This window comes from Lachnospira multipara ATCC 19207, assembly GCF_000424105.1.
Lineage (GTDB): Bacteria > Bacillota > Clostridia > Lachnospirales > Lachnospiraceae > Lachnospira > Lachnospira multipara.
This window is the reverse complement of the sequence record NZ_AUJG01000006.1, coordinates 1-57671: the sequence shown is the minus strand read 5'-3', so window position 1 is coordinate 57671 and position 57671 is coordinate 1. Positions and strand designations below refer to the sequence as shown.

56 protein-coding genes and 1 riboswitch are annotated in these 57671 nt (G+C 33.6%); of the genes, 52 read left to right on the top strand and 4 right to left on the bottom strand.

All coding sequences use genetic code 11. The annotated features are described in order from the left end of the window. Nucleotides 1-285 precede the first annotated feature (285 nt). The 23 genes from G600_RS0106790 to G600_RS13985 all read left to right on the top strand — a co-directional run bounded on the left by G600_RS0106790 (nt 286) and on the right by G600_RS13985 (nt 26311). Complete coding sequence (locus G600_RS0106790; protein ID WP_027431263.1) at nt 286-1290, top strand: ABC transporter ATP-binding protein; 1005 nt, start codon at nt 286-288, stop codon at nt 1288-1290. A gap of 1 nt (nt 1291) precedes the next feature. Continuing rightward, nucleotides 1292-2716, top strand: a complete 1425-nt coding sequence (locus tag G600_RS0106785; protein WP_027431262.1) for an ABC transporter permease — start codon at nt 1292-1294, stop codon at nt 2714-2716. Further along, nucleotides 2709-4109 carry an ABC transporter permease gene (locus G600_RS0106780; protein WP_027431261.1) on the top strand — a complete coding sequence of 467 codons (1401 nt, stop codon included), beginning with the start codon at nt 2709-2711 and terminating at the stop codon, nt 4107-4109. Before G600_RS0106785 ends, G600_RS0106780 begins: the two co-directional genes overlap by 8 nt. A 117-nt stretch (nt 4110-4226) precedes the next feature. Continuing rightward, nucleotides 4227-5396: an FprA family A-type flavoprotein gene (locus G600_RS0106775; protein WP_027431260.1), complete on the top strand. Its 1170-nt coding sequence runs from the start codon at nt 4227-4229 to the stop codon at nt 5394-5396. 292 nt (nt 5397-5688) lie between these two features. Next, nucleotides 5689-6231: a glutathione peroxidase gene (locus G600_RS0106770; protein WP_027431259.1), complete on the top strand. Its 543-nt coding sequence runs from the start codon at nt 5689-5691 to the stop codon at nt 6229-6231. Nucleotides 6232-6284: 53 nt separating this feature from the next. After that, on the top strand, nt 6285-7145 hold the full coding sequence (locus G600_RS0106765; protein WP_027431258.1) for an NAD(P)/FAD-dependent oxidoreductase: 861 nt from the start codon (nt 6285-6287) through the stop codon (nt 7143-7145). Between the two features lie 309 nt (nt 7146-7454). Continuing rightward, a complete protein-coding gene (locus G600_RS0106760) occupies nt 7455-8360 on the top strand; it encodes an SPFH domain-containing protein (RefSeq protein WP_207637193.1) in 906 nt (301 codons plus the stop codon). 1 nt (nt 8361) lies between these two features. Further along, complete coding sequence (locus G600_RS0106755) at nt 8362-8754, top strand: hypothetical protein (protein ID WP_027431256.1); 393 nt, start codon at nt 8362-8364, stop codon at nt 8752-8754. 77 nt (nt 8755-8831) lie between these two features. Beyond that, nucleotides 8832-8948, top strand: a riboswitch (FMN riboswitch). 166 nt (nt 8949-9114) lie between these two features. Further along, on the top strand, nt 9115-10272 hold the full coding sequence (gene ribD, locus G600_RS0106750; protein ID WP_027431255.1) for a bifunctional diaminohydroxyphosphoribosylaminopyrimidine deaminase/5-amino-6-(5-phosphoribosylamino)uracil reductase RibD: 1158 nt from the start codon (nt 9115-9117) through the stop codon (nt 10270-10272). Between the two features lie 66 nt (nt 10273-10338). Further along, nucleotides 10339-11022 carry a riboflavin synthase gene (locus tag G600_RS0106745; RefSeq protein WP_027431254.1) on the top strand — a complete coding sequence of 228 codons (684 nt, stop codon included), beginning with the start codon at nt 10339-10341 and terminating at the stop codon, nt 11020-11022. Between the two features lie 51 nt (nt 11023-11073). Next, nucleotides 11074-12285 carry a bifunctional 3,4-dihydroxy-2-butanone-4-phosphate synthase/GTP cyclohydrolase II gene (locus G600_RS0106740; protein WP_027431253.1) on the top strand — a complete coding sequence of 404 codons (1212 nt, stop codon included), beginning with the start codon at nt 11074-11076 and terminating at the stop codon, nt 12283-12285. A gap of 46 nt (nt 12286-12331) precedes the next feature. After that, entirely contained in the window at nt 12332-12811 is a 480-nt protein-coding gene (gene ribH / locus G600_RS0106735; RefSeq protein WP_027431252.1) for a 6,7-dimethyl-8-ribityllumazine synthase, read from the top strand. Nucleotides 12812-13039: 228 nt separating this feature from the next. Continuing rightward, nucleotides 13040-14476 (top strand): hypothetical protein, encoded by a 1437-nt coding sequence (locus G600_RS0106730; RefSeq protein WP_027431251.1) that lies wholly within the window; start codon nt 13040-13042, stop codon nt 14474-14476. A 300-nt stretch (nt 14477-14776) separates the two neighbouring features. Continuing rightward, on the top strand, nt 14777-16144 hold the full coding sequence (locus G600_RS14000) for an exopolysaccharide biosynthesis polyprenyl glycosylphosphotransferase (protein ID WP_051195406.1): 1368 nt from the start codon (nt 14777-14779) through the stop codon (nt 16142-16144). A gap of 11 nt (nt 16145-16155) precedes the next feature. Further along, a complete protein-coding gene (locus G600_RS0106720) occupies nt 16156-17310 on the top strand; it encodes a glycosyltransferase family 4 protein (protein ID WP_027431250.1) in 1155 nt (384 codons plus the stop codon). Between the two features lie 32 nt (nt 17311-17342). Further along, complete coding sequence (locus tag G600_RS0106715) at nt 17343-18233, top strand: glycosyltransferase (protein ID WP_027431249.1); 891 nt, start codon at nt 17343-17345, stop codon at nt 18231-18233. Beyond that, nucleotides 18233-19156 carry a glycosyltransferase gene (locus tag G600_RS13995; RefSeq protein ID WP_051195404.1) on the top strand — a complete coding sequence of 308 codons (924 nt, stop codon included), beginning with the start codon at nt 18233-18235 and terminating at the stop codon, nt 19154-19156. Before G600_RS0106715 ends, G600_RS13995 begins: the two co-directional genes overlap by 1 nt. Continuing rightward, a complete protein-coding gene (locus G600_RS0106705) occupies nt 19156-20310 on the top strand; it encodes an O-antigen ligase family protein (protein WP_027431248.1) in 1155 nt (384 codons plus the stop codon). Before G600_RS13995 ends, G600_RS0106705 begins: the two co-directional genes overlap by 1 nt. Before the next feature lie 34 nt (nt 20311-20344). Then, nucleotides 20345-21403: a glycosyltransferase family 4 protein gene (locus G600_RS0106700; protein ID WP_027431247.1), complete on the top strand. Its 1059-nt coding sequence runs from the start codon at nt 20345-20347 to the stop codon at nt 21401-21403. Nucleotides 21404-21411: 8 nt separating this feature from the next. Further along, on the top strand, nt 21412-22548 hold the full coding sequence (locus G600_RS0106695) for a polysaccharide pyruvyl transferase family protein (RefSeq protein WP_027431246.1): 1137 nt from the start codon (nt 21412-21414) through the stop codon (nt 22546-22548). Then, a complete protein-coding gene (locus G600_RS0106690) occupies nt 22545-23981 on the top strand; it encodes an oligosaccharide flippase family protein (RefSeq protein WP_027431245.1) in 1437 nt (478 codons plus the stop codon). The genes G600_RS0106695 and G600_RS0106690 overlap by 4 nt, the downstream gene beginning before the upstream one ends. Next, nucleotides 23962-25143, top strand: coding sequence for a Coenzyme F420 hydrogenase/dehydrogenase, beta subunit C-terminal domain (locus G600_RS13990; protein WP_051195403.1), 1182 nt, complete (start codon nt 23962-23964; stop codon nt 25141-25143). The genes G600_RS0106690 and G600_RS13990 overlap by 20 nt, the downstream gene beginning before the upstream one ends. A gap of 121 nt (nt 25144-25264) precedes the next feature. Then, nucleotides 25265-26311 (top strand): AAA family ATPase, encoded by a 1047-nt coding sequence (locus tag G600_RS13985; protein ID WP_051195402.1) that lies wholly within the window; start codon nt 25265-25267, stop codon nt 26309-26311. Nucleotides 26312-26423: 112 nt separating this feature from the next. Here G600_RS13985 and G600_RS15435 read toward each other — a convergent pair whose 3' ends face one another. Continuing rightward, on the bottom strand, nt 26424-26567 hold the full coding sequence (locus G600_RS15435; protein ID WP_155885953.1) for a ferritin family protein: 144 nt from the start codon (nt 26565-26567) through the stop codon (nt 26424-26426). A 235-nt stretch (nt 26568-26802) separates the two neighbouring features. Here G600_RS15435 and G600_RS0106670 point away from each other — a divergent pair, with 235 nt between their 5' ends. Together G600_RS0106670 and G600_RS0106665 are read left to right on the top strand one after the other, a co-directional pair. Beyond that, on the top strand, nt 26803-27219 hold the full coding sequence (locus tag G600_RS0106670; protein ID WP_027431244.1) for a DUF6548 family protein: 417 nt from the start codon (nt 26803-26805) through the stop codon (nt 27217-27219). A 190-nt stretch (nt 27220-27409) separates the two neighbouring features. Continuing rightward, nucleotides 27410-28720, top strand: coding sequence for an ATP-binding protein (locus G600_RS0106665; RefSeq protein ID WP_027431243.1), 1311 nt, complete (start codon nt 27410-27412; stop codon nt 28718-28720). 102 nt (nt 28721-28822) lie between these two features. Here G600_RS0106665 and G600_RS0106660 read toward each other — a convergent pair whose 3' ends face one another. After that, nucleotides 28823-29356, bottom strand: coding sequence for a PadR family transcriptional regulator (locus G600_RS0106660; RefSeq protein WP_027431242.1), 534 nt, complete (start codon nt 29354-29356; stop codon nt 28823-28825). 146 nt (nt 29357-29502) lie between these two features. Between G600_RS0106660 and G600_RS0106655 the strand changes: the two genes are divergently transcribed. From G600_RS0106655 to trpB, 19 genes are all read left to right on the top strand, one after another. Then, a complete protein-coding gene (locus tag G600_RS0106655; protein WP_027431241.1) occupies nt 29503-30048 on the top strand; it encodes a phenolic acid decarboxylase in 546 nt (181 codons plus the stop codon). 247 nt (nt 30049-30295) lie between these two features. Then, nucleotides 30296-30457: a hypothetical protein gene (locus G600_RS15685; RefSeq protein ID WP_155885952.1), complete on the top strand. Its 162-nt coding sequence runs from the start codon at nt 30296-30298 to the stop codon at nt 30455-30457. 158 nt (nt 30458-30615) lie between these two features. Next, on the top strand, nt 30616-30816 hold the full coding sequence (locus G600_RS0106645) for a hypothetical protein (RefSeq protein ID WP_027431240.1): 201 nt from the start codon (nt 30616-30618) through the stop codon (nt 30814-30816). Between the two features lie 107 nt (nt 30817-30923). Next, on the top strand, nt 30924-31133 hold the full coding sequence (locus G600_RS0106640) for a hypothetical protein (RefSeq protein ID WP_027431239.1): 210 nt from the start codon (nt 30924-30926) through the stop codon (nt 31131-31133). Between the two features lie 28 nt (nt 31134-31161). Then, on the top strand, nt 31162-31290 hold the full coding sequence (locus tag G600_RS15430) for a cysteine peptidase family C39 domain-containing protein (protein ID WP_242826360.1): 129 nt from the start codon (nt 31162-31164) through the stop codon (nt 31288-31290). Nucleotides 31291-31376: 86 nt separating this feature from the next. Next, nucleotides 31377-31562 (top strand): hypothetical protein, encoded by a 186-nt coding sequence (locus G600_RS0106630; RefSeq protein WP_027431238.1) that lies wholly within the window; start codon nt 31377-31379, stop codon nt 31560-31562. 119 nt (nt 31563-31681) lie between these two features. Beyond that, nucleotides 31682-31987: a hypothetical protein gene (locus G600_RS0106625; protein ID WP_027431237.1), complete on the top strand. Its 306-nt coding sequence runs from the start codon at nt 31682-31684 to the stop codon at nt 31985-31987. A 516-nt stretch (nt 31988-32503) separates the two neighbouring features. Beyond that, nucleotides 32504-33334, top strand: coding sequence for a tyrosine-type recombinase/integrase (locus G600_RS0106620; protein ID WP_027431236.1), 831 nt, complete (start codon nt 32504-32506; stop codon nt 33332-33334). 198 nt (nt 33335-33532) lie between these two features. Beyond that, on the top strand, nt 33533-33670 hold the full coding sequence (locus tag G600_RS15680) for a class IIb bacteriocin, lactobin A/cerein 7B family (protein ID WP_155885951.1): 138 nt from the start codon (nt 33533-33535) through the stop codon (nt 33668-33670). 62 nt (nt 33671-33732) lie between these two features. Beyond that, nucleotides 33733-33879: a class IIb bacteriocin, lactobin A/cerein 7B family gene (locus tag G600_RS15425; protein WP_081669430.1), complete on the top strand. Its 147-nt coding sequence runs from the start codon at nt 33733-33735 to the stop codon at nt 33877-33879. An 11-nt stretch (nt 33880-33890) separates the two neighbouring features. Further along, complete coding sequence (locus tag G600_RS15675) at nt 33891-34034, top strand: hypothetical protein (RefSeq protein WP_155885950.1); 144 nt, start codon at nt 33891-33893, stop codon at nt 34032-34034. A gap of 326 nt (nt 34035-34360) precedes the next feature. Continuing rightward, nucleotides 34361-36595, top strand: a complete 2235-nt coding sequence (locus G600_RS0106595) for a peptidase domain-containing ABC transporter (RefSeq protein ID WP_027431235.1) — start codon at nt 34361-34363, stop codon at nt 36593-36595. Nucleotide 36596: 1 nt separating this feature from the next. Further along, a complete protein-coding gene (locus G600_RS0106590; RefSeq protein ID WP_155885949.1) occupies nt 36597-38168 on the top strand; it encodes an HlyD family efflux transporter periplasmic adaptor subunit in 1572 nt (523 codons plus the stop codon). A gap of 190 nt (nt 38169-38358) precedes the next feature. Further along, nucleotides 38359-39324 (top strand): D-2-hydroxyacid dehydrogenase, encoded by a 966-nt coding sequence (locus tag G600_RS0106585; protein ID WP_027431233.1) that lies wholly within the window; start codon nt 38359-38361, stop codon nt 39322-39324. A gap of 1 nt (nt 39325) precedes the next feature. After that, nucleotides 39326-39538: a hypothetical protein gene (locus tag G600_RS0106580; RefSeq protein ID WP_027431232.1), complete on the top strand. Its 213-nt coding sequence runs from the start codon at nt 39326-39328 to the stop codon at nt 39536-39538. Nucleotides 39539-39559: 21 nt separating this feature from the next. Continuing rightward, on the top strand, nt 39560-40894 hold the full coding sequence (locus tag G600_RS0106575) for a zinc ribbon domain-containing protein (protein ID WP_027431231.1): 1335 nt from the start codon (nt 39560-39562) through the stop codon (nt 40892-40894). Between the two features lie 24 nt (nt 40895-40918). Beyond that, the gene (locus G600_RS0106570; RefSeq protein WP_027431230.1) at nt 40919-41416 is read left to right on the top strand and encodes a GNAT family N-acetyltransferase; all 498 of its coding nucleotides are present in this window, start codon (nt 40919-40921) and stop codon (nt 41414-41416) included. Nucleotides 41417-41531: 115 nt separating this feature from the next. Next, the gene (locus G600_RS0106565) at nt 41532-42326 is read left to right on the top strand and encodes a PIN domain-containing protein (protein WP_027431229.1); all 795 of its coding nucleotides are present in this window, start codon (nt 41532-41534) and stop codon (nt 42324-42326) included. A gap of 231 nt (nt 42327-42557) precedes the next feature. After that, on the top strand, nt 42558-43784 hold the full coding sequence (gene trpB / locus G600_RS0106560) for a tryptophan synthase subunit beta (RefSeq protein WP_330361988.1): 1227 nt from the start codon (nt 42558-42560) through the stop codon (nt 43782-43784). Between the two features lie 121 nt (nt 43785-43905). On the opposite strand, the gene G600_RS0106555 is transcribed toward trpB, so the two are convergent. Then, nucleotides 43906-44919 carry a sugar kinase gene (locus G600_RS0106555; protein WP_027431227.1) on the bottom strand — a complete coding sequence of 338 codons (1014 nt, stop codon included), beginning with the start codon at nt 44917-44919 and terminating at the stop codon, nt 43906-43908. Nucleotides 44920-45096: 177 nt separating this feature from the next. Here G600_RS0106555 and G600_RS0106550 point away from each other — a divergent pair, with 177 nt between their 5' ends. The 5 genes from G600_RS0106550 to G600_RS0106530 all read left to right on the top strand — a co-directional run bounded on the left by G600_RS0106550 (nt 45097) and on the right by G600_RS0106530 (nt 51902). Beyond that, entirely contained in the window at nt 45097-45816 is a 720-nt protein-coding gene (locus G600_RS0106550; RefSeq protein ID WP_027431226.1) for a YkgJ family cysteine cluster protein, read from the top strand. A 78-nt stretch (nt 45817-45894) separates the two neighbouring features. After that, complete coding sequence (locus G600_RS0106545; protein WP_027431225.1) at nt 45895-46728, top strand: prolipoprotein diacylglyceryl transferase; 834 nt, start codon at nt 45895-45897, stop codon at nt 46726-46728. After that, nucleotides 46700-47860 carry a C39 family peptidase gene (locus tag G600_RS13980; RefSeq protein WP_034245843.1) on the top strand — a complete coding sequence of 387 codons (1161 nt, stop codon included), beginning with the start codon at nt 46700-46702 and terminating at the stop codon, nt 47858-47860. The genes G600_RS0106545 and G600_RS13980 overlap by 29 nt, the downstream gene beginning before the upstream one ends. Before the next feature lie 9 nt (nt 47861-47869). Further along, on the top strand, nt 47870-50068 hold the full coding sequence (locus G600_RS0106535; RefSeq protein ID WP_027431224.1) for an ABC transporter ATP-binding protein: 2199 nt from the start codon (nt 47870-47872) through the stop codon (nt 50066-50068). After that, nucleotides 50058-51902, top strand: a complete 1845-nt coding sequence (locus G600_RS0106530) for an ABC transporter ATP-binding protein (protein ID WP_027431223.1) — start codon at nt 50058-50060, stop codon at nt 51900-51902. The genes G600_RS0106535 and G600_RS0106530 overlap by 11 nt, the downstream gene beginning before the upstream one ends. Before the next feature lie 108 nt (nt 51903-52010). On the opposite strand, the gene G600_RS15020 is transcribed toward G600_RS0106530, so the two are convergent. Next, complete coding sequence (locus G600_RS15020) at nt 52011-53096, bottom strand: asparaginase domain-containing protein (RefSeq protein ID WP_051195401.1); 1086 nt, start codon at nt 53094-53096, stop codon at nt 52011-52013. Between the two features lie 158 nt (nt 53097-53254). Between G600_RS15020 and G600_RS0106520 the strand changes: the two genes are divergently transcribed. The 3 genes from G600_RS0106520 to pflB all read left to right on the top strand — a co-directional run bounded on the left by G600_RS0106520 (nt 53255) and on the right by pflB (nt 57296). Beyond that, nucleotides 53255-54238, top strand: a complete 984-nt coding sequence (locus G600_RS0106520; RefSeq protein WP_027431222.1) for a putative ABC transporter permease — start codon at nt 53255-53257, stop codon at nt 54236-54238. A 138-nt stretch (nt 54239-54376) separates the two neighbouring features. Further along, nucleotides 54377-54688 carry a thioredoxin gene (gene trxA, locus G600_RS0106515; protein WP_027431221.1) on the top strand — a complete coding sequence of 104 codons (312 nt, stop codon included), beginning with the start codon at nt 54377-54379 and terminating at the stop codon, nt 54686-54688. A 355-nt stretch (nt 54689-55043) separates the two neighbouring features. Further along, nucleotides 55044-57296 (top strand): formate C-acetyltransferase, encoded by a 2253-nt coding sequence (gene pflB / locus G600_RS0106510; RefSeq protein WP_027431220.1) that lies wholly within the window; start codon nt 55044-55046, stop codon nt 57294-57296. Nucleotides 57297-57671: the final 375 nt, after the last annotated feature.

Genomic DNA, 57671 nt, shown 5'->3' with positions numbered 1-57671 from the left:
TAATAAGTGTGATATCCATTTTTATTTGAAATTTATGATTTCATGAATATGGATATCGCATTTTTTTATGCCAAAAAACGTTTTTAAAAGCACAGTAAATATAAAAGTGCGATCAATAAAATTTTATTTCCAAAAAGTGCATAGTTTAAAATTGATAATAATTATAAACTATGATATATTTTTGTTTGTGGAAGAAACTCAAAGGAAAAGGGACGTTATGAATTAGGGTGTATAATGTGTTTTTTGAATAATTCCGCACGAACACAAATTATTCAAGGAGGGCTTATGAGTTTAATTGTAAGTAATTTAACAAAAAAGTACGGAAGCAAAACGGTTGTTGATAACATTTCCTTCGAAATGAATGAGCCAGGGGTTTACGCATTACTTGGTAGTAATGGCGCTGGTAAGACAACATCCATAAGAATGATATTAGGAATGCTTGAGAAAAATGGTGGTGAAGTTACATGGAATGGACAGCCACTTAATTTTGATACATGTAATATCGGATACTTAGCAGAGGAGAGAGGCCTTTATCCTAAGTATTCATTACTTGATCAGATAAGATATTTTGGTAATTTAAGAGGAGTTACAGGAAAAGAACTTGATAAGAGAATTAAGTACTGGGCTAAGAGACTTAAGGTGGAAGAATACATTTACCCACACTTTGAAGGAGTTGAATCAGGAAAGATTGGTAGTGCTAATAATGTAAATTCTGGTAAGAAATCACTTTTTGCTTCTAGAAGAACAGCTACAATTAAGAAGGTTAAGCCAAAGACAGCAGATCAGTTATCAAAGGGTAATCAGCAAAAGATTCAGTTCCTTATTGCCATGTTATCAAACCCTGATTTAATCGTTCTTGATGAGCCATTTTCAGGATTAGATCCAGTAAATACAGATATCTTAAAGGATGTAGTAAGAGAGCAGATTGCTAATGGCAAGTATATCATTATGTCTAGCCATCAGATGGAAGTTGTAGAGGAGTTCTGTACTGATATCACAATCCTTTCAAGAGCTAAGGCTGTAGTTTCAGGTAATTTAAATGAGATTAAGAAATCTTACGGAAGAGTTAACCTTTATATTAAGACAGAAGTGGATATCACAGATTATATTAACAAGGCCGGTGTAGAACTTGTTAATGAAAAGGATAAAGAATATACATGTAAGGTTACAGGAGATGAGCAGGCTAATGCCTTACTTAGAACTTTAATTGACAATAATATAACAGTTATTAGATTCGACTTAAGCGAACTTTCACTACATGAAATCTTCGTTAAGGAAGTAGGTGCATAATATGGCAGGTTCTAAAAAGGAAAATATTTATAGTCTTAAAGGCTTAAAGTCAGTTTATAAATTTACTACAGGCCAGATGTTTAAGTCTAAATCATACCTTATAGGACTCATTACACTTGTATTGTTAATGTGGTTTATGGGCCCTTTAATGATGGTTTCGGGAAACTTAGGCGCAACATCTGCATCTTCAGCTTTAGATGACTATAATGATAAGGATATTGTATCTATCAATGGAATTATTGTGTGTAACGGTACTGAGATTGAGCTAAGCAAAGAAGATGTTTCTAGCGCTATTGGGGAGAATCTAGCTAATACTTATATTGCAGTGACGCAGGATGCCCTAAGCTATGAGGCGGAATTAGCAGAGTTTAGCAATTCTGTTAGCGTAGATGAAAGTCTTGGTGAAAATGTAGAAGCTAAGGATACTTTAATCACAGTATATTTAACTACAGATTATGAAAATGCATCTTATTTAGTAGATGGTGTTGTCTCAGATAATAGCGTAATTTCCAATGCAACACTTGATAAGGTGCTTGATTCTATCTCAGATACTTTTAATGCTAAAAGATACGAGCAGGCTGGTGTTTCAAGCCTTGATGTGCAGTATGTAATGTCAGGAGTTAGTACAAACGATTCTATGACATCAACAGAATACAATGACATGATTAATAATAAGAATTCTGAGGAAGAGATTTTTACAATTTCATATCAGATGTCACTTTTGATGGTAATTTTAATTTCTCTTTCAATTTCATATATTGTTACAGTTGTTATGGAAGAAAAGTCGTCAAAGCTTGCAGAAACAATCCTTGTAAGTGTACGTCCACTAGCCCTTATAGCAGGTAAGATATTAGCGGTTATGACATACATTTTCACAATTATTATTCTTGGAACAGTGGGTTCCTTAATTTCTAATAGTGTGTGCAAGGCATTGCTTAATTTAGAGTATGAAATCGACATTATTGATTTCTCAGTTGTATTTAGTAAGGGACCAATTGTGGTAGCTGTAATTTTAATTTCTCTTATTTGTACTTACCTTATTTTCTCGATTTTTGCAGGAATTATGGGAAGTACTTGTAACAAGATGGAGGATATTCAGTCAAGCATTCAGGTGGTTGCTACAGTAAATATGGTTGTAGCTTTTGTGGCTATGTTTGGACCACAGTTCTTTGACGAGAAGATAATGCTTGTGTTAAGCATAATACCTCCATTCTCATGCTATTTTGCGCCAATCACATATATGCTTGGAGATTTACCTTTAATTGCAATGATTATTTCTATTATTATCGAAGTATTAGTTGTTGCTGCTTTAGCAATGCTTTGCGCTAAGGTTTATCGTACACTTATTTTAAGTGATGACCATAGATATAAGTTTATGGATATTATTAAATTAGCTAGAAAAAAGGAGGAGGTAACAAATGTTTAAGAATTTCTCTAAAGTTTTTGCCTTCACTTTTAAGAACATGGCAAATACAAAATCCTTTAAATCACTAACTGCATTTCTTGCCCTTGTGCTACTTATAGCACCAACAGTTTTATTCTTGCTTACAACTAAGGATGGTGAGGGTAAAGCTGAGGATGCAGCTTTAAATGAATGTGGACTTGAGAGCATTTACGTTGTAAATCAAGTAAGCTCTTCAGATGTAAACTTTAATGCCTTAAATACTCTTGCAGAAGATGGCTACGATAATATTGTTTATGTGAATGAAGAAAATTTAAACACAGCCCTTAAGCTTTCAGATGAAGCAGTGGGGCAAGGCAAGAAAGTAGCAGTATTGCAGCTATTTTCAAAGGATGACTCAATTGAAACAAACCTTATAGTACCGGATGCCTTAGCAGATGATGAGAAGGAAATCAATAACTATAACAAGTTCATTAATAAGTATTCTAATATCTTTGCTGTGATGTCTCTTGGTTTAAGTACAGACCAGATTATGACAATCGCTATGAATACTGACGTTAATAGCTACGATTACACTGGCTATAATACTGGTATTAGTAAAAATGATAAGCTAAATGAACTTGATACAGAAACTGCAGATTCCTACGTTCGTGACGTTATTATTAAGGCCCTTAAGTACATATTGCCATTCGTAAATTTATTGTTTTTCTACTGTATGGTATTGTTTTATTGTCAGAGCGTGACTCAGGCCTTAGTTGTGGAGAAGCAAAACAAATTAATGGATACCATGCTGGTTTCTGTTAAACCAGAAGCTCTTGCAGCTGGTAAGGTAATTGGAATTAACTGTGCAGCTATTTTACAGGTGGTAATCTGGGTGTTAAGTTTAGTTGTTGGCCTAGTTTCAGGTGTGCTTATTACAGATCATTTTAGACCAGGTAACACAAATCCAGTGATTTATTTCCTTAAGAATTTAAATCACTATGATATCTTTAATCCTTTATATGTTGTAATAGCTATAATGATTTTTATTCTTGGCTTTGTATTATACTCAAGCCTTTCAGCTATTGCAGGTGCTTTATCTACAACTAGAGAAGAGGCAGCAAGTAATAATTATATTTATAATTTAGTGATTCTAGCTTCGTATTTTGGAGTTTTATTTGGAGTAGTACTACAAGGTGGAACTTGTCCAATTTGGGCTAGTTTAATTCCATTTACGGCAGCCCTAATTGTACCGGGCTTTGCACTACTTGGAGCTATATCAACAGGCCAGTTAATTGCGTCACTAGCAGTTAGCATAGTAGTATCAGTAATTCTTGTAATATTATCAGGACGTTTATATAGAGTTACAGCCTTGTTTAAGGGAAACAAGATTTCTTTTGCTAAAATGCTTAAAATAATCTTTACATCCAACAGTTAATGTAAGTATAATAAAAAAAGATAAATAAGTATTAGCGTAGCATTATGCTACGCTTTTACTTTAGGCGTGATTACAAATAAATAATAATCTTGCTAATAGAAAAGAGAGGTGACATAAATGAAAGATAATAATATATCTGAAGCTATAAGATATGTTGGCGTTGATGACAAGGACTTAGATCTTTTTGAAAGTCAGTATAAAGTTCCAAATGGTGTTTCATACAATTCATATGTTATTTTAGATGATAAAATTACAGTAATGGATGGCGTAGATGATAGAGGAGAAGACGAGTGGCTTGCTAATATCGAGAAATTACTTGAGGGAAAGAAGCCAGACTACCTAGTTGTATTACATTTTGAACCAGATCATTCAGGCGGAATCGAGAAGTTCTTAGTTAAGTATCCAGAGACAACAGTTGTGGGAAATGCAAAGACATTTTCAGTGGGCTCAAACTTCGTAGAGTTAGATAAGTACCCACAGCATCTTGTTAAGGAAGGGGACGAGCTTTGCCTTGGTAAGCATACATTAAAGTTTATGATGGCTCCAATGGTACACTGGCCAGAGGTTATGCTTGCTTTCGAAGAGACAGAAGGAGTTTTATTCTCAGCTGATGCCTTCGGTAAGTTTGGCGCTCTTGAATTTGAAGAGGACAACTGGGTTGACGAGGCTAGAAGATACTATATCAATATCGTTGGTAAGTATGGTGCTCCAGTTCAGACAGTTCTTAAGAAGGCTGCAGCTCTTGATATTAAGAAGATTGCACCACTTCATGGACCAGTTTTATCTGAAAATCTTTCTTACTATATTGGCTTATACGACACATGGAGCAGCTATAAGCCAGAAGAATCCGGCGTTTTAGTAGCTTATGCTTCAATTCATGGCAATACAGAACTAGTTGCTAAGTATGTGGCTAAGAAGCTTGAAGAAAAGGGTGAAAAGGTAGTTCTTACAGACCTTACAAGACAGGACAAGTCTCAGGCTGTAGCAGATGCCTTTAGATTTGATAGAATGGTACTTGCTGCATCAAGCTATGATGGTGGCGTATTTATTCCTATGGAAGACTTCCTTGTTGACCTTTCTTATAAGACATACCAGAATCGTAAGGTCGCTCTTATTGAGAACGGATCTTGGGGTCCAACAGCTGGTCGTAAGATGAAGGGACATATTGAAGGCTTTAAGAATGTAGAAATTATTGGCGATATGGTTACAATTAAGTCTAGAGCTAAGGATGCTGATTATGCAAATGTAGACGCTTTAGTAGAGGCAGTTGTAGCAGCTAAGAACTAAATTCTGTCAGGTTTTGGTGGAGTTTATAAAATTAAATATAGCGAAAATGTAGACTATAAGCGAAATGGAATAGGGATTTGAGAAAAATTATCTTAAATCTCTATTTTTTTGTTGACAAATTATCAAAGATTGCATACAATCTAATTGAAAGCAATTAAACGGGGAATACTTAAATCTGTTATTTTCTAAAAAATATATGGTGACATCTACTAACTAACATTGTATAAAAGTTTATGTTATAATAGCTTTAAGTATTTCGTGTCAATTAAAAGTTTAAATATGGAGGTTCAGTATGAGTTTTTATGATTATTCAGTAACAACACCAGATGGTACAGAGGTTTCTATGTCAGATTTCAAGGACAAGGTAGTTTTAGTTGTTAATACAGCAACAGGATGTGGATTCACACCACACTATAAGGATCTTGAAGCAATGTATGAGAAGTTCCACGAGCAGGGATTTGAAATTGTTGATGTTCCATGCAATCAGTTTGCAGGACAGACACCAGGTAATGATGAGGAAATTCATGAATTTTGCCAGTTAAAGTACAATACACAGTTCCCTCAGTACAAGAAGAGTGATGTTAATGGTGAAACTGCAATCCCATTATTTAAATATTTAAAGAGCCAGAAGGGCTTTGAAGGTTTTGGTAAAGGACCTAAGGCATTAGCAATGAGCGCTATGCTTAAGAAGATCGATAGTGATTATAAGAATAATTCAGAGATTAAGTGGAACTTTACTAAGTTTGTAGTTAATAGAAATGGCGAAGTAGTAGCTAGATTTGAACCAACAACTAAGATGTCAGAAGTTGAAAAGTGTGTTGCAAGTCTTATCTAGTTAGACTATAGTAGTTAATACATTTATAATACGATTAGGAAAAAGGAGGAGCCATGAGATACGATGTAGCAATCATTGGAACAGGTCCAGGCGGTGTTTCTGCGGCCCTAACTCTTAAGAATAGAGGTAAGAATATAATCATGATTGGTAGTAAGCAGTCTGCTAAGGTTAGCAAGGCACATGCTATCATGAATTATCCAGGTTTACCTAATGTTACAGGAGCCCAGCTTGCAGATGCCTTTAGTAAGCACCTTGAAGAAGCTGGAGTTGAAATTACAGAAGATAGAGTAAGTACAATATATGATATGGGTGATTTCTTCGGAATTCAGGGCGGTAACGAGATGTATGAAGCAAGTGCAGTTATTCTTGCAACAGGTGTAGTTACTGGCAAGGCAATTCCAGGTGAAGATGCACTTTTAGGTAATGGTGTAAGTTACTGTGCAACATGTGATGCCCCACTTTACAAGGGTAAGGATGTAGCAGTAATTGGCTATAGCAAGAAGGAAGAAGAAGAGGCTGCTTTCCTTTCAGAGGTTTGTGCTAACGTAACTTATATTCCTATGTATAAGGAAGAGTTAGATTTACCAGAATCTGTTAAGGTTGTAAATGTAAAGCCTACAGAAATTGCAAAAGAAGATGCAAAGAGAATTATTAAGTCAGAGGGTGACGATATTGCAGTAGACTGCGTATTTGTTCTTAGAGATGCAATCTCTCCAGGACAGTTAGTACCAGGCCTTGAAACAGAAGGCGCTCACGTTGTTGTTAAGCGTGACATGTCTACTAATATTAAGGGATGCTTTGCTTGTGGAGATATTACAGGCTTACCTTACCAGTACGTTAAGTCAGCTGGTGAAGGAAATGTAGCAGCACTTTCAGCTGTAACATATTTAGCAACACTTCCAAAGCAGGCATAATAATTACGCTTCATCTTAAACTAGGCCTTAGGCCAAAAGCTTAGGGCCAACTCTAATTAAATACATATTTTTAGACGAGATGACTCCCGCCACTTTAAAGTGGTGGGGGTTATTTTATTTTTATACCAAGCTTTTTAATTGCAGAGATTAAAATGAAAATGTGTAAAATCCACTAATGTGTCAAAAATACCACGTTTAAGTTATTAAAATGTAAATATATATGTTTTATTTTTTTGTAAATGATGTTATTATAAATTTAACAAATCAGTACACAAAAAATAAAGGCTGATAATAATGGAGGTAAAAATTATGCCAGTTTTAATTGTTTTAGCAGTTTTAGTTGTCATTTTGTTGTGCTCAATTAGAATTGTTCCACAGGCAAATGCTTATGTAATTGAAAGATTAGGTAGGTATAAATCTACATGGAGTGCAGGTATTCACATCTTGATTCCTATTCTTGATAGAATTTCAAGAAAAGTTCTAATTAAAGAGCAAGTTGCAGATTTTGCACCACAGCCAGTAATCACAAAAGATAACGTAACAATGCAGATTGACTCAATTGTATATTTTAAGATTTTTAATCCACAGTTATATACATACGGAGTTGAGAACCCAATCGTTGCTATTGAAAATTTAACAGCAACAACACTACGTAACATCATTGGTGATATGACTCTTGATGAAACACTTACATCTAGAGATCAGATTAATTCAAAGATGCTTGAAACTATTGACGCTGCCACAGATCCATGGGGTATCAAGATCAATAGAGTAGAATTAAAGAATATTAACCCACCAGCTGCTATCCGTGAATCAATGGAAAAGCAGATGAAGGCTGAAAGAGAGAAGAGAGCTGCAATTCTTACTGCAGAAGGTGAGAAGCAGTCTATGATCTTAGAGGCTCAGGGTCGTAAGGAATCAGCAGTCCTTAATGCTGAGGCTGAAAAGCAGGCAACTATTCTTGCTGCTGAAGCTCAGAAGGAAAAGGAAATTAAGGAAGCTGAAGGTAAGGCTGAGGCTATTAGAGCTATTCAGGATGCCAATGCTTATGGTATTGAAAAGTTAAAGTCAGCAGGCGCTGATACAACAGTTCTTAGACTTAAGAGCCTAGAAACTCTTGAGAAGGTAGCTGATGGTCAGGCTACAAAGATTATTGTACCATCTGAAATCCAGAATTTAGCTGGTTTAGTAGAGTCTGTTAAGGAGATAAAGTAAAATGTCAGAGATATTTACTCTAGTATGGCTTGTATTTGTAGTAGTTTGTTCAGCTATTATAGGTCAAAGTAAAAAGAAAAATAAGGATAATAGCCAGAATGCTAGAGTTAGTCAGCAGGCAAGAAGACAACAGACTAAGGTAAATAAGACTAATTTTACTCAGTGGAGTTCGGCTTCTATGAATAATAGTGCAAGCCAGAATTTCAATAATTTCTCTAGCAATGGACAAAAGATAGACAAGTCTTTTGATTATACTTGCGAAACAAGATATGATCACACACATAGACCAGAGTACTCAATGCCTAATCGTTATGTGGTGCATGAACAACCAACAACAGGTTATATAGTACTTAATGGTAAAAGATATTCTAAAAAAGAATTAAAGAATATGTAAATGATACATTTTATCAAAAGAATACATTCTAGGATATTGACAGACATTATATATAGGTATATAGTGTAGTCAATTGAATAGTTCTTCGGGGCGTGGTGAAAGTCCACACCGGCGGTAAAGCCCGCGAGCAAGTAATTGCATGACTTGGTGAGATTCCAAGGCCGACAGTAAAGTCTGGATGGTAGAAGATGATAATTATGTGATTAGATTATTAGGCGCTCTGGATTATTTCCAGAGCGTTTTTTTAATTACAATTTAGCATTTAATATGCATGAAAAAGTTTTAGTGATAGTACTTGGAGCTTCGAAGATTATTCTTCGAAGCTTTTTTTATTAGTAAGGCTTAAGGGAGGCAGGATTAATGAAAGAAAATATAGATGAAATGTATATGAAAGAAGCAATAGAGCTGGCAAAGAAGGGAATAGGTTTTACAAATCCAAATCCTTTAGTTGGAGCAGTTATTGTAAAAAACGGACAAATCATAGGTAGAGGATATCATAAAAAATATGGGCAGCTTCACGCAGAACGAGAAGCAATTAAAAACTGCATCGAAGAGGGCAATGCAGAGCTTATGAAGGGAGCATGCATTTATGTAACTCTAGAGCCTTGTTGCCACATAGGAAAGCAGCCTCCTTGTACAGAGGCAATAATAGAGGCGGGCTTTGAAAGAGTGGTTATAGGTTCTATGGATCCGAATCCTTTGGTTGCAGGTCGTGGCGTTGAGATTTTAAAAAATGCTGGCATTAAAGTAGAAGGTCCTGTGGCTAATAAAGAATGTCTAGCCCTTAATAAAATCTTCTTTCATTACATAACAAAGAAGAAGCCTTTAGTAACTTTAAAGGTAGCTCAAACCCTAGACGGAAAGATTGCTACATTTTCAGGGGAATCCAAATGGATAACTTCAGAAAAAGCGAGAGAAAGGGTGCACCTTGATAGACATAAAAATAAGGCAATCCTTGTGGGAGTGGCTACGGTTCTAAAAGATAATCCAATGCTTAATTGTAGAAATAAGACATTAAAGGAAGTATCAAATCCTATTAGAATTATTTGCGATACAAATCTTAATACTCCTATAGAGGCAAATGTGGTGCAGACAGCAAAGGAGCAGGAGACTTGGATATTTACATCTATTAAGGAAGAGAAGATATGTGATAGATATAAGAAATTTGGGGTAAAGATAATTAATGATAGCTCAGTTATTAAAGTTGAAAAAAACGGACATAAGGCCATTAATCTAAAAGTCTTAGTTGATTATCTAGGAGCTAATGGTATTGATAGTTTAATAGTTGAGGGTGGTGGCACAATTAATTTTTCAGCCCTTAAGGAAAAAATTGTAGACCAAATTCAGGTCTACATAGCTCCTAAAATTTTTGGAGGTATTGAGGCTAAAACAGCAGTGGAAGGACAGGGAGTAGAATTCCCTAAAGATGCCTTTATTGTGGATAATTTAGAGCTTGAAAGAATCGGAGAGGACATCTTATTAGAGGGTAACTTAAAATATTCTGACGAAAATGAATAAAAATTACTAGTATATGTAGACAATTTTAGAGTAAATAAGCGGATTTTTGGAAGGAAGTGAAATTAAATGTTTACAGGAATTATTGAAGAAATCGGACATGTTGCTTCTATAAAAAGAGGAGCTAAATCCGTAGTTCTTACAATAAAAGCTAAAGAGGTTATAGAAGGGACTAAGCTAGGAGATTCCATTGCGGTTAATGGAGTTTGTCTTACAGTTACAAGCCTTACAGCCGCTGGCTTTATGGCAGATGTAATGCATGAAAGCATGGAGCGTTCAAGCCTTTCTAAGTTAAAGATTGGCGATGCAGTTAACTTAGAGAGAGCCATGCTTGCAGAGGGCAGATTTGGAGGTCACATAGTTTCAGGCCATATTGATGGCATGGGGAAAATTGAAAAAATACGACAAGATGACAATGCCTATTGGTACAAGATAACTGCTAGCAGTGAGATTATAAATTGTATTGTAATGAAGGGCTCTATAACAATTGATGGAATAAGCCTTACTGTGGCAGGTCTTGATGATACAAGCTTTAGCGTGTCAATTATCCCTCATACAAGAGCCAACACAATTCTGGCTAATAGAAAAGTAGGAGATTTGGTGAATTTGGAAAATGACATTGTAGGAAAGTATATTCAGAGATTTTGCGCAGGAGCTAGATTAGATGCTAGCGCAGATAATGGCAGTGGAAGCAAAAAAGCAAGCGGGACGGGCCTAAGTATGGAGATGCTTGCTATGAATGGATTTTTATAAGGGAGAGATACATTTTTATTAATAAATGGGATTTAGGAAAGGAAGGATACTATGGAATTTAATTACAATACAGTGGAGGAAGCTCTTGAGGCTTTAAGAAATGGTGAAGTTATCATGGTTTCAGATGATGAGACAAGAGAGAATGAGGGCGATTTTATATGCGCAGCAGAGTTTGCAACAACTGAAAATGTAAACTTTATGGCATCGGTTGCAAAGGGCCTTATATGTATGCCGATGTCTGCAAGTTACTGTGAAAAGTTAGAGTTCCCTCAGATGGTTACAACAAACACAGATAACCACGGCACTGCCTTTACAGTATCAATTGATCATGTAAAGACAACAACAGGAATTTCCGCTAAGGAGAGAGGATTTACTGCAAGAGCTGTGGTAGCCGAGGATGCAAAGCCAAGCGACTTTAGACGTCCAGGTCATATGTTTCCGCTTCTTGCTCGTCCTAATGGAGTTCTTGAAAGAAATGGACATACAGAGGCAACAGTGGATTTGTGTAGACTCGCTGGTTTAAAGGAGGTAGGTCTTTGCTGTGAAATTATGAAGGAAGACGGCACTATGATGAGAACTCCTGACCTTATTGAATTGTCTAAAAAATACAATTTAAAGTACATCACAATTAAGGCTCTTCAAGAATATAGAAAACATCATGAAAAGCTTGTGGAATGTGTGGCTATAACTAAGATGCCTACAAAGTATGGAGAATTCATGGCCCACTGTTATATAGATAAGATTAGTGGAGAGCATCACGTTGCCCTGGTTAAGGGCAAGGTTGGAGATGGCAAGGATTTACTTTGTCGAGTACATTCTGAGTGCTTAACTGGGGATGCATTTGGCTCTATGAAATGTGATTGCGGACAGCAGTTTGCTGCGGCTATGACAAGTATTGATGCCGAGGGAAGAGGAGTTTTACTCTATATGCGACAGGAGGGAAGAGGTATTGGCCTTGTAAATAAGCTTAAAGCCTATGCTCTTCAAGACCAGGGTATGGATACACTTGATGCCAATTTAGCCCTAGGTTTCCCTGGAGATATGCGCGAATACTATATTGGAGCACAGATTTTAAAGGATTTAGGAGCTAAGAGCCTAAGATTATTAACCAATAATCCAGATAAGGTTTATCAGCTTAAGGATTTCGACCTTGAAATCAAGGAAAGGGTGGCAATTCAGATGAATCCTACAGCTTATGACTTGTTCTATTTAAAGACTAAGAAAACAAGAATGGGACACATTTTAAATTTTAGACAGGAATAAAAATAAACATAAATAAAAATAAACATAAATAAAGGAGACAAAAATAATGAGAGTTTTAGAAGGTAAATTAGTAGATGAGAAGGTAAATGGTAAGGGAATTAAGGTGGCAATTGTGGCTGCAAGATTTAACGAGTTTATTGTTAGCAAGTTAGTTTCAGGTGCAGAAGATGGCTTACTTCGACACAATGTGAGCGAAGAGGACATCGATTTAGCTTGGGTTCCAGGTGCATTTGAAATACCTGTAGCTTGTAAGAAGTTGGCAAGTTCTGGCCGCTATGATGCAGTTATTGCTCTAGGCGCAGTAATTCGTGGGGCTACAAGCCACTATGATTATGTTTGCGCAGAGGTTTCTAAGGGAGTTGCAAATGTATCTCTTGAGTCGGGTATTCCTGTGATGTTTGGTGTTTTAACAACAGATACTATTGAGCAGGCAATTGAAAGAGCAGGTACTAAGGCTGGAAATAAGGGCTATGAATGTGCTGAAGGTGCTATTGAAATGGTAAATCTTTTTAGAAATGTAGGCTAAAGGTTAAATATTAGATTAGAATTAGACGATTATTTAAAGAAAAAACTTAGATTATAAAAGTAGTTTCCAAAATGATAATTAAATAAGACTATGGTAACAGATTAATTTAATTCTAGTACTATAATACTATTGTTAAAATACTGACGAATTTGGTAACCTTTTAAAGTGCTAATGACTAAAATTTTTTATGCTTGCAAGGGGGAAAGCACAAAAAGGAGGATATAAAAAATGAGGAAAAATTATTTAGGGAAGTTGGCGTGTTGCTTATTAACAGCAGTATCTGTCGTTGGGGCATTTACTGTAAAATCCGTAATTGTAAGTAATGCGGCAAGCACAACACTTGGAGCACCATATAATTATGTGGACCTAAAGACAGTGGATAGTGAGGGAAATAACTTAAAAAATACAAGCTATTCTTTAACAGATTCAAATGGAAATCAACTTGTAAAATGGAGCTCTGGTAATGAAAGCTATGCTAATTATGCTAATCACATTTTTACAAGCGATGAAGCAATTGAAACTGTAACAGTTCCTGCAGGTACATATGGTTTTTATTCTAATGTTCCAGCGGGATTTGCAAAAGCCAATACTGTTGCACTTACTGATCATGATAGTAATGGTGATGAAGTATCTACTACAAATATTAATATTGACAGTTATTATAACAAGTTTGGATATCAGTCAGTATCATATCCAAATTTCCATGTAATGTTAAGTGGTAGTGGTAATCTTGGAGATTTTTATAACGTAATTTCAACAGATAAGCAGTATTATAAGGTGAAGATTCATTTAAATGATTATTGGCCTAGTTCATTTGATGATAATGGAGTATTGGAACATACAATAAAAGAAAATGCATATAAATTAACACCAAATACTACTTATAATACATCAGATGGTGGATATATTAAGTGTTATTTATTAATTGTATCAGATCAGGTTGCTAACTTTGTAACACCTGATTCTAATGGCGATGTAGAAATATATGTAGCTGCAAATGGATCTCATTTGGGATATTGTACTGACTATGATTATGCCTTAACTGGTTCTTATGGTGGAGGTGGCGGATATGTAGGATCGCCAAAGTCAACAGCCTCTAATTATAATGAAGATGTTACTGATTCAGGTAATTCAACATCAGGTTTATTAAGCATGAAAAATCTTAAGGCTGGTACTTATACTGTAACAGCAACTAATAGTAGATTAAATGCTACAGATACACAGCAATTTACAGTTTCTGAATCAACAAACGTGCAGACATTTACATTAACATTCTTTGCATCTGAAGAAGAGACAAGCACAGAGGAAGAAACAAGCACAGAGGCAGAGCCAAGTACAGAAACTGAAACAAGCACAGAGGCAGAGCCAAGTACAGAAACTGAAACAAGTACAGAGGCAGAGCCAAGTACAGAAATAGAGACAACTACTGGAGAGGTTGCTGCAGATGAGGAATTAGTAACTGCTGAAAATGCAACAGAAGCTATTACAGCTGCTACTGTGAAGGCAGGAGAAGTAGCTGCAGATGAAGATACAAGCACAGATGTAAAAACAAGCGATAGAGCACATGCAGCTCTTTATATTGAGTTACTTTTAGTGGCTTTTGCTTGTGTTATTACAACAGTAGTATTTAATCAGGTTAAGTCAAAGAAAAATTCTGATAACTAGTAAAAAATAATATAAGACATACATTTTTATAAAAATAAAGAAAATCTCGCTAGAGCTATAATAGTTTGACTTTTATGTAGCTTTTAGCGGGATTTTTTATTTATTTGACAATGTAGTATTGTTTTTTTAATCTTCTATTTGTATAATAAGATTAGTAAAAATTATTAACAAGCTAATTTAACTAGTTTGTGAAAATACGTGATTGGACAACTTGATAAAAGTGTAATTAGGTATCAGGGGAGGATACATGATACTTATTTACCATAGCAACTTATAGGTTTGAATAATGAGGATAATACTATGGAAAATAAGTTAATAACAAAGGTCGCAACGGTAATCCTAACCACCATCAATGTAGGATTGTTTGCGTTTGTGTGGATAGAATATTATAACAAATTTGCCTTCCAGAAGTTTAGGGACTACGGAATGGTGGCATTTATAATCTTGTTTTACATTTGCTACAGATATTTGGCTAAGCTTTATAGGGCTTATGATTTTGCGTCAAATTCTATATGGGAAACGACGCTATCACAGTTTATAAGCCTGTCGCTATCAGATTTGCTAGCTTACGTGCTTGCCTGTATTATCGCAAATTATTACGTTAGCTTCGTGCCTGGCCTTATAATTTACATTTTACAGCTAAGCGTTAGCTTGACTATTGTTTTCATAACTAAGAAACTGCTTATTGCCTTGATTTCACCATTAGAGACTTTGGTGATTTATGGCGCTAACATATCAGAAGATGAGGTGGTGGACTTTACAAGTAAGCTTTTAAGAAAGTATTCTCACATGTTTAAGATTGGTAAGATTGTTAATGAAAATGATTCTCTTATCAAAACTAGAATGAAATCCGTTAAGCGCGTTATATTTGTAGGCATTACTAGAAATAAGCGAAACGAGTTTATAAAGTTTTGCGTTGAAACTAATCAGTCTTTTTATTTTGTGCCGGATATTGAGGATTTGCTCATTAGAAATTGCGAGATCAAAAATTTCATCGACACACCAATTATGCACTACAATTCAATTGCGGATAAAAGGGCATTATATGCGGTTAAGCGAGTGTTTGACTTAGTAGTTTCCTTTATACTTTTAGTTTTATTTAGCCCAGTTATGCTTGTGACTGCCATTGCTATAAAGCTAGATGATGGAGGCCCGGTTTTCTTTAAGCAAGAGCGAGAGACCCTTAATGGAAGAGTCTTTAAGGTGCTTAAGTTTAGAAGTATGAGAGCTGATAATAATGAAAATGGATTTAGGCCGGCAGTTAAAGACGATACAAGAATAACTCGTGTAGGTAGGAAGATTAGAAGAAATAGAATTGATGAGTTACCTCAGCTTTTTAATGTATTAATCGGACAAATGAGCTTGGTAGGTCCAAGACCTGAACCTGCATTACTAGTATCAGATTATGAAAAAAAATTACCGGAATTTAAATATAGAAGAAGAGTTAAAGGTGGCATAACAGGTTATGCCCAAGTTTATGGAAAATATAACACAAGCCCAGAGGATAAGCTGAAACTGGACTTAATTTATATTGAAGATATGAGCTTTATTTTGGATATTAAGCTGATTTTACTCACTGTAAAAACAGTCTTTATTCCAGAGGCAAGTGAGGGATTTGCAAAGAAGAAAAATGAAATACTAAGAGAGGCAGAAAAAATTATAAGTTAGGTGGGGATTTGATGAAGAGGGTTATGATGCTGACAACTACTGTTTATATGCAGGAGAAGTTTAACAAGGACAATATCTTAATCTTAAAAAAACTTGGATATGAAGTTGATGTAGTTGCCAATTTTACAAGTTCAGGTGCGCTATCTGAGGAAGCTGCCAAGGACTTTAAAGAATGGCTGGTCAGCAATCAATGTCGCTTTTATTCAATTGATATCTCTAGAAGTCCCTATAATTTTTTTCAAAATTTAAAAAGTAAAAAACAACTAGAACAACTAGTTAAAGATAATAATTATAGCTTTATTCATTGTCACAATCCCATGGGCGGGGTTTTGGCAAGATTAGTTGCAAGAAAGTATAAAGTAAAAGTTATCTATACAGCTCATGGCTTTCATTTTTATGAGGGAGCGCCAATAAAGAACTGGCTTTTTTATTATCCCGTTGAGAAGTTCTTAAGTCGCTTTACAGACATTTTAATTACCATTAATAGGGAAGATGATTTAAGAGCTAAAAGAAGGTTTCATGCAAGAAAATATGTCTATATTCCAGGAGTTGGTGTGGATAAGGATAGGATTAATAGAACTCTTGTTGATATTTTTAAGAAAAAACAAGAGTTAAATATAGAAGATAAATTTGTATTTTTAGCAGTTGGAGAGCTGCAAAAAAGAAAGAATCATCAATTGATTTTAGATGCTGCAAAAGAGTTAAAGATGGAAAACTGGAAAGGGTTTGAAAATTGTATCTTTTTGATTTCTGGTAAAGGAAAGCTTTTTAAAGCTTACGAGGAATTTATTAGAAAAGAAGGGCTTTCTGAAAATGTTTACTTACTAGGTTATAGAAACGACGTGTATGAACTTTTAAAAATCTCAGATTGCTTTATCCATCCCTCTATTCGAGAAGGCCTTGGCATTGCACCACTTGAAGCTATGACTGCAGGACTACCATTAATTTCTACTAAGGTAAATGGAATGAAAGATTATGTAGTAAATAATAAGACAGGACTTGTAGTTAAGCCTAAGGATGTATTTGCTATGAAGGAAGCAATTAAGAAAATCTATAGAGATGAAGCTTTTAGAAAAATGTGTTCAAAGAATAATAAAAAAATAGCAGAGCAATTTTGTAAAAATAAGACAAATGCTGTAATGGAGAAGGTCTATAAAAGTATCTAGTTAGGCTTAGAAATATAAAGGGGAGGTCAGAGATGGTTAACATATTATTATCAACATATAATGGCGAAAAATACATCTTTGAACTCCTAAATAGTCTTTTGAAACAAAAAGACATAGACTTTATTATTACGATTAGAGATGACGCATCAACTGATAGAACAGTAGAAATTATTGAAAGCTTTAAAGATGAAAGAATCAGACTTATAAAGTCAGATATTAATATGGGTGCTTGTAAGAGTTTTCTTAGACTCTTGGAAATTGCAGAAGATGCCAACTATTATGCTTACTGCGATCAGGATGATATCTGGTATCAGGACAAATTAAAATACTCTGTTAAGGCTTTAAAAAAATACGACAAAGAGCCAACACTTTTTATTAGCGGTTGTGACGTTTTTAGTAATAGGAAAAATTATAATTTCAAGAGAAATCTAGATTTTGGAAACAAACTAAAAATAGAGACAACTCTTAGTTATAGATGCCCAAGTGCTTGTCTTATGGTATTTAATAAGGCTTTAAAGGATAAGATAAAAACAAAAAATCTTGATGTTAGAATGCATGACTTCTGGACTCTTTTAGTAGCCTTTGCAGTGGAGGCAAGGATAATAACTAGTGATGAGTCATTAATAAAATATAGAATTCATGATGCTAATACTGTGGGACTTGAAAAAAACTATTTGAAAAAAATTGACCGATTAATAAAGAGTGCCACAAGAAATAAAAATGAAAGACAAAGACAGGCAATCTGTCTATATGAAAATTATAGTGACATTTTATCAAAGGATAATAAAAGAAAAATAGAGAAGATATTAAACTATAAAGACAGTTTTAAGAATAGACTAAATTTAATGTTTGATAAAAATTATTCTGATGGAGTTTATATAAAGTTAGTATTTGCTCTATCGGTATTGTTTGGGGTGTTTTAATGGGGAGAAAAGTATGCGTTCTTATGTCGACTTACAATGGAGAAAAATATCTAAAAGAGCAGATTGATTCTATCTTAAATCAGATAGAGGTGGAGATATATTTGCTTATAAGAGATGATGGCTCAAAGGATAGCACAGTTGAAATCCTTGATAAATATAACAAATTAGAAAATGTAACAGTTATTAAGGGAGAAAATCTAGGCGCTAAGAAGAGCTTTCTTACATTAATTTCTATGGCGCCAGACTATTTTGATTATTATGCCCTTAGTGATCAAGATGATTACTGGCTTGAGGATAAGATGATTAGTGCCATTAGTCATATTGAGGGAGAGGTAAAAAGTTTAGAAGACAATTTTTTATATTATTCTAACACCTGTCTGGTGGACAAAGATTTATTCCCTTTAAACGAGATTGGCTTTAATGTAGATAGGCCTTATAGCTTTGGCGAAATATTAATTAGAAATTGTGCTAGTGGTTGCACCTATGTTTTTGGAAAGAAACTAAAGGGTCTTGTTAAAGCTCCACAAGATTTAAATTTAGAAAATATACCTATGCATGATCATTGGATAAATATGATTTGCCTTGCTACTGGTGGAAAAATCATTTTTGAAAAAAAGAGTCATATATTGTATAGGCAACATGGTGGGAATCTAGTTGGTTCTCAGAAGAATAGTTTTTTAAAAAAGGTATTAAAATCTAGTCTTTTTAAAAAGACAGATAATAGATATGTTCATGCAAGGTCTTTGCTTGCAAACTATGAGGATTTAATGACGGATTGTAATAAAGAGACATTATATAAAGTTACAAATTATAAGGATAATTATTTAAAGACAATGATATTAGCTGTAGATAGATTTATTAAACCTAGAGCTTTTCTTAGTAGGTGCATGATATTTCTATCTGTTCTTAGAAGGAGCTTTTGATGATACTTACATATAAGAATAAGAAATATAGTCTAAATAGCATCCTTTTGACGCTTCTAGTATGGTCAATTGCTTGCTTTGCTTATGACAAATACAACATAAAAATTTTGCTTTTATTTATAACTCTAGCATATAACCTAGAGACTATTGTAAATGATGTTATTAATTTTAGAAAAAATAAGATAATAATTATATTTGCGATTATTTTTCCTATTTATTTGATAGTGACATCAGTACTTGTTCGAGGAGGATATCTTGTAGATGCAGTAAAAGGTGTTTATGTCTGTTTTTTTCTATTACTGGTATTGGTTTTGGAAAAGGAAGAGTTTGATATATGTGAGGCACTTTATCAGATTTTATCTCTTCTAGCTATTATGGTAGTAGTTATTGGACTTTTAGATTTATTTGAAATCAGTGATATATATACAAATCCACTTGTTCTTTTCTTAGAAGATATTGGTGAGGGTATGATTTCTAGAAGTCATAATGCTATTTTCTACTATGTAATATTTATAAAGACATCACCTTTCTTCATATTTAACTTGATATATTGTCTTGAAAAAAAGAGATATTATATGGCTGCTATTTCTGTTTGGGCAATTATGTGGACAGGAACTAGAGCTATTATTTATTTGTCTTTGATACTTATAGTGGTTTATTACATTTTCGTTGTAAAAAATAAAAGCAGAAGTCTTATGTTTGTGTTAATTGCAGCTATTGTTGTGATTTTTGGCTTTGAGTTTTTTATAAACAAAGTTGAAATCATAAATTTTGCAAAAAATGAAGGAGATAACGTAAGAAGTCTTATTATTCCATCAATTATAAAAGCCTTAAATGAAAACAGGCTCTATTGGATTTTTGGTATGGGAATAGGATCAAAATATTACTCCTTAGGACGACGAGCTTATTTGTATGGTGAAGAAATTGCTTATGTGGAATTTTTAAGATGTTATGGTTTAATAGCCTGCTTTATTTTAGCTATTTTCTTAATTTTACCAATTAAGAAAATTTTAAAAAGTGACTATAAATGGGTATTGCTACCATACTTTGCTTTTTTAATTAATAGTACAGTAGATCCATTTTTATTTACATCAACTTCCTTTTTGATGTATTTAGTAGTTTACGATATCTATATAAATAAGTTAAGAGGCTAGATTTTGATTAGGGGATTTGAAAAAAGGGGACATTATGAATATTGCATTTGTATTATATGGAAATTCTGCTCTTCCAAGAGGAGGATCTAAAATTATATATGATTACGCTAATTATTTAGCGAGTAACAATCATAGGGTCACCTTATATTTTTACGGAAAATGTTTTCTTAGAAGTCGAAAAATCCCTTCAGTTTTAAAAAAATTAGCTTGTAGATTTTTTTATAATCGCTGGCCAGATTGGTATAAATTTAATGAAGGCGTAATAAAAAGAACTATCTTTGACTATGAAAAAGAAATTAGAAAAGATGAAGAAGTCATTATTGCAACAGATGTAAGAACGGCAAAACCTGTAAGCGAATTGTCGATTAATTGCAAAAAGAAAATGTACTTTATTCAGGGCTTTGAAAACTGGGTTTTATCAGATGAAGAGGTATTTGAAACATATGGACTTGGTCTTTGTAATATAACAGTTTCAAATTGGCTAAAAAATTTAGTCGATATGCATTCTAAGATTCCAAGCTATTGTGTGCCAAATGGTGTTAATTGTGACATTTTCAAAAAAGAAAAGAAGATAGAAGATAGGGATAAATTCTCTATTGCGTTTCATTATAATTCATCAAAGATAAAGGCTGGAGATGATGCATTAGAAGTTGTAAAAAAATTACATGATAAATTTTCTGATTTAAAGGTTTATGTTGTAAGCATTGAAGAAAAGACAAACAAGATTCCTGATTATATAAATTATGTTTATAAGGCAAGTCAGGAAGAGGTAGCAAGAATAAATAATTGTTGCAGAGTATTTTTAAGCACAAGTGTAGAAGAGGGTTTTGGACTTCCAGGACTTGAAGCAATGGCTTGCGGATGTGTTTTAGTATCTACTAGAAATACAGGTGTATTTGAGTATGCGCTAGATGGTGAAAATGCTTTACTATCAGACGTTCATGACATAGATGGATTAGTAGAATGTATAAGAAAAGTGTTTGACGATTTAGACTTGCAGAAAAAATTATCAGAAAATGCTTTAGCTACTGCAAGAAAAAAATCTATGGATGAATCCACAAAGAAATTTGAAGAGATAATAGCTAAGGAGTAGAGATTGTTTTGAAAAAAATAGCCATTTTAACATATCATAATGCATTAAATTATGGCGCTGTTTTTCAGGCCTATGCATTAAAAGAATATTTGAATAGGCAGGAAAATGTAGAGGCTGAAATTTTAAATTATGGTGGAGTTGTGGCTAAATATGCCTCTAAATCATTCTTGCTTAAGTATTGTATTAAACATCCAACTTATCTTTTTAATTTAACTAGTAGATTAAAAATGATGAGAAAGTTTAATGAGTTTAGAAAAGAATATTTAGAAATTTCAGATAGGCTTTTGAATAAAAAAGATGTAAATAATAAGAATATCGATAAGCAACTTGAAAATTTCGATGCCTTTATTGTAGGTTCAGATCAGGTATGGAATCCTAATTTAAATTCAGGGGATAGGACTTACCTTTTGGATTTTACAGATAAAGAAAAATATGCTTATGCGGCTAGTTTAGGTTCTTTTAATGACAAAAAAGTGATGGATGAATATTTTAAGAATAGCCTAGATAAGTTTTCGGGAATTTCTCTTAGAGAAAATTCTAGCCTTGATAATATAAAAAAATATTACAAAGATGAATTAACAACTTGCCTTGATCCTGTTTTTTTATTAGATATGGATGAATGGAAAAGATTGTATAAAAAGGACATTAAGAAAAACGCTAGTGACAATATAAGTCAATATTATAACGCTGATTATGTTCTTTATTTTTCACTGGATATGGATACAAGCAAGTTAAAGAATGCGGCAGTTAGCTTTGCCAAAAAGAGAAATCTTAAAATTATCTTTGTAACAGATAATGAAAGAAAAGAAAGATATAAGGACTTGGAACATTTTGGTGTTGCTAGTCCAAGTGAATTACTTTTCTTAATGGATAATGCGAGTTATATTTTTACAAATTCATTTCATGGAACTGCGCTTTCAATTATTCTTCATAAGGAATTTTTTGTGGAGACTAATATTGCTTCTAATAACAGACTTCTTGATCTTTTAGAGAATACGAGTTTAGAAGATAGAGCATTGTTAGATGGTAAGTTTGCGGATTCTTTGGATGAAAAGGCTTGCAGCATTTGCTGGGAAAAGGTGGATGAAAAGATAGATGAGATGTTGAAGGGTTCAAAAGAATTTTTAAAAAAGATAACGGGATGAATATTATGAAACGTGGGGAATCATTAGCAAAAAACACTTTAATACTTTCTTTGGGAACAATAATTCCTAAGATAACATCATTTGTAACTTTACCAATTATCACCCTTTATTTAACAAAGGACGAAATTGGAATCAACGAGCTTATTATGATGTTTTCTATTTTGCTGCTTCCAGTTGCCACTCTTCAAATTCAAACGGCAGCTTTCAGATTTTTGATAGATGTTAGAGATGATGAGGAGGAGATAAAGAAGATAATTTCTAATATTATAGGCTTTACATTTATAAGCTCAATAATTGCCTTATTAGTTATCTTTTTTTGTTTGTATAAAGAAAACATTTACCTACGTCTTTTAATTTGCCTATATTATTTTGCAGATATTTTTGCCAATACTATAAGACAGATTTGTAGGGGCCTTGGAAAAAATGCAGAATACTCAATATCAATAATTGTTTCGTCTTTTTCGACTTTAATTTTTGTACTTATTTTTGTATTTATTTTACCAGGAGGATTAATAGGTGTAGTTGTAAGTTCATTTCTATCATCATTTATTGCTTTCTTTTATTTGTTTTTTAGAATTAAGTTTTATCGATATTTTAGCATGTCTCTTTTTAACAAAGAGCTTTTAAAGAAAATGCTATCTTACACAATGCCCTTAATACCTAATAGTATTTCAGGTTGGCTAATGCGTTTGGCAGATAGATTGGTGGTTACTGCATTTATGGGGGTTTCAGCGAATGCAGTTTATTCCCTTGCTTGTAAGATTCCAAATCTTATTGATAATCTACAAAACACTTTTGTTCTTGCTTGGCAGGAAAATGCAAGCATAGTTTCAAAAGATCATGATGCAAGTGAATATTATACTAAGGTTTTTCAAATGCTATTAAATTTTATTGCGGGATCATTAGCGCTCTTAATTGCCATTTCTCCAGTACTTTTTAATCTTTTGATTAAGGGCGATTATGAAGAGGCATATTTTCAAATGCCAATTCTTTTTATGGCCATGTTTTTCCTTAGCTTATCTACTTTTCTTGGTGGTATTTATCTTGCTTTTAAAAAGACTAAGAGTATAGGCTTAACTACTACGATTGCAGCTGTTATAAATCTTGTTTTTGATATTTCTATGATAAGGTTTTTAGGCTTATATGCAGCTTCAATTTCAACTATGCTGGCATATATTTTCTTATTCTTATTTAGAATTATAGATGTACAAAAAATCATTCAAATAAAAGTAAAGATTTGCCATTTGATTTTCATAATTATAGTTTTACTTATTGAGTGCTTATTGTTTTATTTGGATAAGATTTATATAGAAGCAGACTATTTAAAATTAGTAAATTTGTTAATTGCTGTAATTTTTTCCTTAGGGATAAATTGGGATTTTATAAAGATGCTTTTGGGGTGGTGGTTTAGGAATGATAAAAGAAAAAGTTAAAGAAGAGCTTCATCCAATTCTTTTTGAAAATAAAGAAAATTGTTCAGGTTGTTCTGCCTGTTATTCGATATGCCCTAAAAAGGCTATTAGTATGGTGGAAGATGAAGAGGGATTTTTGTACCCAGAAGTAGATTATACGAAATGTATTCATTGTAATAAATGTATGGAGGTATGTAATTTTCATAAGGTAAATGATAGTTTATTGCTTGTAGATACATTTGCAATAAAAGCAAGTGATGAAGAGAGAAAAAGGTCTCAGTCAGGAGGCCTTTTTGCAGTAATTTCAGAAGTGATATTAGAAGCTGGCGGTGTTGTCTATGGTTGTATATTTAATGAGAAGTTTGAAGCTGTACATGAGAGGGCAGATACTAAGTTAGGACGAGATTTAATGCGCCATTCTAAATATGTTCAAAGCAACAAACTAGATACATTTTGCCAAGTATTAGAAGATTTAAAGCAAGGCAAAAAAGTTTTATTTACTGGGACTAGTTGTGAAGTTGTGGGATTAATTTCATTTATAGAAAACAAAAATCTAGAACTTAGCAAGAATCTTTATTGCGTTGATTTAATATGTCATGGAGTTCCAAGTCCACTTGTTTGGAGAGATTATTTAAATTGGGAAAGCAAGAAAACTAGAGGAAAAATAAAAAACGTTGTTTGTAGAAATAAGCATTTCTTTGGTTGGCATTCTCATGTAACGACGATAAAATTTAGTAATTTGAGAACGGTGGAGAGCATGACTTTTACTGAACTTTTTGGATCTGATTGTATTCTTAGACCAGCTTGTTATGAATGCCCTTATAAAGATATCTATCATAAATCAGATATAACCATGGGCGATTGTTGGGGGATTGAAAAAAATTTACCGAGTATGGATGACAATAAGGGAGTTTCTTTAGCCTTGGTAAATAGTGAAAAGGGGAGTAAATTACTAGAATTAGCTACTAATAAGTTGGAGATTAGACAAATCAATATAAGAGATTTCTTACAAGAACCACTAAAGAAAGCAATTACAAAGCCAGATAATAGAGAAGTTTTTTGGCAAGATTATAAGAGCAAAGATTTCTTTTTTATAGCAAAGAAGTATGGTAAATACAAGGCTTTAAATGATTTTAAGTGGAAGATAAAAAAGTATCTAAAGTGGAATTTGAAGAGATATTAATTTTTACTCGGTTGCAACCGACTCGGTGGCGACCGAGTAAAACTTTACTAAAGAATTTCTAGATGTTATAATACTTATAGAATTAACTCGGTTATAACCGAGTAAGAAAGGATAGAGTAAAATGAAATTCATTGGAAGAGCAGAAGAACTCCGTAAAATTAAACGTGAAATTTCTAGAGATGAGTTAAGAACAATTTTAATTTATGGAAGACGAAGAGTTGGAAAAAGTGAATTGGTAAAACAAGCTATTCAAGAATCAGAAGGCAAGAGCATTTATTATGAATGTAAGCAGGTTACAGAAGAGAATAATACTCAGAGCTTATGTGACATTGTGGCTGAAAGCTATGATTTACCAAAACTTGGCTATAGTAGAATTGAAGACTTATTGGAATTTGTATTTAATCTTTCAACTAAGGAAAAGTGCACTTTAGTGTTAGATGAATATCCTTATTTACGTGAGAATGTAAAGGGAATGGATAGCATTTTACAATCACTTATTGATAAATATAAAGACAGCGCTAATATTACTTTTATTTTACTTGGTTCTTACGTTGATATTATGAAATCGCTTTTAGAACATGAGAATCCGCTTTTCGGAAGAGTTGATTTAACCTTAAATCTAAAGCAAATGGATTATTATGACTCAGCATTATTTTATCCTAATTTTTCAGATGAGGACAAAATCAGAATTTACTCAGTGTTTGGTGGTATTCCATATTATAATCGCTTGGTTGATGATAGTATTTCTGTGAAAGAGAATTTAATAGAACTTATAGCTTCTCCTGATGCTAGATTGGAAAATGAAATTGAAATGTATTTGAAATCTGAGATTTCTAAGATGACTAATGTTAACGAGGTGTTAGAATCTTTAGCTAAAGGATATTCTAAGTATGGTGAGATTTTATCAAATTCACATGTTTCTAGTGGTCCAACAATGGTTGATGTTTTAGATAAATTGATTCGTATGGAAATTGTTTGTAAGAAAGTGTCAGATCAGGATGGCAATAATAAAAAGAAAATGGGATACTATATTGCCGATAATTTGTTGTTTTTCTATTACAGATACATTTTTAAAAACAATTCACGCTTCAGAATAATGGAGCCTAATAAGTTTTATGATAAATATATCTCTAAGGACTTCGAGAATAATTTCCTATTACGAACATAATGAGAGAATTTGCACATTTTCAAAAAATAAATCCAAAAGGAAAGACGCTATAACTTTAAAAGCTATAGCGTCTTCCCTTCTAAGATTTTTGTACTAACTTGTCTATGAAATTTTACTTGAGTGTTGATTCAAGGAACTCGTGAACTGCCTTAAACTGTGGACCTACAACATTCCAGTGTAGGTTGTGAATCTTAATATCTGAAACTGCAATATCTGCAAGGTACTTGTTTGTCTTATTTAAAATATTATTTGCCATAATTATTTCCTCCTATAATTTTACGTCTATATATAAAAATTTCTTGTTAACTTGTTTCTTAGGAATTTGTATTTCCTTTGTATGACTAAATTATATTGCGTACAATTTAATTTGCCAACATTTAAAATATAAAAGGAAATAAACTAATAGTAAATGAATTATAAAGTGAGAAACATTTTCAACAAAGCCAGTATTTATGCTATAATTCTCATATTAAACTAAAGGTAGGATGATTATGAAGAAGTTAGAAATGGAATTTTTTGATGAATATAAAAGACTTGACGCTGCCCTAAAGAATAAGTACGCCACTAAAACTGGCGTTACAAGTTATATTGAAAATATGGAAGGCGTTCATGATGCAGAGCGTTTCGTGCCAAACTGGCGCGAGGATTACAAGGCCTTGAAGCATTACCGCTGGCTTAGAAATAAGTTAGCCCATGAGGCCAACGAAGAGGTGGATTTAAATAAGGGCGACCTTGCAGGCCTAAAGAAGTTTTATGCAAATATATCGAAGAATAAAGATCCATACGCAGTTTATATTGCATCTAAGAAGGGAAAGAAGGGCATGACAGTCTTAAAGATTGTGGCTTTTCTTATAATAGTAGCAATTTGCATTAGCTTATTATATTTTGCTAAGCAGCATGGATTGTAGGATAAAAATGTAAGGTTAGAGCAAAAGTTCCTAGGAAAAAGTGTAATATCAGAGCAAAAGTTCCTAGGAAAAAGTGTAATATAAAGGTAAAAGTTCGTAGGAAAAAATGTAAAATCGACTTGAAAGTTCGTAGGAAAAAGTGTAATATCAAATTAAAGAATAGCGATAAATACTGATAAAGGAGGCAATTATGGAAAGAACGATTTATCAGAAGCTGATAAACTGGAAAAATAGCAAAAACAGAAAGCCTTTAATTTTAAATGGAGCAAGACAGGTTGGTAAGACTTATATTGTAAAAGAATTTGCTAAGAGAGAATATAAGAATTTAGTATATATTAATTGTGATAACAATAATGATGTTAAAGAGCTTTTTAAAGATTTTGATATGGATAGAGTAATTAGAACATTAGAGGCCATTTCTAATGAGACAATAACTCCTGGAGAGACGCTTATTTTCCTTGATGAGATCCAAGAGTTAGATAAGGGTATTACCTCGCTTAAGTATTTTAATGAGGAAGCAAGAGATTATCACGTTATTGTTGCAGGTTCCCTTCTTGGTATACATTTGCATGAGGGAACAGGATATCCAGTTGGTAAAGTAGATGAATTAAGATTATATCCAATGTCTTTTGAAGAATTTGTTTTGGCTATGGGAGAAGAAAAACTTTTAGATTTCTTAAAAGAGGCTAAATGGGATGAGTTAAGTCCTTTGGCTAAGAAGTATAAGGAGTTATTGCGACAGTATTACTATGTTGGCGGAATGCCTGAAGTTGTACAGTCTTATATAGATAATTCTGATTTAAAGACTGTTAGAAGATTGCAAAAGCAGATCTTAAGTGATTATCAGAATGATTTTTCTAAACATGCTCCAACAAGTGAGCTTGCTAAGATTAATATGGTTTGGAATTCGATTCCATCACAGCTCGCTAAGGAGAATAAAAAGTTTTTGTATGGAAGTTTAAAGAAGGGCGCAAGAGCTAAGGAATTTGAGAATGCTATTCAATGGCTGGTAAATACAGGTTTAGTTTACAAGGTTAATCGAATAAATAAGGTGTGTAAGCCGATTAAATTTTATGAGGATACAGCAGCTTTCAAGTTATTTGTTAGTGATTTAGGCTTGTTAGGGGCAATGTCTGATACTCTTGCGAAAGATGTTTTAGTTAACAATAAGGCATTCGTTGAATATAAGGGGGCTTTTACTGAGCAGTATGTTTGTCAGCAATATGTAAGTGCAACTAGTGAATGCCCTATGTATTATACCAATGAGAAATCAACACTAGAGTTAGATTTTGTTATTCAGCTTGATGAGGTTTATCCATTAGAGGTTAAGGCTGAAGAGAATAGAAGATCTAAGAGCTTAACTACTATCATGAAGGAGAATGAGGAGCTTAAAGGGATAAAGATGACTATGTCTGATTATAAAAAGCAAGATACAATAACTAACATCCCTTTATATGCTGTAGAAGAGTGGTTTAAGAAAAAAGTGGAAGCGATGTTTTAGCTGATTTATCATAATTTATAAAAACAAGAGCTGTCTAAAGGTTAACTATATATCTTTTAGACAGCTTTTATCTTTAGTAGTATTTATGCAAATGTATATATTCTATTTTAGTATTTCTTCTAACCAATTCACATATTCCCTTTCACGTCTAATAGCGTGATCTAGAATTAGATAATGACCGTAGTTATTATCCCTTTCTTCTTTCGTGGAAAAGAGCAATTCTTTTCTATCAAGTAGATGCTCTAGCTTTTGCTTTCTTTGTCTATATTGCTCTTGCAGCAAATCTTGAAGTCGTGGATCCTTGCGACTTTTTATAAAATATAATTTTAAAACAAACTCATCTTTATTTACATTTAGAATGTCAGAATAGGAATCTAACCAAGATTCCAATCTTTCCTTTCCTTTTTTTGTGATTTCATAATATGTCTTTTCTATTTTATTTCCATAAAAGCCAGTTGTGGACTTGATTTCACCATTTCCCTCAAGACGTTTGAGCTCTAGATATATTTGACTATGTTTAACAGACCAGAATTCTCCAATTTCGGTTTCAAAATCTTTTTTAAGGTCATACCCTGTCTTTTTTTCTATATTTATTAACCCTAGAAGGATCATCGGAAGTAAATTTTTTTGCGCCATTTAAAATCTCCTTGTTGACATTTTTATAAATTAAGTATAACATAATCAACGAAATATAAACATGTTAATAATTACATGTTTATATTTACATAAAAAACTTACTTATCATTTTTATAATTGAAATTGTAAGAAAGGAGCACATAAAGATGAAGAAAGAGTTTAAGGAATTATCAGATTTCATAGGTACACATTTTATTTACACATATGATAATGGTTGGGAATATGAGTGGTATTGTAAGAATGACCACACATGTTGCTATAGAATTCATGGTGGAATGGTAGCTGGTAGATGGGTTACAGATCAGGAAATTAACCTTTTTAAAATAGCTGACGGAATATATAAGGTTACTTGGACTGAGCCTACAGGTACAGATGTTGCTCTTGATTTTATGCCTAACGAAGGTAAGATTAACGGCGTTATCTTCTTCCCTAAGTGGGTTAAAGAGCATCCTGAAATTACAGTTTGCTACCAGAATAAGCACATTGATAAGATGCATGAAGCACGTGAGAAGTATGAGACATATCCAAAGTATGTAGTACCTGAATTTGCCACAATCACATACATGGCAGATGCAGGAATTGATAATGATGATGTCATAAATGAGACACCATACGAAGGTATGACAGACGATATTCGTGCTGGTAAATTCTATGATGAGAACTACAAGCATGTCTCAAGAAAAGCAGAATAAGAATTTTTTTAGATAAATCAAAGACATATATATAATCCAAAACAACTTTCCCGCTAGCATAAACTATATGCTAGCGGGGTTTTTCTTTTTTTGCCGGTTTTTCTGGTTTTATTATAATATGGAGCAAATAGAAAAAAAGTTTATAAACATTTTGAATTATTAAAATATTTATGGTATAATAGTACTATGCCGCTTAAGGTATAGTACTATCATTTCTAAAATATATGAAAATAGGAGAATAATGATTATGAATAAAAGCGTAAAGATGTTATTTGGACTCGCTTTAGGTTTAACACTAGGTGCTTTAGTTTCGATAAAAATGGGGATATTGGTATTACCGTTATTTGGATGCTTTGGAATGGCTTGTGGAATGATTTTGGGTTCAAGCAAGAAAAAAGATAATAAATAGTGATGAGTAGATTAGGATTCTAATCTATATATCTGTCATATTTGTGATTTGTCCTTTGTATTTTTATTAATAAGAAAATTGAGTCAGTTGTAACACGAAAACTTGAAGGTGTAAAAACACTTTCATAACTATTTGTGCCGCCAGCCGAAGGCGGCGGAATGGAGATTAATATGAATTTATCTAGATTTATAAAAAAAGATTTATTTGTGATTCTTTCTGTTATTTTAATTATTTGCATAGTTGATCAACTATATATGATGATGGAATATAAAAATATCTCAAAAGAAACATTTATTTTCACAGTTTTATTAACAGGAATTAGTGTGTTTTTTGGCTTTTTTTATAAAAGAAAGAATTAGAAAGTATGAAATATTTCACTTGGGACTATATGGATAGGATAATTAACTAGTATGTTAGACTTGTTGTGTATTTACAGCAAGTCTAACAATAATAGGAGGATAAGATTATGACTAAAAAGCAATTAAAACAAAAATATATTCGTAGCAAAGTTACAACAATAGCAATATTGATTTTTGTTTTCTTGGGATTGTGTATAATTGGAAGAATTTTTGATAATTATATTATTATTGGTGGAGCTGTAATATATGCTTTTATTTCTTATATTATTTTATATAATAAAATGATGACCTATGTTGAAAAAGATGAAACGAAATGATTGATATTAATAGTTATAGGGTGGTATTATGAAATACTATTGCATAAAACAACACGACATCACCGATTGCGGTGCTGCTTGTCTTGCAGCAATTTGTAAGCAAAATGATTATAAAATAGGAATAACACAGATCCATGAAGTTGCAGGAACTGATTGACAGTGTATTACCGGATGGACTCAGAAAAACATTAATTACTATTTCAATAATAATTTCTTTAAGTACTTGATATATGGGAGGATGATATGAAGAAAATAATTATTACAATAGGAGCATTTTTGCTTCTGATTATAGTGCTTGTTATTGTTAAGTTATTGTTGGTTAATTTTTTTCAACAGCTTGAAGGTAATAAGATATTGAGTTTTATACTATATTTTGTTTTTGTGCTTGGATGTATTCTTATAATAAAATATTATCTGAAAAATAAATAATAAAATTAGGACGGTTCGAAGAATGAAATATTCTTGTATCAAACAGCATGATATCACTGATTGTGGTGTTGCCTGTCTTGCTGATTCCCTAATAATAGGTTTTTAAGAGGAGGTTTTTGATGAGTGACATAGAAATTAAAAATATTTATTCATGTGGGCGCTTTTTAAATGTTGTAGCTTTAATATCGGCATGTATTTTTTATTATTTTGATTTATTTTCTGATAATTTAATGTTGATTGCTATTTTTGTATTAGGAATTATTGGTTTTTTAAATTTATCTGTTTATAAAAGTATTTTAAAAGAAGAAAAAATATCACTATATTCGAATATAATGGTTGCAATTACTATGGTGGCTGTAAGTGGTTATGTTTTGTGTGTATTTTTTATGCTTGGAAGAATAGCGATGAGTAGATTAGGATTCTAATCTATATATCTGTCATATTTGTGATTTGTCCGTTGTATTTTTATTAACAGGAATTAGTGTGTTTTTTGGCTTTTTTTATAAAAGAACGAGTGAGAAAGTATGAACTACCATTGCATAAAATAGCACGATATCATTGATTGTGGTGCAGCCTGTCTTGCAACTATCTGTAAGTAGAATGGTTATAAAATAGGCATCACCAAATTTGCGAGATAGCTGGAACAGACACAGGCTCTTTCACAGTTAGAACAAGCACAGTTACTGGAAAATTAGAAAATATTTCTCCCGTTAGCATAAATTATATGCTAGCGGGGTTTTTCTTTTTTGACGGTTTTTCTAGACCTATTATATTAAGTTATAAGCCAGCAACCATTTTAATTAGAGTCTGTTCCAATGTTCATATCAGTAAAAAAATAATAAAATCACATTTACAGTTATATAAAATCTATGATTTGAATATGAATATAATAAAATTAGATTTGAATTGTATTTTAAAGATGTAGATTGGAGGTAGCTATAATGGATATTATTAACAAATGGAAAGAACTTGAACTAGATTATAAAAAGTATTTATATCTAAAAGAGTTAAGCGACATAACGATAAAGAAATATTGTAAAGATGTAGAACAATTTTATATTTGGCTTGGAGAGAACATAATCTCTAAGGAAAAAGTTTTGAAATATAAAAAGTATTTAAAGAACAGATATAAAATTGCATCTGTAAATTCTAAAATCAATTCATTGAATAAATTTTTTGAATGGAAAGGTTTAGAAGAATATAAGGTAAAGAGTTTTAGAGTTCAGACATCAACTAGCGTATCAAATATAATAACAAAAGATGACTACTTTAGATTGTTGGACTGTGCAAAAGAGGGTAAAAAATGGAAGATGTATTATATTATGAGAACTTTAGCTATGACAGGAATACGAATTGGAGAATTAAGATATATCACAGTAGAGTCGATTAATGATTGTCAAATTGAGATATACAATAAAGGAAAAGCACGTGTAATCTATATGGGAGAACAAGTTAGAAAAATGCTGAAACAATATTGTATGGCAAATGGCATAACAAATGGATTTATATTTCGTGGTAGTAAAGACAGTGCTATATCACAAAAAACTGTTTGGAAGAATTTAAAGAATATATCTAGTAAGGCTGGAGTTCCTCAAAGTAAGGTATATCCACATTCTTTTAGACATTTATTTGCCAAAGAGTATATGAAAGTATCATCAGATATATCAGAACTAGCAGATATACTTGGACATACAAGACTTGAGACAACTTGGAGATATACCAGGACATCTTATGATGAAAAAGTAAAGATGTTAGATAAGATGGAATTATGAGTGGAAATATTAAAATAATATATCTACTTATGTCAATATAAAATTCAAAAAAATTCAAAAAAAAATGGAAAAATCAAGTGTATTTAAGATAAAATATAGCAAGTTAGATAAATAAATTGTAGATATATTATTTTAATATATCTATGTGAGATTCAAAGTCGACTAGAATCAATAAATAATTTTATGGAGGAAAATGTAATGAATGGTTTTGAAAACATTTCAAATGAAGAAATGCTTGAAGTTGAAGGTGGTTTTTGGGTAACGACTGCAGTAATAATAGGAGTATCGACTGGTGTAGCTTACGCAGTTGGAGCATATAAAGCATATAAAAGATAATATATCTATGTGAGATTTAAAGTCGACTAAAATCAATAAATAATTTTTGGGAGGAAAATGTAATGAATGGTTTTGAAAACATTTCAAATGAAGAAATGCTTGAAGTTGATGGTGGAGTGATTCCAGTTGCACTAGGAGCTGCATATGTGGCATTACTTGGCGTTGGTTTTACAGCCGGAGTGACAATGGGAGTAAAAAAATGGTTTTAGGAGGAGATTGTATGTTACAAGAAATGAATTATGAGGAAGTTTTAGAAATTGAAGGTGGAATCGGACTCATTGCTGCAGTTGGTATCGGAGCGTGTGTTCTTTTGGTTGGAACAGGTTTAGGATTAGGAACAGCATATCTTGTCTCAAAATTATAAAAACTCTGATAATATATTGAACATTTTACAAACTTAATATAAAATAATATATGTTAAGTTTGCGAAATAGCGATTTTGGAGGGCTAAGTGATGGCGAGCGTAAGTGATAAGAATATCGTTTTGTTCCTTGTGTTATTAGCAATAGGATACTTAGGCGGAATTGTATTAGGTATTCATTTATTTTTTTAGATGCTATTACAAGGTAAATTGAAATCTTATTATTCTAAACTTGGATACTATGGTTTATGATGTAAAAGAGCAATATGACAGAGTGCTACTTTGCATATTGCTCTTTTTTTATTACTCAATTAGGATGGTTTGATAAAATGAAATACTATTGTATCAAACAGCATGATATCACTGATTGTGGTGCTGCCTGCCTTGCAACTATCTGTAAGCAGAATGGTTATAAAATAGGCATCGCCAAAATTCGTGAAATTGCTGGAACAGATAAATCTGGCACTAATGCTTATGGTGTCATTAAAGCTGCAGAACAGCTTGGATTTAGTGCTAAGGGTGTTAAGGGAAACAAGGAAGCATTTTTTTCAGAATTTCCGCTTCCATGCATTGCACATGTAGTTGTAGATGGTAGCCTGCTTCATTATGTGGTCATTCATAAGATTACTAAAAAGCAGGTGATAATTGCAGATTCGGGTAGGGGAATTGTTAAGCTTACGCCGGAAGAATTCTTTGGGGAGTTGCATGAAGAAGGTAAACCACCAAAGTATCAGTGGACAGGAATATTAATATTATTAGTAAAGAAAGAAACATTTGTGAAAGGCGACGAGACAAAAGGTTTGTTCAGCCGCTTTTTTTATTTGCTAAAACCACAGAAAAAATTATTGCTGCATATATTTTTAGCATCACTTGTGTATACAATTCTAGGAATTATAGGTGCATTTTATTTTCAGGAATTGATTGATACAGTTTTACCAGATGCATTAAATAAGACCTTGATGACATTGTCTATAGGTGTGATTTTACTGAATGTGTTTAAGGTGATATTAAACGCCTTTAGATCACATTTGCTTTTGTATTTAAGCCAAAAACTTGATATTGCTTTATTACTTGGATATTACAGGCATGTGTTGGAGTTACCAATGAATTTCTTTGGTACTCGAAAGGTTGGAGAGATTATTTCTCGCTTTAATGATGCAAGTAAGGTTAGAGATGCAATCTCAGGAGCAACTCTTACTATTATGATTGATACTTTAATGGCTATAGCAGGAGCAATAATTCTATTTATACAGAATCCAAAGCTTTTTGCAATCGCAGTAATCATGGTTATATTATATTCAATAATTGTGGTTGGATTTAATAAATGGTATGAAAATCTTAATCGTAAGCAGATGGAAGATAATGCGCAGCTTACATCATATATGGTGGAGTCTTTAAATGGAGTGCAGACTGTAAAGGCATATAACGCAGAACCAAAGGTAAATCTTGAGACAGAAAAGAAATTCGTGAAGTTATTAAAAAGCATTTTTAATCTTTGTTTTGTAGAAAATTTACAAACATCCCTTAAGACATTTGTAGAGCTTGTGGGAGGTATAGTTATCCTTTGGGTAGGCGGAGTAAGTGTAATAAAGGGAGAAATGACTATTGGTTCCTTAATTACCTTTAATGCTTTACTTGCATATTTTCTGGATCCAGTAAAGAATTTGATTAATTTACAACCTCAGATGCAAACAGCAGTTGTAGCAGCTGATAGATTAGGAGAAATCTTGGATTTAGAAGCAGAGAAGACTGAGGTTGAAAATAAAAAGATGCATCCTGAAAGTATTGCAGGTGATATTGAGATAAAGAATCTTGACTTTAGATATGGTACAAGAAAGCTAGTGTTAGAAGATATTAATTTAACTATTAAAAAGGGTGAAAAAGTAGCATTTGTAGGAGAAAGTGGTTCAGGTAAGACAACTTTATCAAAACTTCTTTTACACATGTATAGTGCAGAAAAAGGAGAAATTCTAATAAATGGCAACAATATTAAAGACATTCAAATAGAAAAGTTAAGGGATAGAATTGCATATATTCCGCAAGAAACTTTTCTATTTAGTGGGACTATCTTTGAAAATCTGACATTAGGATTAGATTATGCAACACTAGATGACATTATAGAAGCAAGTAAGAAGGCTCAAGCTCATGAATTTATTAATGAATTTCCATTAAGATATGAAACCATGTTGGATGAAAATGGAGCTAATCTTTCAGGTGGTCAAAGACAGCGTCTAGCGATTGCTAGAGCAATGCTTAAAAAGCCAGATATTTTAATATTAGATGAAGCTACAAGTAATCTTGATGCCATTACAGAACGTGCATTAGATAAGACAATTAATGAATTCTCTAAGGATATGACAGTTATATTTATAGCTCATCGATTAAGTACCATTAAGAATTGCGACAGAATATATGTTATGGAAAAGGGTAAGATTATTGAAAGTGGCAATCATAGAGAGCTTACTGAACTTGGCGGAAAATATGCCGAACTTGTAAGTCAGCAGAATCTTGATGTTGTTACAAAAGATACTGATGAATTAATGAAAACAAGGGAGGTAAGTTAAATTGAAACCAATAATAGTAGACATGAAGGACTTAAGTGATAGTGTTGAAGTTTATGATTCAAAGCCTAATCCTTTTCTTGTATATACGATATATGCAATTCTATTAATCCTTATAATAGCAAATGTATGGGCTTGTTTTTTTAAAATTGATAATGTTGTGAAAAGTAGTGGGATTTTTAAAGGTGAGGATACTATTTATGATATAAGCAGTGCGGTTTCTGGTAAGATTGTAAGCGCAAATGTTAAAAATGGTGATTACGTAAATGAAGGTGATGTAATATGTGAAGTAAGTATTGAGTCTCTTTCAGATACAATAATTAATTATCAAAACAGTTTACAGGATGCGCAGGAACGATTAGAGATTCTTGAGGCATATGAGAATTCTCTGGATTCTAATACAGCTATTGAAACTGAATATTCAGATAATAAGTATTATGAAGAATTTGTTAATAGAAGAGCATTATTACTTGAAAATATTTCAGCGAACAATAAAAGTGCGTCATCACAAAGTGAGATTAGTATGGGAAATATAGAATCTATTTCATCCGCTATAACACAGTATGAAGATAAGATTAATAAGCTTAATACTGCTAAGGCCTGTGTTACTAGTAGAAGTAATAGCTTTGATTCTTCAGAAAGTTATTATTATAGCTTAGTAAATAGTTATATTTCAAAATATGATTATACTAAATTACAATATGATAATACTATTTCAGAATTAAAGACACAGTTAGAAGAAATTGAGAAACAATTAGTAGAAATACAAAATGGAACAGCAAGTGAAAGCCTTATGCAAGAAAAATCGACGATTGAATCTCAGAAGGAAAGTGTAAACAGTAAGATTTTATTATCGCAAAATGAACAGACACAGGCTCTTTCACAGTTAGAACAAGCACAGATTTCTACTATTGAGCAATTGATTGAGAATTATAATGACAGCCTTATGACTTTAAAGTCCAATCTTGAAACAGCTAAGTTGGAAATGAATGGAATAGCTGATGATTCCACTACAAGTACCATATCAATTCTTACAGAAAAAGGGAATATTGCATCTGAAAGATTAGAACTTGATAGTAAAGTTTATGAGTACGAAAAATATTTAAAAAGCTATAACATTCAAAATGATAATTGTACTATAACAGCCCCTAGTTCAGGTTATTATTATGTGAGTCAAGATTTGCACGAAGGCGCATATTTACAAGAAGGAGTTAGTATAGGAAGTATTTATCCTGAAAGTGAATCAGGTTTTTACGCTGAACTTTACATCTCTAATTCAGATATAGGAAAGATAAAAGAAGGTCAAAATGTAAATTTTGAGATATCATCATTTCCATCTAGTGAATATGGCTATTTTACTGGGGAAATAGAAAATATCTCTAAGACAATAACAGTTGATGAAAATACAGGAGCTGCTTATTATATTGTAAAAGTAAAATGCGAGAATATGGTCATATCTAATAAAGATGGTGATGTAGCGAGTCTAAAAAATGGAATGGCTTGTACCGGCAAGGTTATTATAGGTGAAAAAACTGTTATGAAATATTTACTTGAGAAGATTAATTTGTTGGATTAGCTATATAATCCAAAACAACTTTCCCGCTAGCATATACTATATGCTAGCGGGGTTTTATATTTGCTGACAATCTTATATTCTCACATGCAAAATTTCACACCAATTCTTAGTAATAATGCAAATGTTTAACTTTACCAGATAATTTCTATATGCAATAATATTCATAAAAAAATAAGGGGAGAATTTATTTATGAAAATTGCAGTAATTAACCCATCTTTTAATGAAACAACAAAATCGCAGATTGAATCTGAGGCGAAAAAATTAAACTTTAAGATAGATTTTTATAAGAATGAAGGGGAGGCTAGCGGCCACATCTCTGATGCGGATATAGTTTTTGGCTATATTCCAAATATTGTGTCAGAATGCAAGCAAATGTCTTGGCTTGCGCTACCCTTTGCAGGGGTTGAAGTCTTTTTAAAGCCTGGAGTTTTAAGGGATGACGTGATTTTAACTAATTCTTCAGGTGCATATGGTCTTATTATTTCAGAACATATAGTTATGGTGCTTCTTATGCTTTTAAGAAAGGAAGCAGGCTTTGTAAAGGGCCAAATTGAGCATGTTTGGGAGGCTCCAGTTTGGCAAAAAACAATTAAGGATAGCAGGATTGTAATTCTTGGAACAGGGGATATTGGCGGAAATACAGCTAAAAGACTTAAAGCCTTTGAGCCAAGTAAAATTATTGGTATTAATAGATCAGGTAAAATAAATACAAAATTTGCTAGTTACTTTGATGAGATTGAAACTATAGAAAGATTAGATTCTGTCTTAGAAGCAGGGGATATTGTAATTATGTGTATGCCAGCTACTAAGGAGACTAATAATCTAGTAGGACAAAAAGAATTAGAAAAAATCGGACAAGATGGAATAGTTATTAATGTAGGTAGAGGTCAGGCTCTAGATCAAGAACTATTGGTTAATAAGCTTAACAGGGGTGAGCTCTACGGTGCGGCTCTAGATGTATTTTTACAAGAGCCCATTAATAAAGACTCAAAACTTTGGGATACTCCAAATTTATTAATAACACCTCATATTGCAGGAAAATTAACAAACGACTATACTATAGAGGTGTGCGTAAAAATTTTCCTTGAAAACCTTAAGCGTTTTGCTAAGGGTGAGGGGCTTTCGCATGTTGTAGACAGAGTAAAGGAGTATTAAAATGTTTACTAGACCGGATGATACGTATAATAATATAAGAAAAAGATCTCTTGAGCAGTGGCTTTCAGAAATGGAAAATCACGAGGATGTTGCGGTAAGAGGAGGAGTTAAGTTAACTAAGGAGTACCTTGCGCATCTAGAAGAAGAGATTAGTAGACTTAAAGATGAGTGTAAGTTAAAGGATGACTACCTTAAAAAGATGTCAAAAAGATAAAATTAAATGAGGATTTAAAAAATGGGATTTTTATCGTCGTTATGTATATTATTTGCTTTTTATAAGGTTTATAAGAAAGCAAAGGAGAATAATATAGTTAATAAAACGAACACAGCAACATTTAATAGAATTAAGAAAAAGGAATATAAACCACCGGTTATAACTTGTGATTATTGCGGTTCGAAGGTGGATACAGCTGTATATGACAGATGCCCTAACTGTGGTGCTAGTTATGATTTAGATTCAGAGTGGATTAATAGATTTGATGCTTATGAAGAAGAATCAGATTATAATCAATATTACAATAGCAGCAATACAGGTAGCATATATCAAAGAACATTTCAAAATTACGGACCAAATAAAGTTAAACAAAAGAAGACAGGCTTTTTAAAGAAGACCTTTATTATTTTGACAAGCATTTTTATAGCGATTTTTGTGTTGTCAATTATAGTTTATATATTTGATTACGATAGTTCTGATATCGGAACTGATTATAGAGGCAATGAAAAGGTAAATGAGTATTCTTATGAGGATTATCAGCTTGTTGATTATACAGTTGAGGGTGATGGACAGATTTTAAATTATTATTTTGATAATGATGAGAATCAGAATATAACAGTTACTTTAAAGAATATTTATGAAGATCATAGCTCATATAGAGATGGATATAAGTTTGAATTTGAAGTGGTTAATAATAGTGATAGAAATGTAAAGATTGTTTTTTCAGCTCACACTTTTAATAGTTATTCTGATTATGATGGCAGTTATCTTTATTCTAATGACAACTATAAAAAACACAGTACTGTTACAGTTTATGAAGAATTATCTAATGTTGCTCAAAGTGAGATTAAGAATATTTCTTTTGAACGATGTAGTATTTTAACAACAGATAGTTCTACTATTTATGACAGAAGTGATGTTGCTACCATAACAACGACTTCAACTATTGATATAGGATATAATTTAACAAGATATCATGTTATTTATTCAAATGATTATGTTGATATTTACAGTGCTTATGATTATGTCACAGATAGTAATACTTATATTAACTATGATGAGGGTCTGAAATATTATATTGTAAATAAGACAGAAGATCTTTCTTTTGATGTTGAAACTGATGGATATTTGGGTCAGGGTAAGAGTTTGTATACGTATGGTTTATATAATACGGTATCTATTCCTAAAACAACCCTTTTGACCTCAGAAATTTATTCTTATGAAGATTATTTTAGTGATGTAAAGAATAAAGAGTTGTATATTTCTTTTGATTTTAAGTGTAAGGAAAATCCGTTGGAAAGTTTTTCGACAGGGTATATAGATTTAAAGACCGAGTATTGGAGGTCGGAGGGATAAATTTTTTTAGTTTAAGGAGGACATATGAAGGAGTTTGAATTTAGAACAATTAGACTAGATGAGATTGACCAGGCGGTGGAGATTGAACAAATTTGTTTTCCTCCAAATGAGGCTTGTACAAGAGAAGCTATGACTAGAAGAATTAATAAGGCCAAGGATGATTTCTTTGTTGCAATTGATAAGGAGACTGGTCTTATTGCTGGTTTTGTCAATGGCTTGGCAACAAAAGAAATTACTTTTAGAGATGAATTTTTTACACAGGAAGAATTGTATGATGTGAATGGTGATAACATCATGATTCTTGGTTTGGATGTACTTCCTGAGTATAGAATGCAGGGACTTGCTCGTAGTATTATTTCTAAATATGGTGAATTACAATTTGAGAGGGGCAGAAAGTACCTTACTTTGACTTGTCTTGATTCTAGAGTTCCTATGTATAAGAAGTTTGGCTTTGAGGATTTGGGTCAGGCTAATTCCACATGGGGAGGAGAGGCTTGGCATGAGATGAGAAAGAATTTGTAAGGTTTTCTCATTTCTAAGACGATGATTTAACTCAGACTGAGATGTGTTTTAATAGTTGAAATTAATTATTAATGATATAATTAAAATGTTTTAGTGGCTTCGTAAAGGAGGTCATATGAATAAGGCATTCTTTATAGACACTGAAAATGTAGGCGATTCTTGGGTTTACTTGATGGATGAAAATATGAATAGCAAATTTTATGTTTTCTACACAGGCCATTCCCCAAGACTTGAGTATGAGACAGTGAAATATTTGCTGAAATATCCTGATAAAGCTAACTTTATTAGTTGTCATGAAGGTAACAATAGTCTAGATTTTCAGCTGGTGACATACTTAGGCTATCAACTTCATGAGGATTCTAGCCAAGAGATGATTATTGTTTCAAATGATACAGGGTTTGATGCAGTGGTTAGCTTCTGGGAAGAGAAAAACATGAAGGTTAAGAGAATGAATCGTCCGGTGCATTTGGATAACAAAAAAATTTTGGATTTAACAGATAATCTTAATTCTGAATCCGTTTTAAAACCTGTATCGGATAAGGATGAGATCAATACAATAATTAATTGTATTGGAAAAAATAATAAGCAAAACTTGAATACTGTATTTACTTGCTTATATGGTAAAGATAAGGGTAGAGATATTTATAAGTTTAAAAAGTCGTTAGGCTTTTTTGAGCCTGAAGTTTACTGGACTAGACAAGAAAAATTTGAAAAGCTTGTTGGTATTATTTTTAAACATAAATTAGAAATTAAGGATGGTAGTAAATCAGAATTAATAGCCTTTCTAAGGGAAAATCTTAAAGATGATAAACAGCAGTTTTACAAAAATCTTGTTTCTAAGTACGGGAATGAAGGTGCAGATATCTATAATATCCTAAAGCCATTTTATCAAATTTTATATTCTTTATGATGGATTTATAAATTAATTAAAAGCTGCTAAAACACTAAGCTCACATGGTTTTCATGTGAGCTTTTTTATATATAGGTCCAAAATAAAAAAATAAAACATCACGTTGTTTTTATTGCTTTAAAGTGATAAACTTTTATAGTGTAACATCCCTAAGAAATAAAAGATGTAGTAAATGTAATAATAGCTTAGGGTTTTCGTGGCAATTTTATTTGTCACAGAATGGAGGAAGAGATGAATTTTAATGACGTGAATTTCGACACATATTTTAAGAACTATCCTAATGAAAAGGGATATTTTGGACCATATGGCGGTTCTTACATTCCAGATGAACTTCAGGCTGCTATGAATGAGATTACAGAGAGCTATTTTACAATCTGTAAGTCTAGAAAGTTTATTAATGAATTACGTCGTATTCGTAAGGAATTTCAGGGTAGACCTACACCAATTTCTCATCTTGAGAGATTATCAACTAAGCTTGGAAATGTGCAGCTTTACGCTAAGAGAGAGGACTTAAATCATACAGGCGCACATAAGCTTAATCACTGTATGGGTGAGGCTTTACTTGCAAAATATATGGGAAAATCTAAGATTATCGCTGAAACAGGCGCAGGCCAGCATGGTGTTGCTCTTGCCACAGCTGCAGCATATTTTGGTTTAAAATGTGACATTTACATGGGCGCAGTTGATATTAAGAAGCAGGCTCCTAACGTTGCTAGAATGAAAATTCTTGGTGCTAATGTTATTTCTGTTACAGATGGTCTTCAGACTTTAAAAGAGGCTGTAGATGCTGCATTTGCAGCATATGCTAGAGAATATAAGGACGCAATTTATTGTATCGGTTCTTGCGTTGGCCCACATCCATTCCCAATGATGGTTCGTGATTTCCAGAGTATCGTTGGTATTGAAGCTAGAGAGCAGTTTGTTGAAATGACAGGAGAACTTCCAGATGCAGTAGTAGCCTGCGTTGGTGGTGGTTCTAACTCAATGGGTATGTTCTCAGGCTTCTTAAATTATCCTGTAGATATTTATGGTGTTGAGCCTCTTGGTCGTGGTCCAAAGCTTGGAGATCATGCAGCTAGCTTAACTTATGGAACTGAGGGCATTATGCATGGCTTTAATTCTATTATGCTTAAGGATGAAAATGGAGAACCTGCTCCAGTATACTCAATTGCCAGCGGACTTGATTATCCATCTTCAGGTCCAGAGCACGCTTTCCTTCGTGATTTAGGCCGTGTTAAGTATGATGTGGTTGATGATGAAGAGACAATCGATGCATTCTATACTCTTTCTAGACTTGAGGGTATTATTCCAGCCATTGAAAGTTCTCATGCTGTAGCTTATGCAATTAAGCTTGCTAAGAAGATGGGTAAGGGTTCAATTCTTATTAACCTTTCAGGTCGTGGAGATAAGGATATGGATTATATTATTGAGAAGTACGGAATTCGTGATGTAGAGTAGTAAAGTAAAGCCCCTTAAGAATTAGTCTTAAGGGGCTTTTTTCATAATTTTTCCAGTAAACAGGCCTTTCGGGCTTGCTTTATAATTTAATATGTCAGCTTTACTAACACATCTCTTTTATTTATCTTGAAACTTCGTTTCCAGCCTTTGAAAATGCTAACTTATTAACTTCTTCAGCAGTTACTAAGTTAAAGTCACCAGATACTGTGTGCTTTAAGCAGCTTGCTGCATTAGCAAATTCTACTGCCTTTTGTGTATCATAGTCGTTAATGAAACTATAGATAATACCTGCGCAATAAGCATCACCAGCACCGATGTAGTCAAGAATATTCATGAAATATTCCTTGCTATAATAAGCCTTACCATCTTTATAAATCATAGACTGAAGCTTGAAAGTTGTAATAGTTCTTTCTTCTCTCCAAACTGAAGCAACGCACTTAAAGTTAGGGAACATCTTTGTAAGTTCGCCAGCGATGTAAGCGTTCTTTTCTACATTTTCAGCCTTGCTTGGATCCATTGAGAAGATGCCTATAGCATCGTCTTCGTTTGCAATACAAACATCTACATACTTACAAATCTCTGTCATAACTTCACAAGCTTTTTCACTAGACCAAAGCTTGCTTCTGTAATTTAAGTCACAGCTAATTGTAAGACCAAGTTCCTTAGCTTTTTTACAAGCAATAAGTGTAATCTTAGCCATTTCATCAGAAATAGCTGGTGTTATTCCAGAGAAGTGGAACCAAGTAGCACCCTCAAAAATCTTGTCCCAATCAAAATCTTCTTCCTTAGCAAGGGCAAATGCTGAACCAGCTCTGTTGTAAATTACATTAGTTGGTCTCTGTGATGTCTTCTTTTCTAGAAAATAGATACCAATCTGATCGCCACCACGAACAATGCTATTAATACCAACGCCATACTGACGAAGAGAATTTACAGCGCTTTGTCCAATTGGATGACAAGGTAACTTTGTAACGTAGTCAACATCTACGCCAAAATTTGATAATGAAACAGCTGTGTTGGCCTCTCCACCACCATAAACTGCTTCATAAGAGTGAGCCTGTGTAAATCGCTCATTGTTTTCCGGTGAAAGTCTCATCATAAGCTCACCGAATGTGATAATTTTTTCCTTCTGCATTTTATTTTAATCTCCTTAACTGCCTAATAAATTTTTTATTAAACACAGTTACACATTGTAGCACACTAAAGTCAATAATGCTATAATCAAAAATGAGGGTTTTTCGCTTTATAAGTGGATTTCTTCGACAAAAAAATAACAAAATAATAACAAAATAAGTTATAATTAGGAGAGAGAATGATTAGAGAAGTTTCATTAGATGAGATATCTGATGGTAAGTTATATACAGATAATGATTTAGTTAAGGCAGAGACTAGTGGTTGCAGTGGTTGCGCTGCAATGTGTTGTAAGGATATGGATAATAATATCGTTCTTGATCCTCGTGACATTTTCGAAATAATAAGGGCTAGTAAGGAGGCAGAAGAACAGGAGGCGGGTGAAAGCCTTAAATTTAGCGACTTTGACTCCCTTTTAGCTAGTGAATATATTCAACTTAATCTCGTTGATGGGATTATTTTACCCAATATTAATATGAAAAATGAATCTAGAGCCTGTAGTTTTTTAAATGATAGTGACAGATGCACTATTCACAGTTACAGACCAGGTATTTGCAGAATGTTTCCCCTTGGACGTTATTGGGAAAGTTCTGATAAGTTTTATTACATTTTACAAAAGAATCAGTGCTATAAGGATGGCTTAGCTAAGGTTAAGGTTAAGAATTGGCTTGGAATTGAGGATTTAGAGGAGTATTCAAGCTTTTCTTCAAATTGGCATAAGTATTTATGTGATGTTAGAGCTGAAATGGCCGATTTATCAGAGGAGAATAGACAGATTTTTAATCTCTATAATCTTAAGAGCTTTTATAAGACTGCTTATAGAGCCAAGAATTTAACAGGTTTTTATAGGGAATTTTCTATGCGTTTGAAAAAAGTTAGAAAAGAATTAAACCTTGATTAAATAAATATAAAGTTATATCAAAAAGGAATTTTTTGTAATAAAATCTATTAATGCAAAACAATTAAAAGGGAGAGATGTATGAAGACAGATTTGTTTACAATCGGCAATTTTACTGTGCATGGTTACGGTTTTATGATTGCCTTGGGCTTTATTTTTGCGATGTTTCTAGCAGAATTTAGGGCTAAGTTATACAAGTTAAAAGATGAAGCAATAATAGATATTGCAATTATTGCGGGTATTTCCGGCTTTGCCGGCGCTAAGTTCCTCTATATCATAGTGGAATTTGATGCATTTTTAAAAGATCCAATGGCTGTTCTTGGCTCTGCAGGATTTGTGGTTTATGGAGGAATCATATTTGGTGTCTTATTTAACTTCTTATATTGCAAGATTAAGAAGCTTAATTTCATGGAGTATTTTGATTTAGTAATGCCAGAAATCGCCTTAGCACAGGGCTTTGGTAGAATTGGATGCTATCTTGCTGGTTGCTGTTATGGAGCTATTACAACTAGCAGATTTGGCGTGGTATTCCCGGAGAGCAGCTTATTTGCTCCATCAGGTGTACGCCTTATCCCAACTCAGTTAATGAGTTCTGTTGGGGACTTTTTAAACATGGCACTATTAATCTTTATCTTTCGTAAGTGGGGCTATACAGCTTGGAATAATATCCACGGTGGAGACTCATCAAGAAAGCACTTGCTTCCTGGTGATGTGGGATTTCTTTATTTCTTAACTTACGGCGTAGGTAGATTTATAATAGAAATTTTTAGAGGTGATGTCAGAGGTAGTGTGGGACCTTTATCAACATCACAGTTTATCTCTATAATTATGGTAGTTATTGGTATTGTGTTACTTATATTAAATCATAAGCTATTTAGGAGATTCTATGAAAAAGAGGGGCAGAAGATTTCTTAAAAAATTAAGTAAGCTTCAATTGAAACATTTGCTAATTGTTGCAGTTCCTGTACTTATTGTTTTGGCAGTTATCCTTTCATCTGCCATTAAAAGCAATAAAGTAAAAAACTCTGTAAAGGTCACTTTATCCGACATGCCAAGCGTTGCAGCGGATGAAGAAAGCATAAGAGAAACTGAAGGGGTGCAAGAAGAAAGCACAGAATTAGATACGGCTGAGAGTACTCAGATGGAGGTCATAATTCAAACTACTGATAGCGCGGCTCTAGAATCTGGCAGTGCTGTTAGTGATAAAGAGGGGGCAATTGCCTATGCTCTAGTCTATTGTTGGATTAGAAGCGGCAATAATGACAGAGCTAGTAAGGTTGGAGAGCTTTACTATGGAGATGAAGTTGTTGTAGTTGAAATCGGGGAGAATTACACCAAAGTAGCCACAGATACAGATGAGGGCTATGTTAAGAATTCTTACATTTCTGCAACGAAGCCTATTTGGGTGGGTAATTTATACAATTACCACAAGATAAATATGAGCGTCCTTGCAACTGCAGCATCAAGGTACGAATTAGATGATTTTACATGTTTTTCCCAGTTGCCAGATATGCCATCAGGCTGTGAGATAACTTCACTTGCCATGGTGCTTAACTATCTAGGGGTGGATTGCGATAAGGAGATTCTTGCAAACTATCTAGATATTGGCGAGAAAGGGGATAACTATTTTACAAAATATATAGGGAATGTTTTTACAGACTCTAGTTACGGTTGTTACGCAGAGGCTTTGTGTAATTGCGCTCAAAATTACCTAAAGGCTAGAGGCGTGAATAGTTTAGTAATTGGTAACATTTCCGGAACAGATGTTGACTCTTTACTTGGCCTTGTTGCCGCAGGTCATCCAGTAATTGTCTGGGCTACCGAAGACATGAAGTCAGTGGGAGATAACAATATTTTATGGACATATGAGGGACAGCCCATGGGCTATTTAAGAGGAGAACATTGCTTAGTATTAATTGGTTTTGACAAGGAAAATGACAAGGTCATTATGGCAGATCCAATGAAGGGGTGTGCAACGGAATATTCCCTTACAGCATTTAGATTAAGATACAAAGCACAGTTTTCTCAAGCAGTATTAATTTATTAAGGAGGACCAATGAAGAGAATTCTAAAGGCAATTGCGCCTTATTGGAAGACAGTAATCCTTATTGTAGCACTACTTGGTCTACAGGCTTACTGTGATTTAGGCTTGCCTCAGTACACATCAAACATTATTGATGTGGGAATTATCAATGGTGGAGTAGACCATGTACTTCCTGAGGAGATAACATCAAGCGATTACGAATTTGCCAAATTTTTCATGAATGAAGAAGAATTAAAGATTTGGGAAAATAGTTACGATTTCGATGAGGAATCATCAAATTATGTTTTAAATGTTAAGAGTGAAGAAAAACTCTCAGAATATGACGAGGACATGGCATTTGTAATAATGATAGTAAATGCCGTTAGTCAGGAGATGGAGTCTAGTGCTAATGCAGCCGATACAACAGCGGTTGATGCAAATCAAGGCTCTGATGCAAGCGCTTATGCTGCAACTGGTGTAACTGACTACTCAGCTATGGTTAGTCAGATTAGAGAGGAATTCCAAGAAACATATGACACAATGGGCGAGAGCCTAATTAAGACTACTGCAATTACTTATGCTAAGGCTGAGATGGAAAAGGCAGGAATGGATATGGATGCATATCAGACACATTACCTTATAATTGCAGGTCTTAAGATGCTTTTAATGGCACTTGTTATTGCAGTTGCAACAATCTTAGTTGGCTACTTTGCATCTAGAGTTGCTGCTGGTATTGGTAGAGATTTAAGAGGACAATTATATACAACGGTTATGAGTTTCTCTAATGCAGAAATGGATCAGTTCTCAACAGCTTCTCTTATTACAAGAACAACTAACGATGTTCAGCAAATCCAGTTCGTGGCAGTACTTATGCTTCGAATGATTTTATATGCTCCGATCTTAGGTATTGGTGGTGTTATAAGAGTTGTTAATACAAAGGCCGGAATGGGTTGGGTTATTGCTCTTGCGGTTGTTGTAATTCTAGGCTTTGTAGGACTTTTAATGGCTATTGCATTACCAAAGTTTAAGGCAATGCAGAAGTTAGTGGATAGAGTTAACCTCGTATCGAGAGAAATTTTAACAGGTATTCCAGTTATTAGAGCTTTTGGTAGAGAAAAGCACGAAGAGGAAAGATTCGATGTTGCCAATGTAGACCTTACAAAGACAACACTTTTCACTAATAGAACAATGACTTTCATGTTGCCAGTAATGACAGTTTTAATGAACGGTCTTTCAGTACTTATTGTTTGGGTTTCAGCTAAGAGAATCGACATGGGTGTTATGCAGGTTGGTACAATGACAGCCTTCTTAACATATGCAATTCAGATTGTAATGTCTTTCCTTATGCTTACAGGCCTTTCAATTATGTTACCTCGTTCGATTGTAGCAGCTGAAAGAATTGATGAAGTTTTAGTAACTAAGTCAAGCATCAAGGATGCTAAGGAAACTAAGGAAGTAAGTGATGTTAAGGGTGTTATTGAGTTTGATCATGTAGACTTTATGTATCCTAATGCCAAGGCAAATGTGCTTACAGACATTACATTTACAGCAAAACCAGGAGAAACTACAGCTATCATTGGTAGTACAGGTTGTGGTAAATCTACTTTGGTTAACCTTATTCCTAGACTCTACGATGTTACAAAGGGAAAGATTAGCCTTGATGGCGTAGATATTAGAGATATAGAGCTCCATGATTTAAGAGATGCCTTAGGCGTTGTGCCACAAAAGGGCGTTCTTTTCTCAGGAGATATTGAGTCAAATATTAAGTTTGGTAGAGATGAGGCAAGTCGTGAGGATGTTGTAAAGGCAGCCGAAATTGCACAGGCTACTGAATTTATTGATAAGAAGTCAGATACTTATAGCAGCCCTATAGCTCAGGGTGGTAGTAACGTTTCAGGTGGTCAGAAGCAGAGATTATCTATTGCGAGAGCTATTGCAAAGCAGCCTAAGGTATACATTTTTGATGATAGCTTCTCAGCCCTTGACTTAAAGACAGATGCTAAGCTTAGAGCTGAACTTGCTAAAAATGTATCTGATGCAACAGTAATTATCGTTGCCCAGAGAATTAGCACTATCCTTCATGCAGACCAGATCTTAGTTATGGAAGATGGTGTGATTGTGGGCAAGGGTACACATAAGGAATTATTGGAAAATTGTGAGACTTACAGACAGATTGCAAGTTCACAGTTGTCAAAGGAAGAACTCTACGGAGGTGATAATAATGGCAGATAATACAAACAATCGACCAAGAAGAGGCCCAGGTAGAGGAATGATGCCAGTAGAAAAAGCCAAGGATTTTAAAGGCTCTATTGGAAAATTACTTGCCTACATTGGCCGTTATAAAATAGCCATTATTATTGTAATGATAATGGCAGCCATATCTACTGTATTTTCAGTAGTAGGTCCAAAAGTTTTAGGTAGGGCAACTACAACACTTTCAGAAGGTTTATTAAGTAAAATTGCTGGAACAGGCGGAATTGATTTTACAAAGATTGGAAAAATCTTAATATTTGTTTTATTACTATATGCATTTAGTGCTTTATTCAGTTTAATTCAGGGCTGGATTATGACAGGCATTACTCAGAAGGTAAGTTATCAGCTTCGTAAGGAAATCTCATTAAAGATTAATAGATTACCTATGAAGTACTTTGAAACAAGAACTTACGGTGAGATTTTATCAAGAATAACTAATGATGTTGATACCTTAAGTCAGGGCTTGAATCAGAGTATCACACAGATTATTACATCAGTTGCCACAATGATTGGTGTACTTGTTATGATGCTTAGCATTTCCCCATTAATGACTCTTATTGCATTAGTTATTTTACCAGTATCTATGGGACTTATTTCTTTTGTAATTAAGAGATCTCAGAAATACTTCAAGGTTCAGCAGGAATACTTAGGCCACATCAATGGTACAATCGAGGAAACTTATGGTGGTCATTTAGTTGTTAAGGCATTTAATAAGGAGAAGGATTTCGTAGATGATTTTAATAAGACTAATGATGTCTTATACAGTTCAGCTTGGAAGTCACAGTTCTTCTCAGGTATGATGATGCCTATCATGCAGTTTGTTGGTAACTTAGGTTATGTAGGCGTTGCCTTAACAGGTGGTTTACTTGCAATTAAAGGCACAATAACAATTGGTGATATTCAGGCCTTTATTCAGTACGTAAAGAACTTCACACAGCCTATCCAGCAAATGGCACAGGTAATAAATCAGGTTCAGTCCATGGCTGCAGCTTCTGAAAGAGTATTCGAATTCCTCGATGAGGAAGAGGAAGATCAGGAAGTTGAAAATCCAGTATCTACTGAAGGTATCGAAGGCCATGTTGAATTTGAACATATTAAATTTGGATATAATAAAGAGCAGACAATTATTAAAGACTTTAGTGCTAGTGTAAAGCCAGGTCAGAAGGTAGCTATTGTAGGCCCAACTGGTGCTGGTAAGACAACTATGGTTAAGCTTCTTATGAGATTCTACGATGTAGATGAGGGCGCAATTTTAGTTGATGGCCACAACATTAAGGACTTTAACAGACGTGATTTAAGAGATGCCTTTGGCATGGTATTACAGGATACATGGGCTTATAAGGCTAGTATTATGGAAAATATTAGATACGGCCGCCTAGAAGCTACAGACGAAGAAGTAATCGCAGCCGCTAAGGCCGCCCATGCTCATCACTTTATTGAAACATTGCCAGGAGGCTACGACTTTGAGCTTAATGAAGATGCAAGTAATGTATCTCAGGGCCAGAAGCAGCTTCTTACAATTGCAAGAGCAATTCTTGCCGACAACCCAATTCTTATTCTAGATGAAGCAACTTCTTCAGTAGATACAAGAACTGAGATAAGAATTCAGAAGGCTATGGATAACTTAATGCGTGGAAGAACAAGCTTTGTAATCGCTCATAGATTATCTACAATCAAAGATGCAGATATTATTCTAGTTATGAAGGATGGCGATATTGTTGAACAAGGTAGCCATGACGAGTTAATTGCAAAGAAAGGCTTCTATGCAGACCTTTATAACTCTCAGTTCGAGAGTAACGGAGCAGCATCTTAAAGCTTTATTAGCTGGCGGAAGCATAAAAAGACTTGTGAAAATGTATCATCACATTTTCACAAGTCTTTATTTTTACCCACATATTAAGTTTAAAAGAAAATTTCTAATTTATACCCAATCCTCTGCAATAGAGCAATTCATAATCTCTCTAACATTAAGACCATTACTAGCTGCAAGCCAAAGCTTACAATACTGAGAAATAATTGAAGATTCTCTTAAAGGTATGATGCCAAGTTTCCTATATTCCTCAACAGTTTCATAGGCTTTTTCGCTATTAGATAAACCAGTAATATAAACTGGGATATTAAGCTCCTTAGCCCTGTTAGTTAATTCCTCTAATTCCTTTGTGACATGGATTGTGCCTGAATGGAAACTTTCAATTAAGATAGCTTCAAGACAGTTACTAAATTTCTCATGTCCCTCTTCTTCGTTAATAATATTATCCTGGGCTAAATTTTCAATATAATCATCTAAATCAGGATAAGTCATTCCCACATATGGACGAATACGCATTACCTCGCTAGACTGATTAGTTAAGATAATATCCTTAGCCTCAAGTCCAAGCTTTGTAAAACTTTCTAGATTCTTGTCATCGCTTTTATACTGATCATTTAATTCAAATGTATCGTTTAAATAAATTGCATAATGACTCTTCTTAACACTTTCCACATCTGCAGATAATGTTACAGGTGGCTCTAGTCTTGTAGCTCTGTGGATTGTAGGGATTCCACCCTTGTTACAGTAACTTACAAATACGCCCTTGCCAAGCTTTGCCTTCATAAATTCCACCGCAACATGGTAATTAATAAGGCCATTTGCGCGCTTATCCTCAAGAACGAAATCAGAAGAAACAAGAATAATAGGAATTCTTGCATCATTGAAAATGTATCCTAAAACAGCAGCACTGTACTGAAGTGTATCTGTTCCGTGAGTTACGATAATACCGTCAAGCTCTTCATTTTCAAGAACCTTACTAACTTCCTTAATAAGTAAATTCAAATGGTCGCCATCAAGATTCTCGCTTAATAAAGTGTAAGGATTAGAGCTTGTAAAGTTGATAGTCGTAGCATTTGCATAATTCTTCTTATAAAAATTGATTAGTTTATAGGGACTTCCCTTATCTGTGGAAATAAGGTCGTTATCCCCAAGGAAACTACCAATAGTTCCTCCAGTAAATATTGTATGTAAATTCATAGAAAAACCTCCTAAGTAAATGTTCTCTCTTATTGTAACTGTTTCAAAGACAAAGTTTCAAGAGGCAGCCTATATAATTTATAACTAATGATTATGAAAATGTGATAGAATTAATTTAGGTTAAAATTATGCTAAAGGCATTATTTAAGGGAGATATCATGAGTTATTATAGTTTAACGCAGTGGATTATATTTTTTGGATTGTATTGTTTTATTGGCTGGATTTGGGAGTCTTGCTATGTATCAGTAAGAAAAAGAGAATTAGTCAATAGAGGTTTTTTACATGGACCCTTTTTACCAATTTATGGGTCTGGAGCAGTAACAATTTTAATAAGCACAATAAAGTTTAGAGATAATCTAGTGGCGGTTTTCTTTTTTGGAATGATAGCAGCAACAATTCTAGAATACATTACTGGGGCTGCAATGGAGAGAATCTTTGGAGTTAAATACTGGGATTATTCAAAGAGATTTTTAAATGTAAATGGACACATTTGCTTAATCGCAAGTCTATGTTGGGGATTTTTTTCTTGCCTTATGATTAAGGTGATTCATACACCTATTGAGGGGCTAGTTTTAGGACTTCCAGTATATGTAACAGAGATTCTGGCTTTTATCTTTACAGCATATTTTAGTGTGGATGTGACAGTTTCTGCTAATGAAGCTCTTGATCTTAAAGCAATGCTCAATAAGATTTCTTCTGAACATGAACATATTAAGTTTATTACAGATAAGTTAGAAATAGCGTATGCATTTGCAGAAGACGAGTTTGCTGAGAACAGAAAGAAATATAGAAGAAAGAGAAGAGAACTGTCTTTTATAGCTTCAAGAAAGAAACTACATTTTGCTAAGTATCTAGAGAATAAGAAGAATGATCTTACTGATAGCTTAGAAGCCTTTAAGGAAACTAAGCTTAACGGTCTTTCAAGAACCTCTGATACAGCTAAAGAACTTTTAAAGAAGAAGCTAATTGATGAGACAATTTTAAAGGCAGCATTAGAGGTAATTTCTAAGGAAGAGGATAAAGTCAAAGCTACAGATAGACGTCAAATTAGAAACTTAACAAGAATTCTTAAGAGAAACCCAATGGCAACTTTTAAGGATAGTGAGGCAATGAATGAAATTAAGCAATTAATGAAAAAGTAAAATAAAAGGAAACTAAATTTTCTAAAAAAAAAGGAAAAAGCCTTGCAATTAAAATTGTGATATGTTATAAAATAATTGTACACAATTTAATTGAGCCAATTAACCATAAAATGTGATTATATTTTGGAGGTATAAAATATGCAAATTATTCATGGAACAGAGAGCAATTTTGAAGCAGAAGTTTTAAATTCAGATAAGCCTGTATTAGTAGATTTTTGGGCAACATGGTGTGGACCTTGTAAGATGCTTGCACCAGTACTTGAAAAGGTAGCTGCTAGCCAGGACGATGTAAAGATCGTAAAGATTGATGTAGATGAGAACCCAGCAATTGCTGAGAAGTTCAATGTTATGTCAATTCCAACACTTATTCTTTTTAAGGATGGTAAGGAAGCTAACAAGCAGGTTGGTTTTGTTAATGAACCAGCACTTAAGGCTTTTATGGGTCTTTAATCAATTAAGATACGCAATATTACAATAACCTTTTATTTTTAATTTCATTGGGAGGTGGAGTTTTGCTAGATTATGAATTGGTCTGACAAACTCCGCCTTTTCTTTATAAAAAATGCAGTTTCAAATATATTGGATTGTACTAAATTCAATACTTGATATAGTTGTCTTGCAAATAAAAATAATAGGTGTTAATATATATTTGCGGTTAAGATTGTTACAGATTTGTCAAAGTTAAAGTTAATTTAATTATCTAACTGATGCGATGGCAAATTTTATTTTAAGCGTGATTGTATACAATATACAATCAAAAACACACATATTAATTTTTTATAGCTTTTTAAGGAGGAGTTCAACGATGTTACAGTTTGAACAGTGGAACGGTTTCGAAGGTAGACTTTGGAAAGAAGAAGTTAACGTTAGAGACTTCATTCAGAAGAACTACACACCTTATGATGGTGATGAGAGTTTCTTAGCAGGCCCTACAGAAGCAACAGATAAGCTTTGGGGTAGATTACAGGAATTACAGGCTCAGGAAAGAGCTAACGGCGGTGTATTAGACATGGAAACAAAGGTTGTTTCAGGTCTTACAGCATACGGCCCAGGATATATTGATGAATCTATGAAGGACCTTGAAACAGTAGTAGGTCTTCAGACAGATGCACCACTTAAGAGAGCATTCATGCCTTACGGTGGTATTGCAATGGCTGAGAAGTCATTAACAGAGAATGGTTATACACCAGATCCTGATATGCATAAGGTTTTTACAGAATATCATAAGACACATAACCAGGGTGTTTTCGATGCTTACACACCAGAAATGAAGGCTGCTAGACATAGCCATGTTATTACAGGTCTTCCAGATACATATGGTCGTGGACGTATCGTAGGTGATTATAGAAGAGTTGCTCTTTACGGTATTGATTACCTTATTGAAGAGAAGACTCATGACTTCAACAACTGTGGTGATGGTACAATGTACGATGAAATCATCAGACAGAGAGAAGAATTAAAGGATCAGATTAACGCACTTAAGGGTATGAAGGCTATGGCAGCAAGCTATGGTTTCGATATCTCTAAGCCAGCTAAGGATGCTAGAGAAGCAGTTCAGTGGTTATACTTCGGTTATTTAGCTGCAGTTAAGACACAGAACGGTGCTGCTATGTCAGTTGGTCGTGTTGCTACATTCCTTGATATCTATATTTCAAGAGACTTAGCTGCTGGTACATTAACAGAAAGCGAAGCTCAGGAATTAATCGATCATTTAGTAATGAAGTTTAGAATGGTTAAGTTTGCTAGACCAAACGCTTACCAGCAGTTATTCTCAGGTGATCCTACATGGGTAACTTGTGATCTTGCAGGTATGGGTGTTGATGGACGTTCAATGGTTACTAAGACAGATTTCAGATTCTTACATACACTTGAGAACATGGGTCCTTCACCAGAACCAAACTTAACAGTACTTTATTCTTCAAAGTTACCAGAAAGCTTCAAGAAGTATGCTGCTAAGATTTCTGTAGATACATCTTCAATCCAGTATGAGAACGATGACGTTATGAAGGTTTACTGGGGCGATGATTATGCTATCTGCTGTTGTGTATCTGCTACACAGACAGGTAAGGAAATGCAGTTCTTCGGTGCTAGAGCTAACCTTGCTAAGTGCTTACTTTACGCTATCAATGGTGGTGTAGATGCTAAGTCTAGAGAACAGGTTGGTCCTGCATTCCCACGTGTTACATCAGAATACTTAGAGTATGATGATGTTGTAGCTAAGTTTGATAAGATGATGGACTGGTTAGCTGGTCTTTATGTTAATACACTTAACTTAATCCAGTATATGCATGATAAGTACTACTATGAAGCAGCTGAAATGGCTCTTATCGATACAGATGTTGAAAGAACATTTGCTACAGGTATCGCTGGTTTCTCTCATGTAGTAGATTCACTTTCTGCTATTAAGTATGCTAAGGTTAAGGTTATCAGAGATGAAACAGGATTCAACGTTGATTACGAAACAGAAGGCGACTTCCCTAAGTATGGTAACGATGATGATAGAGCTGATGACATCGCTGTATGGTTACTTAAGACATTCATGGATAAGATTAAGAAGAGACATACATATAGAAATTCTAAGCCAACTACATCTATCCTTACAATTACATCTAATGTAGTTTACGGTAAGTACACAGGTAACATGCCTGATGGACGTAGAGCTGGTTCTCCACTTGCTCCAGGTGCTAACCCATCTTACGGTGCAGAGCAGAACGGTTTAGTTGCTTCTCTTAACTCATTAACTAAGTTACCTTACGGTTGGGCTCTTGATGGTATTTCTAATACACAGACTATGAACCCAGACGCTCTTGGTCATAATGAAGAAGAAAGAGTTAACAACCTTGTTAATGTAATGGATGGTTATTTCGATCAGGGTGCTCATCACCTTAACGTTAACGTATTCGGTAAGGATAAGTTAATCGACGCTATGGAACACCCAGAAAAGCCTGAGTATGCTAACTTCACAATCCGTGTATCTGGTTACGCTGTTAAGTTCATCGACTTAACTAGAGAACAGCAGATGGATGTTATTAGCAGAACATTCCATGAAAGAATGTAATTTTTAAAAAGCATAAAATTTAAATATATATAGTTCGGACGCCAAGGGGCTTGTAGTTTACTACAAGCCCCTTGTTTTAATGCTAAAAAATGGAAAACTCATTATTTGTAAAACAATAGTACTAATAAATCCGTACGATTGTACAGATTGTATTTAAAAAACTAATATAATAATATTTAAATAGAAGGGAGGTGATATATGTGAGGGGTTTTAAGAAAAAACTATTTGCAGGAGCTCTATCATTAGTTATGGCATTTTCATTATCAGTGTCTGTATTTGCAGCAAGAGAAACAACAGTTGGATATGCAGGTTCAACACGAGTGACTTGTGAGCTTGGAACAAGTGGTTCTAGTGTGTATGCTTCTGTTTCGGCAT

Excerpts from the sequence above, each read along its gene's own strand:
- G600_RS0106790 (WP_027431263.1), top strand. The coding sequence starts at position 286 with ATGAGTTTAATTGTAAGTAATTTAACAAAAAAGTACGGAAGCAAAACG.
- G600_RS0106785 (WP_027431262.1), top strand. The coding sequence starts at position 1,292 with ATGGCAGGTTCTAAAAAGGAAAATATTTATAGTCTTAAAGGCTTAAAG.
- G600_RS0106780 (WP_027431261.1), top strand. The coding sequence starts at position 2,709 with ATGTTTAAGAATTTCTCTAAAGTTTTTGCCTTCACTTTTAAGAACATG.
- G600_RS0106775 (WP_027431260.1), top strand. The coding sequence starts at position 4,227 with ATGAAAGATAATAATATATCTGAAGCTATAAGATATGTTGGCGTTGAT.
- G600_RS0106770 (WP_027431259.1), top strand. The coding sequence starts at position 5,689 with ATGAGTTTTTATGATTATTCAGTAACAACACCAGATGGTACAGAGGTT.
- G600_RS0106765 (WP_027431258.1), top strand. The coding sequence starts at position 6,285 with ATGAGATACGATGTAGCAATCATTGGAACAGGTCCAGGCGGTGTTTCT.
- G600_RS0106760 (WP_207637193.1), top strand. The coding sequence starts at position 7,455 with ATGCCAGTTTTAATTGTTTTAGCAGTTTTAGTTGTCATTTTGTTGTGC.
- G600_RS0106755 (WP_027431256.1), top strand. The coding sequence starts at position 8,362 with ATGTCAGAGATATTTACTCTAGTATGGCTTGTATTTGTAGTAGTTTGT.
- ribD (WP_027431255.1), top strand. The coding sequence starts at position 9,115 with ATGAAAGAAAATATAGATGAAATGTATATGAAAGAAGCAATAGAGCTG.
- G600_RS0106745 (WP_027431254.1), top strand. The coding sequence starts at position 10,339 with ATGTTTACAGGAATTATTGAAGAAATCGGACATGTTGCTTCTATAAAA.
- G600_RS0106740 (WP_027431253.1), top strand. The coding sequence starts at position 11,074 with ATGGAATTTAATTACAATACAGTGGAGGAAGCTCTTGAGGCTTTAAGA.
- ribH (WP_027431252.1), top strand. The coding sequence starts at position 12,332 with ATGAGAGTTTTAGAAGGTAAATTAGTAGATGAGAAGGTAAATGGTAAG.
- G600_RS0106730 (WP_027431251.1), top strand. The coding sequence starts at position 13,040 with ATGAGGAAAAATTATTTAGGGAAGTTGGCGTGTTGCTTATTAACAGCA.
- G600_RS14000 (WP_051195406.1), top strand. The coding sequence starts at position 14,777 with ATGGAAAATAAGTTAATAACAAAGGTCGCAACGGTAATCCTAACCACC.
- G600_RS0106720 (WP_027431250.1), top strand. The coding sequence starts at position 16,156 with ATGAAGAGGGTTATGATGCTGACAACTACTGTTTATATGCAGGAGAAG.
- G600_RS0106715 (WP_027431249.1), top strand. The coding sequence starts at position 17,343 with ATGGTTAACATATTATTATCAACATATAATGGCGAAAAATACATCTTT.
- G600_RS13995 (WP_051195404.1), top strand. The coding sequence starts at position 18,233 with ATGGGGAGAAAAGTATGCGTTCTTATGTCGACTTACAATGGAGAAAAA.
- G600_RS0106705 (WP_027431248.1), top strand. The coding sequence starts at position 19,156 with ATGATACTTACATATAAGAATAAGAAATATAGTCTAAATAGCATCCTT.
- G600_RS0106700 (WP_027431247.1), top strand. The coding sequence starts at position 20,345 with ATGAATATTGCATTTGTATTATATGGAAATTCTGCTCTTCCAAGAGGA.
- G600_RS0106690 (WP_027431245.1), top strand. The coding sequence starts at position 22,545 with ATGAATATTATGAAACGTGGGGAATCATTAGCAAAAAACACTTTAATA.
- G600_RS13990 (WP_051195403.1), top strand. The coding sequence starts at position 23,962 with ATGATAAAAGAAAAAGTTAAAGAAGAGCTTCATCCAATTCTTTTTGAA.
- G600_RS13985 (WP_051195402.1), top strand. The coding sequence starts at position 25,265 with ATGAAATTCATTGGAAGAGCAGAAGAACTCCGTAAAATTAAACGTGAA.
- G600_RS15435 (WP_155885953.1), bottom strand. The coding sequence starts at position 26,567 with ATGGCAAATAATATTTTAAATAAGACAAACAAGTACCTTGCAGATATT.
- G600_RS0106670 (WP_027431244.1), top strand. The coding sequence starts at position 26,803 with ATGAAGAAGTTAGAAATGGAATTTTTTGATGAATATAAAAGACTTGAC.
- G600_RS0106665 (WP_027431243.1), top strand. The coding sequence starts at position 27,410 with ATGGAAAGAACGATTTATCAGAAGCTGATAAACTGGAAAAATAGCAAA.
- G600_RS0106660 (WP_027431242.1), bottom strand. The coding sequence starts at position 29,356 with ATGGCGCAAAAAAATTTACTTCCGATGATCCTTCTAGGGTTAATAAAT.
- G600_RS0106655 (WP_027431241.1), top strand. The coding sequence starts at position 29,503 with ATGAAGAAAGAGTTTAAGGAATTATCAGATTTCATAGGTACACATTTT.
- G600_RS15685 (WP_155885952.1), top strand. The coding sequence starts at position 30,296 with ATGAATAAAAGCGTAAAGATGTTATTTGGACTCGCTTTAGGTTTAACA.
- G600_RS0106645 (WP_027431240.1), top strand. The coding sequence starts at position 30,616 with ATGGAGATTAATATGAATTTATCTAGATTTATAAAAAAAGATTTATTT.
- G600_RS0106640 (WP_027431239.1), top strand. The coding sequence starts at position 30,924 with ATGACTAAAAAGCAATTAAAACAAAAATATATTCGTAGCAAAGTTACA.
- G600_RS15430 (WP_242826360.1), top strand. The coding sequence starts at position 31,162 with ATGAAATACTATTGCATAAAACAACACGACATCACCGATTGCGGTGCT.
- G600_RS0106630 (WP_027431238.1), top strand. The coding sequence starts at position 31,377 with ATGAAGAAAATAATTATTACAATAGGAGCATTTTTGCTTCTGATTATA.
- G600_RS0106625 (WP_027431237.1), top strand. The coding sequence starts at position 31,682 with ATGAGTGACATAGAAATTAAAAATATTTATTCATGTGGGCGCTTTTTA.
- G600_RS0106620 (WP_027431236.1), top strand. The coding sequence starts at position 32,504 with ATGGATATTATTAACAAATGGAAAGAACTTGAACTAGATTATAAAAAG.
- G600_RS15680 (WP_155885951.1), top strand. The coding sequence starts at position 33,533 with ATGAATGGTTTTGAAAACATTTCAAATGAAGAAATGCTTGAAGTTGAA.
- G600_RS15425 (WP_081669430.1), top strand. The coding sequence starts at position 33,733 with ATGAATGGTTTTGAAAACATTTCAAATGAAGAAATGCTTGAAGTTGAT.
- G600_RS15675 (WP_155885950.1), top strand. The coding sequence starts at position 33,891 with ATGTTACAAGAAATGAATTATGAGGAAGTTTTAGAAATTGAAGGTGGA.
- G600_RS0106595 (WP_027431235.1), top strand. The coding sequence starts at position 34,361 with ATGAAATACTATTGTATCAAACAGCATGATATCACTGATTGTGGTGCT.
- G600_RS0106585 (WP_027431233.1), top strand. The coding sequence starts at position 38,359 with ATGAAAATTGCAGTAATTAACCCATCTTTTAATGAAACAACAAAATCG.
- G600_RS0106580 (WP_027431232.1), top strand. The coding sequence starts at position 39,326 with ATGTTTACTAGACCGGATGATACGTATAATAATATAAGAAAAAGATCT.
- G600_RS0106575 (WP_027431231.1), top strand. The coding sequence starts at position 39,560 with ATGGGATTTTTATCGTCGTTATGTATATTATTTGCTTTTTATAAGGTT.
- G600_RS0106570 (WP_027431230.1), top strand. The coding sequence starts at position 40,919 with ATGAAGGAGTTTGAATTTAGAACAATTAGACTAGATGAGATTGACCAG.
- G600_RS0106565 (WP_027431229.1), top strand. The coding sequence starts at position 41,532 with ATGAATAAGGCATTCTTTATAGACACTGAAAATGTAGGCGATTCTTGG.
- trpB (WP_330361988.1), top strand. The coding sequence starts at position 42,558 with ATGAATTTTAATGACGTGAATTTCGACACATATTTTAAGAACTATCCT.
- G600_RS0106555 (WP_027431227.1), bottom strand. The coding sequence starts at position 44,919 with ATGCAGAAGGAAAAAATTATCACATTCGGTGAGCTTATGATGAGACTT.
- G600_RS0106550 (WP_027431226.1), top strand. The coding sequence starts at position 45,097 with ATGATTAGAGAAGTTTCATTAGATGAGATATCTGATGGTAAGTTATAT.
- G600_RS0106545 (WP_027431225.1), top strand. The coding sequence starts at position 45,895 with ATGAAGACAGATTTGTTTACAATCGGCAATTTTACTGTGCATGGTTAC.
- G600_RS13980 (WP_034245843.1), top strand. The coding sequence starts at position 46,700 with ATGAAAAAGAGGGGCAGAAGATTTCTTAAAAAATTAAGTAAGCTTCAA.
- G600_RS0106535 (WP_027431224.1), top strand. The coding sequence starts at position 47,870 with ATGAAGAGAATTCTAAAGGCAATTGCGCCTTATTGGAAGACAGTAATC.
- G600_RS0106530 (WP_027431223.1), top strand. The coding sequence starts at position 50,058 with ATGGCAGATAATACAAACAATCGACCAAGAAGAGGCCCAGGTAGAGGA.
- G600_RS15020 (WP_051195401.1), bottom strand. The coding sequence starts at position 53,096 with ATGAATTTACATACAATATTTACTGGAGGAACTATTGGTAGTTTCCTT.
- G600_RS0106520 (WP_027431222.1), top strand. The coding sequence starts at position 53,255 with ATGAGTTATTATAGTTTAACGCAGTGGATTATATTTTTTGGATTGTAT.
- trxA (WP_027431221.1), top strand. The coding sequence starts at position 54,377 with ATGCAAATTATTCATGGAACAGAGAGCAATTTTGAAGCAGAAGTTTTA.
- pflB (WP_027431220.1), top strand. The coding sequence starts at position 55,044 with ATGTTACAGTTTGAACAGTGGAACGGTTTCGAAGGTAGACTTTGGAAA.